Below are 57,357 nucleotides of genomic sequence, written 5' to 3'. Positions count from 1 at the left end.
GCCCAACTCCCAGACCACCACATACGCGGCGAGCGCGCCGAGAGCCGCCGAGGTGTGCCGACCCAGCGTGGCGATCGCGAAGCCCGCCGCGGTGGTCAGCAGCACCAGCACCAGACCACGCCCGTGCAGCGCACCGAGCTCGCGCCAGAACTCACCGCTCAACTGGCTGGGCAGCCCGGCGGTCTGCCCGATCACCCAGAACGTCGCGAGGTAGGCCACCGACGCCAACAGGGCCAGGACCAGCACCGTGCCGAGCAGGGTGCCCAACTTGGCCCCGAGCACCGTCAACCGGCGTGGCCGCCAGAGCAGCAGGTTCACCACACCGCCGGAGTTCAGGTCAGCACCGATGTAGGAGGCACCGACCAGGAACCCGAACAGCACCAGGAACGCGATGAGGAAGAAGACCAGCGGCCGCGCCTGCTGGGCGAAGCTGAACACCCCCGGCAGGAAGTCGGCGGCGATCGGCAGCCGGGACTGCCGGATCGGGTCGATCTCCGAGCAGTCGGCGGGGAGGTACAACCCGCTGTCCTCCGTCGGCAGCGAGCCGCCCTGGCGGGCCAGGCACTCCTGGTACGCGGTCTCCATGCTCTGCCGAGCCTCGGTGGCCTGCGCGCGCGCCGAGTTCAGCTCACTCGCACTCGGCTTGTGGGAACCCGCGAGGGTGGTCGCCGCCGTCACCGCGAACGCAAACGCCAGCAGGACGACCATGAGTTGCACGAAGCGACGGGCGGTCAGTCGCTCCAATTCGGCACGAACCAGGTTCACGCGTCCACTCCCCGATCAAGATCGATCACCGCATCGCCCTGACCGGCGTACGGCAGCGCCGAGTCGTCGACCTGGCGGGGCACCGACGGGTGCGCACCCGTCAGCTCAAGGAAGACGCTCTCCAGATCCGGCCGCAGCGGCGTCAGCTCGCCGACCCACAGCCCCTGCTCGCCGAGCACCCGGCTGATCACCGTCGGGTCGCTCGTCCCACTCACCACCAGTGCCTCACCGTCGACGACCGCCGTCAGCTCGGCCGCGTGCAGCAGCTCAGCCGCGCGCTCCGGGTCGGCCACCCGCACCAGGAACTCGTGCCGGTCGTAGCCCGCCAGCACCTCGTCCACCCGGCCGGTCGCCACCCGACGTCCCTGCGAAATGATCGTGACGTGGTCGCAGATCAGCTGGATCTCACCCAGGATGTGACTGGACACAAGCACTGTCACCCCGCTCGCCGCCAGCGACCGCATCAGGTCCCGCATCTCCCGGATGCCCGCCGGGTCCAACCCGTTCGCCGGCTCGTCCAGGATGAGCAACCGCGGGTCCTTCAGCAGCGCGGACGCCACCGCGAGACGCTGCTTCATGCCCAGCGAGTAGCCCTTCACCCGCTCGTCGCCCCGATCGCGCAGGCCCACCAGCTCCAGCGCCTCGTCCACCCGCGAGACCGGTACGCCGCCGGCGCGGGCCAACAACCGCAGGGTGCGGTACCCGGTGAAGTTGCCGAAGAACTGCGGGCTCTCCACGATGGCACCCACCTGGCCCGCCACCCGGGGCAGCAGCTCCGGCGACGGCTCGCCCAGCACGCTCATCCGGCCGCTGTCGGCGCGCACCAGCCCGAGCAGGGCACGCAGGGTGGTGGTCTTGCCGGAACCGTTGGGGCCGAGGAAGCCGTGCACCTGGCCCGCCTCCACCAGCAGGTCGAACCCGTCCACCGCCACCCGCCGGCCGTTGCGCATGCTGTGGAAGGTCTTGCGCAGACCCTCGATCTCGATGACCGCGCTCATCCGCGCGGCTCCGTACCTCGACGGGGCATGGACCGTCCTCCGGACTTGGTGATCAACGACACGGCGCTTCACCCTATTGCCGAGGCGCCGCCCATGGGGGGCGCCCCGACGCTGCGTGGTTGGATGGAGCGGTGACTGACCTGATCCCCGGCGCTGCCGGCGCCGCGCCTGCCGCCGCTCCTGTGGACCCGGATCTGGTGGTCAGCCTCGACGGCGTCGGTGTACGCCGCTCTGGCACCGCCCTCCTCCAGGACCTGACCTGGCGGGTCGAGCTGGACGAGCGTTGGGTCGTGCTCGGCTCCAACGGCGCCGGCAAGACCACACTGCTCAACCTCGCCGCCGGCCGGCTGCACCCCACCACCGGTGTGGCGCACGTGCTCGGCGAGCGGATCGGCCGCACTGACGTCAACGAGCTGCGCACCCGCATCGGGCTGACCACCGCCGCGCTGGCCGTCGGCTGGGGCGAGCGACTGCCCGCCGACGAGCAGGTCAGCGACGTGGTGGTGACCGCCGCCTGGTCCGTGGTCGGCCGCTGGCGCGAAAGCTACGAGCGCGGCGACGTGGCGCGGGCGCTGGCCCTGCTCAGCCAACTCGGCGTCGGTGGGCTCGCCGAACGCCGTTACGGCACCCTCTCCGAGGGTGAACGCAAGCGGGTGCAGATCGCCCGTGCCCTGATGCCCGACCCGGAGCTGCTGCTGCTCGACGAGCCGGCCGCCGGCCTCGACCTGGGTGGTCGGGAGGACCTGGTCGCCCGACTGGCCGAGCTGGCGTACGACCCGGACGCCCCGGCGATGGTGCTGGTCACCCACCACGTCGAGGAGATCCCGCCGGGGTTCACCCACGCGCTGCTGCTGCGCGAGGGTGGCGTGGTCGCCCAGGGCCTGCTCGCCGAGACGCTGACCGGCGACAACCTCTCCAAGACCTTCGGCCTGCCGCTGGTGGTCGAGCGCCGGGGCGACCGCTACACCGCCCGGGCCGCCTGAGCGTCGGCCAGGGCGGAGAGGACAGTGCCGCAGACCCGGGTTGCCGTGGTGGGCAGCGCCAACATGGACCTGGTCGCGATGGCACCCGCGCTGCCGCGACCGGGCGAGACCATGCTCGGCACCGACTTCGTGATGGTGCCCGGCGGTAAGGGCGCCAACCAGGCCGTCGCCGCGGTCAGGGCCGGAGCGTCCTGCGCCTTCCTCGGCGCGATCGGCTCGGACGCCTTCGGTGTCACCCTCCGGGCCCGCATCACCGCCGCCGGGGTGGACACCAGCCAGCTGCGCGTGGTCTACGGCACCTCCGGGGTGGCGCTGGTCATGGTCAACGCGCAGGGGGAGAACGCCATCATGGTGACCCCCGGCGCCAACGACGCGCTGGTCGGCCTCACCGAGGAGGAGTTGGCCACGGTGAGCGCCGCAGACGTCCTGGTCGCCCAACTGGAGATCCCGGTGCAGACCGTGACGGCCGCGGCAGTGGCCGCCCGCGCCGCCGGCACCCGGGTCATCCTCAACGCCGCCCCGGCGCGGGACCTCCCACCCGAACTGCTCGCATCGGTGGACCTGCTGGTCGTCAACGAGGGCGAGGCGCAGGCACTTGCCGGCCGAGGTCGGGAGGAGCCCCGGGCGCTGCTCGACCTGGCCCCCCGGGCCGTGCTCACTCTCGGCGGCGAGGGCGCCTGGTACGTCGACCGCGACGGTGCCGAGGTGCACGTGCCGGCGGTACGCGTCGACGTGGTCGACTCCACCGCCGCCGGTGACGCGTTCACCGCCGCGCTGGCCGTCGGCTGGGGCGAGGGACGTGATCTGGTCGACGCGGTGCGCTGGGCGTCGGCGGCCGGCGCTGCCTGCGTACGCAAGCTCGGTGCGTCGGTGGCGCTCCCGCGACGCGCCGAGATCGACGAGCTGTACGCGCCGGTCTGATCCACCCGCGTCACGCCGGCCGGCCCGCGCCGGTCCGGAAGGCCCTGCGGTACGCCGACGGCGAGGTCAGCATGAGCCGACCGAAGTGGTGCCGGTAGGTGACCGGAGTGTCGAAACCCACCGAGCGGGAGACCTGCTCGACCGGGGCGTCCGTCTCCTCCAGCAGGGTGAGGCTGGCGCGGACCCGCTGGTCGATCAGCCAGCGGATCGGGCTGGTCCCGGTGGCCCGGGCGAAGTGCCGCAGGTAGGTGCGGGGCGACATGTGCGCCTGCCCGGCGAGCTGCGCCACGCTCAGCGGCTCGGCGAGATGGGCGAGCGCCCAGTCGATGCTGCCGGCGATCCGGTCGTCGTCCGGGTCGGTGGGCACCGGCGCCTCGACGAACTGGGCCTGCCCGCCGTCGCGGTGCGGCGGGATCACCAGCCGCCGGGCGACCGCGTTGGCGATCGCCGCGCCGTGGTCGCGCCGGACCACGTGGACGCAGAGGTCCAGCCCGGCGGCGCTGCCGGCGCTGGTGAGCAGGTCGCCGTCGTCGAGGTAGAGCACGTCCGGGTCCACCTCGATGAGTGGGTAGCGCCGCGCCAGCAGCTCGGCGTACTGCCAGTGGGTGGTGGCCCGCCGGCCGTCGAGCAGCCCGGCGCCGGCCAGCGCGAACGCGCCCGAGCAGATCGACATGATGCGCGCCCCGCGTCGGTGCGCCCGGCGCAGCGCGGTCACCAGCTCGGGTGACGGGTCACCGGTCACGTCCGGCACGCCGGGCACGATCACCGTCCGCGCCTCCGCCAGCTCGGCTATTCCGTACGGGGTGTGCAGGCTCGCCCCGCCGACCACCGGCACCGGCCCCGGCCGCTCGGCGCAGACCACCAGGTCGTACCAGTCGACGTCGAACTCGGGTCGGGGCAGCCCGAACACCTCGGTGACGATGCCGGTCTCGAACACCGACATTCCCGGGTACGCGAGCACTGCCACGCGGTGCGCGGCTGCCGGCCGTCGGGGCGTCGGCAGCAGGCGCGGGCCGGTGGTCGTGGTGGGCCGCATCGGCATGGCGGGATGTTAGCGCAGGACGTCGTCTCCGCCACTCGCTGCGGCCACGCGGACTGGCGAGGATCAGTGCATGACCTTCACCTTCGCCATTCCGCCGGCCGATCCGGCCACCGCCGTCGCCCACTTCCGCGCCCGCCTCAGCGTCGAGACCGACGTCAGCGACGTGCACGCCGGCCTGTCTGCGCGTACGCCAGCTCTGGTGGTCGTCGACTCCCGGGGCGTGGCCGCGTGGACGCAGGGGCACCTGCCGGGCGCGGTGCACCTGCCCACCGCCGAGATCGCGACCCGCGCGGCGGAGCTGATCCCGTCCGGTTCGGCGGTGGTCACCTACTGCTGGGGGCCGGGCTGCAACGGCGCGACCCGCGCGGCGCTGGAGTTCGCCCTGCTCGGCTACCCGGTCAAGGAGATGCTCGGCGGGTTCGAGTACTGGGTACGCGAGGGGCTGCCGGTGGTGACGGAGACCGGGTTGACCCGGCGCCCGGTCGACGACCTGACCGCGCCGACCGCGACGATCACCTGCGACTGCTGATCCCCGCACGCACGCGGGGAGGGCTCAGCCGACGGGCTCGTCGGCGAGCTTCTCGCCGCGTCGGCGCAGCATGCCCAGCCCGGGGATGCCGGCCACGGCGAGCTTGAGGTCGCGGGTCACGTCGAGCAGGTCGTGCAGGTCGGGCCCGACCCGGTCCAGTGTGGCCAGGATCGGCAGGATGTCGGCCGTCAGGTGTTGCTTGAGTTTGGGCAGCTCGTCGATCAGGTGGATCGCCGCGCTGATCTCCTCGTGGCTCAGCTCCTCGACGAACCTCGCCGCCATCGGCGCGGCCCGGCGCAGCGCCGGCTCGTACGCCGCCAGCAGCTCAGCCGCCGTGGCGGCGGCCTCCGTCGCGGTGCCCACGGTGACGGCGGCCCGGCCGGCCACGCCCTCGGCCTTTGCGACCACCGTGGCGGCGGTTCGGGCGACGCGGTCGGCGTCGGCGACCACCACGGCGGCGGCAGTGGCCACCTCGGTGGCGGTGTCGATGGCGGTGGTCGCGGCGGCGCTGATGACGGCCACCTCACGGACCGCCTCCTCGGCGTCGGTGAGCACCTGATCGGTCCGGTCCAGGGTCGTCTCGATGCGGTCGACCACGCCGTTGATCCGGGCCAGCAGCGCCTCCACCCCGTCCAGCACCGCGAACGCGCGGGCGGGCACGGCGGCGAACGAGGCGGCCGAGCCGAGTGCCTGGTCGAGAGCGGATCGGGTCAGGCCGACCACGGCGGTCGGGGTGGGGAGGGGAATCGCCATGGGATCAAGTGTGCGTCGGCCGCACCACAACCGCCCGACGGCCTCGGTCGGCGGGCGCTCGGGAGGAGCGCGCGGCGGTAGGGTGCCGGCATGTCGGCACCCTCGCCGCACCGACCGCCCCGCACCCGCACCGCTGTCCTGTTCGCCGTGTTGGCGGCGGTCGCCGCCGGGCTGGGCACGCTGGTGCTGGTCCGGGCGGACGCCGGCCTCACGGCCCGGCAGGTCACCGTCGGCGGGGTGCCGATGACCGAGGTACGCGCCGGTCCGCCGACGCCCGGCGTCCGGCGACCCGGTGTGGTGATCGCGCACGGCTTCGCCGGCTCGGCCCAGCTGATGCGTCCGATCGCCGACACCGTCGCCCGGCGCGGAGCGGTCGCGCTGCTGTTCGACTTCGCCGGACACGGTGCCAACCCGGCTCGGCTGCCCGGCGCGGGCTCGAACACGTCCGCCGCCACGCTCGACGCCGACCTGGACGCCGCCGTCGGCTACCTACGTTCCCGGCCGGACGTCGACGCGGACGGAATCGTCCTGGTGGGGCACTCGATGGGCGCCGGCGCCGTCACCCGGTACGCCACCGGCCATCCGGAGATCGCCCGGACCGTGGCGATCTCGCTGCCCGAGGCGGGCGAGCTGCCCCCGGGCCGGCCGACGGAGTTGCTGCTGATCGTGGGAGGCGCGGAGTTTCCCGCCTTCCGCAGGGCGGCCGACGACGCTGCCCGACGTGGCGCGTCAACGGGCCGGCGGTCAGCGGTCGTGGTGCCCGGCGTGGAGCACATCTCCGTGTTGTTCGCCGCGCGTACCCACCGGGAGATCGCCGACTGGCTGCCCGGCGGCGACGGCACCGCCCGGCCGCGACCGATCGCCCGGCTCGCCGGGGCGGCGTTGCTGGTGTTCGCCTTCGGCATCGGCGTGGTCCCGCTGGCGGCCCTGCTCCTGCCGCGCCGGGCGGCCGGCCGGCGACCGACCGACCGACCCTCCGGCCGGGAACCCGACGCCCCGGCGCAGACCGACAGCCCAGCGCTGTCGGGGGATCGGGTGCCGTTCGGTGGTCTGTTGTTGTTCGGGTTGGCGGCGCTGGCGGCCGTCGTCGGCGCGGCCGTCGCCGCGGTGCTGCCGACGGCCCGGCTACCGCTGGCGGTCGGCGGTCACGTCGCCGGCTTCCTGCTGGTCACCGGCGTTCTGCTGGTCGCGGGTCAGCGCTGGCTGCCGGGCTGGTTCGGCGTATTTCAACCACCGCCCGGCACGCCCGTGTCGGCGTCCCGGCGGGCAACGGCACGGACCGCCGTCGCGACGCTGGCGTTGACCGGGTACGCCGTCCTCGCCGTCGCCCTGCCGATCCACCTGGGCCTGACCTCGGCGCTGCCGGTCGGCGCCCGCTGGTGGCTGCTCCCGCTGGTCGCGGGCGCCTGCCTGCTGTTCCTGCTGGCCGTCGAACTGGTCGCCGCCGGGCGGACGGGGCGACACCTGCTGGTCGTCGCGGTCACCGTTGTCGTGCTGACCGCATCGACGATGGTCGGTCTGGCACCCGGCTTCGTCGTGCTGGTGGTGCCGTTGTTCGCGCTGCTGCTCGGCTGGCAGGCAGCCTGGGCGACAGTGCTGCGCCGGTACGCCGGCCCGCGCTGGCTGCCGGCCGTGTTGGGCGCCGCCCTGGTGGGATGGCCGATCGCCACCACCCTGCCGCTGAGCTGACCAGCCTGCACTTCAGCTGAGCAGCCTGCCGTCGAGCTGACCGGCCCGGGGCCTACCGGCCGCCGCGGGCGACGCGCAGGGCCCACCAGATCAGCGGCACCTGCATCGGCACCCGGCCGTACGCGATGGCCCGCTTCGTCGGGCGGCGGTGCCGCCAGTCCACCGCCATCTTCACGTTGGCGGGCAGCACGGCCACGAAGAGGGCGGCTGCGGCCCGACCGCCGGCCCGTCGGGTGGCCGGGTTGGCCACCGCCGCCGCCACCGCCAGCTCGGCGACCCCGCTGGCGTACGTCCAGAATCGGGCCGGGCCGGGCAGCGCGCTCGGCACGATCGGATCGTAGAAACCGGGGCGCACCAGGTGGGTAACGCCGGCCACGGCGAGCAGCCCGGCCAGCGCGGCGGCCTCGCGGCGGTTGCTCATCAGTGGTCCCCCTGCTGTTCGACGGCGCGCTGCACGGCCCGGTAGATCTGCCCGAACCGTAGCGCGTCCGGGGTGCGCAGCAGCAGGTCCTCCCGACCGTGGTGCTGCACCCACAACTCGTGCACATGGCTGCCGCGCTCGTAGGAGCGGTCCAGCCAACCCAACGGGATTTCCAGGAACGGCAGCGACACCAGGGCCCCCACCGCGCAGGCCGCGAGGATGATCAGCGCCAGCTTCCAGTTGCCCCGGTCCTGTGCGGACCAGGCCAGTGACAGCACGCAGACCACGGCGATCAGCGGCGGCAGCGAGAGCAGCAGGACGAGGACACCGCGACCCAGCACTCGGCCGCGTACGGCGAGGGTCTTCTGCCCGCGCGCGTGCCACACGAACGTCACGTCGGACAGGGCGATCACGTGACCACCCGCCCGGATCGACTCGGAGGTCACCTGCACCGCGTCGTCCCGGTAATAGAGGGTCATCACTAAGCCTAACCACCGGCCGGCAACCCGCGCCGCCAGTCGCGGGCACACCTGGGCGGTCGGTGCCGGGTAGCTTGTCCAGACATGACGGAGCGGGAGCGCATTGTCGAGGCCGTCCGCCGCTACCTGCGGACGTTCGTCACGCGTGACCTCGTCGAGCTACGGGCGGTGGTCGCGGAGGACGTCCGGATCTACGGGTCCGGCAGGGCGGTGCGGGGCCGGCATTTCGTGGAACAGGCCGTGCTCTCGCCCGGGCTGACCGTGCTCGACCAGCAGATCGTCGACCTTTTCGCGGCCGAGGACCGGGTTGTCGTCTCCGTGGCGCAGAGCTATCGGCGGGACGCCACCGGGGCCACGGCCGTGCAAAGCGCCTGCAAGATGTACCGGTTGGCGCAGGCCCGGATCGTCGAGTTCTGGGGCGAGCAGGACCTGTACGGCCTGCTGCGCGGTCTCGGCCTGGTGCCGGACGAGCCGATCCGGTTCTGAGCGTGGGGCCGCTAGCGGCGGGTGACGGGGCGCCCCGGTTGGCTGTGCTCGACCGCGCGCTGCACCGCCCGGTAGATCTGCCCGAAGCGCAGCGCGTCGCCGGTGCGCAGCAGTCGCACCGGCTGACCGCGCCAGCGGGCCCAGATCTCCAGTTGGCGGCTGCCCCGGGAGTATGAGCGGTCCAGGTGTTCGAAGAGGAAGTCGGCGACCGGCCCGACGGCCAACCCGACCAGCACCGACGCGCCGACGATCGCGATCGTCACGGTCGGTGAGCGGTGCAGCCAGACGGCCACGCCGATGCCGAGCACCGCCGCGACCAGCGGACCGGCGAGTGCGGCACCGATCGCGCCCCGCCCGACGAGCACGCGCCACGAGCGGGTGCCCCGGCGGTGCCAGATCATGGTGATGTCGGCGAGCGCGTAGGCGCGGCCGTCGACGCGGACGGTGGTGGAGGTGACCTGCACCGACCTGTCGTCGTAGTACGTCGTCATGGCTGGACTCCCGCCCACGGGGCTGACACCACACTACTTACCCAAACGAGCCGGGTCGTAAGGTTGGCACGCGACTTCGACGAGGAAGTGAGGGCAGCGTGGGCGAGTTCGTTCGGCTGGAGACCAAGGACGGCATCGGCACGATCCGGTTGGAGCGGCCGCCGATGAACGCGCTCAACACCCAGGTGCAGGAGGAGTTGCGCGCCGCCGCCGCGGCTGCCACCGCCGATCCTGAGGTCCGCGCCGTCATCGTGTACGGCGGGGAGAAGGTCTTCGCCGCCGGCGCGGACATCAAGCAGATGGCCGAGATGTCCTATGTCGACATGGCCGACCGTGCCGCGAATCTGTCCAGCGCGCTCGGTGCGATCGCCCGGATCCCCAAGCCGGTGGTCGCCGCGATCACCGGGTACGCCCTCGGTGGCGGCTGCGAGCTGGCGTTGGCCTGCGACTGGCGGGTCGTCGCCGAGGACGCCAAGCTCGGCCAACCGGAGATCAAGCTGGGCATCATCCCCGGTGCCGGCGGCACGCAGCGGCTGGCCCGCCTGGTCGGCCCGGCCCGCGCCAAGGACCTGATCATGTCCGGCCGGATGGTGGACGCGCAGGAGGCGCTGCGGATCGGTCTGGCCGACCGGGTCGCCCCAGCCGCCGAGGTGTACGACACGGCCGTCGCGCTGATCACCCCGTACCTGACGGGTCCCGTGCAGGCGCTGCGCGCGGCGAAGCTGGCGGTCGACGGCGGCCTGGACATGGACCTGAACTCGGGTCTGGCCTGGGAGAGTCAGCTCTTCGCGGCGCTGTTCGCGACCGACGACCGGCGTGAGGGCATGGCGGCCTTCGTCGAGAAGCGCAAGCCGGACTTCACCGGCCGCTGACCGGGTCGGGCTGGCGGTTCGTGCCGCCAGCCCGACGGCGAGCCGAGAATTGTTCACATTGTGCCTACCGGCCAGTAGCGTGTGGCTTCGGTCATGAGCGACGAGAAGGAGCGGCGATGACGGAGCGGATCGAGGGTCACGGCGGCGAGTTGGCGCTCGCGGCACTACGCGCGCACGGCGTACGGGAGATGTTCACACTCTCCGGCGGGCACGTCTTCCCGCTCTACGACGCCGCGCACAAGACCGACTTCCCGATCTACGACGTCAGGCACGAGCAGTCCGCGGTCTTCGCCGCCGAGGCGGTGGCCAAGCTGCAGCGCCGGCCCGGTCTCGCCGTGCTCACCGCCGGGCCCGGTGTAACCAACGGCATCTCCGGCATGACCAGCGCCTTCTTCAACGCCTCCCCGGTGCTGGTGCTCGGTGGCCGCGCGCCCGCGTTCCGCTGGGGCTCCGGCAGCCTCCAGGAGATGGACCACCTGCCGCTGGTCGCCCCGGTCACCAAGCACGCCGAGACGGTGTTCAGCACCGACGACATCCCGCGCGCGGTGGGTGCGGCGCTGCACGCCGCGCTCACCCCGCACCGCGGCCCGGCCTTCCTCGACTTTCCTCTGGAGACGGTCTTCTCGGTCGCGGAGGTCGAGATGCCCGCCGTGACGGGCGTCGACCCGGTCGTACCGGACCCGGAGGAGGTCGGCCGCGCCGCGATGCTCATCGCCGCGGCGCAGCGACCGGTCATCATCGCCGGCTCCGACGTGTACGCGGGCGACGCGGTCGCCGCACTGCGCGAGGCGGCCGAGGCACTGCAGGTGCCGGTCTTCACCAACGGCATGGGGCGGGGTTCGCTCCCGCCGGAGCACCCGCTCGCGTTCGCCAAGGCCCGCCGGGCCGCGCTCTCCGGCGCCGACGTGGTCGTGGTGGTGGGCACCCCGTTGGACTTCCGGCTCAGCTTCGGTGACTTCGGTGAGGCCAAGGTGGTGCACATCGTGGACGCGCCGAGCCAGCGGGCGACGCACGTGCAGCCGGCCGTCGCCCCCGCCGGCGACCTGCGTCTGATTCTCTCCGCGCTGGCCGACCACGCCGGCGACCGGACCGACCACTCCGACTGGATCGGCGACCTGCGGGTCGCCGAGGACGCGGCGAAGGCGCGGGACGCCGCGGAGATGGCCGCCGAGACCGACCCGATCCGCCCCGCCCGGATCTACGGCGAGCTGCGTCGGGTGCTGGCCCCCGACGCGATCACCATCGGCGACGGCGGTGACTTCGTGTCGTACGCCGGGCGTTACCTGGAGCCGGCCCAGCCCGGCACCTGGCTGGACCCGGGCCCGTACGGCTGCCTGGGCACCGGCATGGGCTACGCGATGGGTGCCCGGGTCAGTCACCCGGACCGGCAGATCTGCGTGCTGATGGGCGACGGCGCGGCCGGCTTCTCGCTGATGGATGTCGAGTCGCTGGCCCGTCAGAAGCTGCCTGTGGTGATCGTCGTCGGCAACAACGGCATCTGGGGGCTGGAGAAGCACCCGATGCGGGCCATGTACGGCTACGACGTGGCCGCCGACCTCCAGCCGGAGCTGCGGTACGACACGGTGGTCAGCGCGCTCGGCGGCGCGGGGGAGACGGTCGCCAAGGCGGCCGACCTGGGTCCGGCCCTGAAGCGGGCGTTCGACGCTGGAGTGCCGTACCTGGTGAACGTGCTCACCGACCCGACCGACGCGTACCCCCGGTCGTCGAACCTGGCCTGAGTCGCACCCATCGCCGCCGTCGCCCCGCCCGGGGCGGCGGCGGCGCGCTCACACCTCCGGACGGTCGCCCTCGCGGGGCGGGTCACCGTCGCGACGGCGCAGGTCGTCCTCGCGTCGGCGCAGGTCCTCCTCCCAGCGGCGGAAGAGCTCCTGGTCCTGCTGCTTGGCCCGGTCCTGCACGGAGCGCAGGAACTCCGGGTCGTCGTCCGGCGCGACCGGCCGGGGGCGCTGCCGCTCGGGGGACGAGGTGCCACCGGGCCAGCCCTTGCTGGCGCCGGAGCTGGGCTCCCGGCCGACGATGAACCAGGCGATCGAGCCGACCAGCGGGAAGAACAGGATGATCAGCACCCAGGCGATCCGGGGAAGGGCACGGATCTTGCCCTCCTCGGCGGAGAGACAACTGATCAGCGCGCAGACGGCGAGGACAATCTGCACCAGGAAGAGGAGTACGCCAAGCCGGGCCATGCACCCATGATGACTCACCGGATCGCGTCACCCTAGTCCGCGAAGAACCAGCAGCACTCCCAGTAGTGCGAGCCCCACGGTGCCGAGCGCGACCAGGGGCAGTGTCCGGCCGCCGGTGCGGGCCGGACCGGTGCCGGTGCCCCGGGGCCAGCAGAGCACCAGCAGAGCGCCCCACAGCAGGACGATGACGCCGGCGACCAGTGCCCCGACCGGGCCTCCGGCCGACGCGAGCCGGACCGCCAGCGCGGTGACCACGGTCACCGTGAGCAGGGTGCGCCGCCAGGCCAGCCGGGTCCGCTCCGCTTGCAGCCCCGGGTCGCGGCCGGTGCTCACGGCCCGCCGATCGCCCGTGCCAGGACGGCGACCACCAGCAGCACCGCCCCGGCGCCGACGGCGAGGGCGAGGATGGCGGGAAACCGGGACGCGGGCAACTCCTCACCGAGCCGGATGGCCCGTTCGGTACGCGCCCAGTGGTCCACGGCACGGATCGCGACCGCGCCGCCGAGCAGCAGCAGCGCCACCGCGATCACCTCCCGCAGGTGGCCCATCGGCAGGGGCGGCAGGAACTGCGCGGTGGCCAACCCGCCGCCGACCAGCGCCAGCCCGGTGCGCAGCCAGGCGAGGAACGTCCGTTCGTTGGCCAGGGAGAACCGGTAGTCCGGCGGTTCACCGACCGAGCGCAGCTCCGCCGGGTCAAACCATCGCCTGATCGCCTCCCACACAGGCCCGATTATCCGCTTCCCATCCCGCTTAGCCTGGGCCGGTGACTGATCTCGACATCCTGACGCTGCGTACCGCCTACGACAACCAGCTCCGCCCGGAGATCCCCGACCCGGTTCCGGCCGGGGTGACGGTGGAGCGGGACGGGCCGCTGGTCCGGATCACCGGGCTCGACGCCGGTGGGTTCATCACCTACCGCGATCTGGGCGGGTTGACCGGCGACGCGCTGGACGAGCTGATCGCCCGGCAGGTGCGGTTGTGCCGTGAGCGGGGCGAGTCGGCGGAGTGGAAGCTCAACGAGCACGACGAACCGGCGGACCTGGCGGACCGTCTGCGCGCCGCCGGCTTCGTCGCGGAGGACCGGGAGACCGTCGTGGTCGGTCCGGTCGCGCCGCTGGCCGCCGCGCTGCCGGTCATCCCCGAGGGGGTACGCCTGCGTGAGGTGACCTCCCGCGCCGACCTGGAGCGGATCGCCGCCATGGAGGAGGAGGTCTGGCAGGAGGACCGCTCGCACCTGGTCTGGGGGCTGGCGAAGGAGATCGACGCCGACCCGCACTCGATCACCGTGGTGGTGGCCGAGGTGGACGACACGGTGGTGAGCGCCGGCTGGGTGCGCTTCCCGGCGAACACCGGCTTCGCCAGCCTCTGGGGTGGGTCCACCCTCCCGCAGTGGCGTCGCAAGGGCATCTACCGGGCACTGGTCACCTACCGCGCGCGGCTGGCCGACCAGCGGGACCGGACGCTGATGCAGGTCGACTGTTCCGAGGACAGCCGGCCCATCCTGCAGCGGCTCGGCCTCGTCGCGGTCACCACCACCACCCCGTACGTCTACACTCCGTGATCATGGAGCAGCGGTTGACGGACGAGGAGCGGTTGACCATCAAGACCGGTGCCTTCGGCGCCGTCTTCCTGGTCTCCAACGCCGATCCCGGGGTGCTGGGGGTGATCCGGGAGAGCATCGCCGCGTCCGGCGCGCTCGCCGACGCCAGCGGGGCGGTCAAGGAGGCGCTGACCACCGGTCCGCTGCCGTGGCTTCCCCGGGACTCACAGTTGGAGATCGAGTCGGTGGTGCTGCCGGCGTTGCGGCAGGCGGTGCTGATCCTGCGCGACAAGTCACCGGCGGACGTCGAGGCGTACCGCTCGGTGGTGTTGACCGCTGCCGACCGGGTGGCCCGGGCGCACGACGGGATCGCAGCCTCCGAGGCTGCGGCCATCGACCAGATCCGGGTGGCGCTCTCCGAGCCGACCTGAACGAACGCGCGTCGGTGAGCTGTGTCACTCTCGGTGCCTCGGGAGCGCAACCTACTGGCAGGTAACATTGCGCCGTGGGCAACTGCACAGCAGCCCCCGGTTGACCTGGCGTCGACCGACGCGCGACGCTGCGCCCCAGACCGGGCGAGCAAATAGCAACACCACACAGGAGGGTCGTCGAAGCGCGATGAATATCGTCGTACTCGTCAAGCAGGTGCCTGATTCGGGCGCGGACCGCAACCTGCGCAGTGACGACAACACCGTCGACCGCGGTTCGGCGAACAACGTGATCAATGAGATGGACGAGTACGCCATCGAGGAGGCGCTGAAGATCAAGGAGGCGCACGGCGGCGAGGTCACCATCCTGACCATGGGTCCGGACCGGGCGACCGAGTCGATCCGCAAGGCGCTCTCCATGGGCCCGGACAAGGCCGTCCACGTGCTGGACGACGCCCTGCACGGCTCCTGTGCCATCGCCACCTCGAAGGTGCTCGCCGCGGCCCTCGGTCAGCTGAATGCGGACCTGGTCATCTGCGGCGCGGAGTCCACCGACGGTCGGGTCCAGGTCATGCCGCACATGATCGCCGAGCGGCTGGGCGTCGCGGCGCTCACCGGCGCCCGCAAGCTCACCGTCGACGGCGCGACGCTGACCGTCGAGCGGCAGACCGAGGAGGGCTACGAGGTCGTCACCGCCTCCACCCCGGCCGTGGTCTCCGTCTGGGACACGATCAACGAGCCGCGCTACCCCTCCTTCAAGGGCATCATGGCCGCGAAGAAGAAGCCGGTGCAGACGCTCTCGCTGGCCGAGCTCGGTGTCGCTCCCGCCGAGGTGGGCTTCGACGGCGCCACCAGTGCCGTCGTCGAGCACACCAAGCGCCCGCCGCGCTCCGGCGGCGCCAAGATCACCGATGAGGGCGAGGGCGGCGTCAAGCTGGTCGAGTTCCTCGCCACCGAGAAGTTCGTGTGAGAGGGGGGTTCTGACATGTCTGAGGTTCTCGTCGTCGTCGAAGCCACCAAGGAATTCGGCGTCAAGAAGGTCTCCCTGGAAATGCTCACCCTCGCGCGTGAGCTGGGCACCCCGAGCGCGGTGGTGCTCGGTGGCGCCGGCGCCGCCGAGGCGCTGAGCGGCAAGCTGGGCGAGTACGGCGCGGAGAAGATCTACGCCGCCGAGGGTGACGAGATCGACGGCTACCTGGTGGCCCCCAAGGCCACCGTGCTGGCCGAACTGGTCAAGCGGGTGCAGCCGGCAGCCGTGCTGCTGGCCTCGGCCCAGGAGGGCAAGGAGATCGCCGCCCGCCTCGCCGTCAAGCTGGACAACGGCATCCTGACCGACGTGGTCGGCCTGGACGCCGACGGCACCGCGACCCAGGTCGCCTTCGCCGGCTCCACCATCGTCAAGGCCAAGGTCACCAAGGGCCTGCCGCTGGTCACCGTGCGACCCAACTCGGTCACCCCGAGCCCGGCCGCCGCCACCCCGGCGATCGAGCAGCTCACCGTGTCGGTCACCGACACCGACAAGCTGGCCAAGGTCGTCGAGCGGGTCGCCGAGCAGAAGGGCTCCCGCCCCGAGCTGACCGAGGCCGGCGTGGTCGTCTCCGGCGGTCGCGGTGTCGGCAACGCCGACAACTTCAAGCTGGTCGAGGAGCTGGCCGACCTGCTCGGCGGCGCCGTCGGCGCGTCCCGCGCGGCCGTCGACTCCGGCTTCTACCCGCACCAGTTCCAGGTGGGCCAGACCGGCAAGACGGTCTCCCCGCAGCTCTACGTCGCGCTCGGCATCTCCGGTGCCATCCAGCACCGGGCCGGCATGCAGACCTCGAAGACCATCGTCGCTGTCAACAAGGACGGCGAGGCGCCGATCTTCGAGCTGGCCGACTTCGGCGTGGTGGGCGACCTGTTCAAGATCGTCCCGCAGGCCGCCGAGGAGATCCGCAAGCGCAAGTGACACCCAGCACGTGAAGAAGTGGCCGCCCCCGATGGGGGCGGCCACTTTCTCGTCGGTGGGAGCTGATCGGCGGGCCGGGGAGCTGAGCCGGCCCACCGATCAGCCCGTCAGGGTGCCCCTCAGCAGGCTGTCGCCGGAGTGGCGGGTGTTGTTGTCGTACTGCTCGGCGGAGACGTCGACCACCGAATAACTCGTGATGTCGACATTCGGGGGCAGGGGCAGCAGCGCGTCCGAACCGCCACCCAGGGTGCCCACAGAGAACATCTCCATCGTCGTCGGATTGATGAGCCAGACCTCGTAGTACCCCGGGACGCGCGGGAGATTCGCCACATGCAGATGCAGTTGGCCGTCCCGCAGAACCCGGGCGTCACCCTTGGCCGCCGGTGGCGTCGATCCGTACGCCGCCAGCGGCGCGCTCGCCACCACCACCTGCGTCGGAGCGGGTGTCGGGTCGTCCGGCCGCAGCACGGAGACCGTGCCCAGCACACCGACCGCCGCGGCGGCTGCCGCGGTCACCGCCGTGGCCGCCCAGCGCGACCAGCCAGAGCCCCGACGGGACCGGCGCGCCGAATCCAGCCGGGTGACCGTCGGCCGGGCCGTCGTGCCGGTGGCCTGCTCGCCCGTCGTGCCGGCGGATGGCGTGGCCGTCGTGCCGGTGGCCCGTCCGAACGGCGTGTCGTTGGTCTGCCCGGTCAGGGTGCCGACGCCCTGCCCAGGGACCTGCTGCCAACGGGTCTCGGCCTGGGCCTGCTGGGCCTCGGCCGCTCTGACCTGGGCGGCGATGCCCTGCCAGATGTGCTCCGGCGGGTCGGGTAGGTCAGCCAGGCCCTGCGTCTCGGTGCCGAGCCCGGCCACCTGCTGAAAGGTCGCCACCTCCGCACGGCAGAGCGCGCAGGTGCCGAGGTGGGTGCTCTCGGCGTTGTCCGCCTCGCTCTCACCGAGTGCCAGAAAGACCAGCCGGTCGTGGTCCAGGTGCTGCACCGTCCACCTCCCATCTGCGTTTCAAGCTCGCCATGCCGCGCCGGATGTGGCTCTTCACGGTGCCCAACGGCACTCCGGTCACCGCGGCTATCTGCTGGTGTGTCAGGTCGTCGTAGAAGGCCAACTCCAGCATGCGTCGCTGGTCGTCCGGGAGACGGGCCAGCTCGTCGGCGATCACCAGCCGATCCACCACGCGATCCGGGTTCGGGCCGGTCGGCGCCGGCTCGGGCAGCTGGCGGACCGTCTCCACCACCCGGGTCTCCCGGGCGGAAGCGCGCATCCGGTCGATCACCTTTCGCCGGCCGATGCCGAGCAGCCAGCCGATCAGCGATCCCTTGGCCGGGTCGAAGGTGTCCCGACCCAGCCAGGCGGCGACGAACGTGGCCTGGGTCACGTCCTCCGCGTCGCTGCGGTTGGCCAGCATGGAGGTGGCCAGATGGAGCACGGCGCGACCGTACCGGTCGTACGCCTCGCGGAGGGCCACGTCGTCGCCCGCCCGGAAGCGGAGATCGAGGTCGTCCACCGGAGGGTCCGGTTCCTGTCGTATGGCCGTCATCGGGCGGCTCGCCTTCGATGGGGCATACCCGACTGTAGCTGCCACAGTCTCCGCCCCACTCTCCCGGTCGATGTCATCTCACCTGCTCTTCGTGTCCCAGGCCCGGTCCGGATGCAATCGAGGCCGGAAAAAGAAAAGTGCGGCCGAGCGCATCCACCCGTCGGAGAGCCGGCGTAACCCCTTCTGCAAGCAAGGCCTGACGAATCAGCAGTAATCAGCAGGAGGCAGACATGCAGCTTTCGTACTTCCGTCGGGTCGCCGCGGGCGGCGCGGTCGCCGCGCTGGCTTTCGCCGGCGTCGGCGCGCTCACCGCCACCCCCGCGTACGCCGCCACGGCGAAGGTCTCCGTCGTGCACGGCATCCCGGACACCCCGGTCGACGTCTACGTCAACGGCAAGAAGACGCTGGACAACTTCAAGCCCGGCGACGTCGCCGGCCCGCTGAACCTGGAGGAGGGCGACTACGACATCGCGCTCACCAAGCCCGGCGAGCCGATCGGCAGCGCGATCCTCAAGGTCGACAACGCGGCCGTTCCGGGCGGGGCGAACATCAGCATCGCGGCCCACCTCGACGCCGCCGGCCAGCCGAAGATCACGCCGTTCGTGAACGACGTCTCGAAGGTCGCCGCCGGCAAGGCCCGGCTCATCGTCCGGCACACCGCCGCCGCCCCCGAGGTGGACGTGCGGGCCGGTGGCACCCCGGTCTTCAAGGGGCTCACCAACCCGAACGAGGCCAAGGGCGACGTCGACGCGGGCAACGTGAAGGCGGATGTGGTGCTGGCCGGCACCGACACCGTGGCCATCGGCCCGGCGGACCTCAACCTCAAGGAAGGCACCGCGACGATCGTCTACGCGATCGGTTCCGCCGAGGGCAAGACGCTCGACGTGGTGGCGCAGACCATCACCGGTCTGCACTCCGCCCCCGGCGGCGTGCCGAGCGGTGACGGTGGTCAGGCCGGCACGGGCGTGAACACCTGGTGGTACGCGCTCACCGGTGCCGGCGTACTCCTGCTGCTCGGTGGTGGGGTGCGGATGGCGACCGCGCGGACCGGTCGCAAGTGACGGTGCGCAACCGCGGCGCGCTGGCGGCCCTGGCCGCCGGCGTTGCCGCGCTCACCGTCTCCACCCTGGTGGCGTGCGGCTCCCAACCGGCCGAGAACGTGGGCGCCGACGAGGCGAGCACGCTGGCCAGCACTCCGGCGACCGCCACCAGCGCTCCGTCGGTCCCGGTGACCGTCGGTGAGCTGCCGGCCGACGCGGCGATCGTCCCCCCGGTCCGGCTGGTGATCCCGGGGATCGACGTCACCGCCACCGTCAACGCGGTCGGCATCAACGAGCGGACCAACGAGTTCGAGGTGCCGCCGAGCGTCGACCAGATCGGCTGGTACCGCTACGGCCCCGGCCTGGAAACGGACGCCGGCTCGGTGGTCATCGCCGGTCACGTGGACAGCGCCAAGCAGGGCAAGGGCGCGTTCTTCCGGCTGCGGGAACTGGACCAGGGCGACACCCTGACCGCGACCGGCAGCGACGGTGAGGCCCGGCAGTACCGGGTCGTCGCCCGGGAGGAGTACGCCAAGACCAAGATCCCGTTGGACCGGTACTTCGCCCGGGACGGCAAGCCGCGGCTGACCCTGATCACCTGCGGTGGGCCGTTCGACGCCAAGGCCCGCAAGTACCGCGACAACATCGTCGTCACCGCGGTGCCCGCCTGACGAGGACCACGACGTGCCGGGTGGGGATTCCCACCCCGGCCGTCGGCGGAGTCCCCTCCGGCATTCGGCGCCTGAGGTGTCGGCCGTAGGCTGAACGGTGATGGCTTACCTGGATCACGCGGCGACGACTCCGATGCTCGATGAGGCACTGGAGGCGTACGTCGCTACCGCCCGCGAGGTCGGCAACGCGTCCTCCCTGCACGCGGCGGGTCGCCGTGCCCGTCGCCGGGTCGAAGAGTCGCGCGAACGGGTGGCCGCTGTCCTCGGCGCCCGGCCGTCTGAGGTGATCTTCACCGGTGGTGGCACGGAGAGTGACAACCTCGCGGTCAAGGGCATCTTCTGGGCCCGCCGGGGAGCCGGCTCCGACCGCCGCCGGGTGGTCTCCAGCGCCGTCGAGCACCACGCGGTGCTGGACGCGGTCGACTGGCTGGCCCAGCACGAGGGCGCCGAAATCGGCTGGCTGCCCGTGGACGCCGCCGGTCGGCTCGACCCGGAGGATCTGCGCGCCGAGCTGGCCGCGCACGCCGACCGGGTGGCCGTCGTCACCGCGATGTGGGCGAACAACGAGGTGGGCACCGTTCAGCCCGTCGCCGAGCTGGCCGCCGTCGCCGCCGAGCACGGTGTGCCGTTCCACACCGACGCCATCCAGGCGGTCGGTCAGGTGCCCGTCGACTTCGCCGCCAGTGGCGTCGCCGCGCTGACCGTGACCGGGCACAAGCTGGGCGGCCCGACCGGGGTGGGTGCGCTGCTGCTCGCCCGGGACGTCGCGGCCACGCCGCTGCTGCACGGCGGCGGGCAGGAACGCGACGTACGCTCCGGCACCCTGGACACCGCCGGCATCGTCGCCTTCGCGGTCGCCGTCGAGTCGGCGGTGAAGGGCCAACAGGAGTACGCGGCCCGGGTGGCCGCGCTCCGGGACGACCTGATCGAACGGGTCCGTCGGGCGGTGCCCGAGGTGATCTACAACGGTGACCCGACCGACCGGCTGCCCGGCAACGCGCACTTCTCCTTCCCGGGCTCCGAGGGTGACGCCCTGCTGCTCCTGCTCGACGCGCAGGGGATCGCCTGCTCGACGGGGTCGGCCTGCTCGGCCGGGGTGGCCCAGCCGTCGCACGTGCTGCTGGCGATGGGTGCCGACGACGACCGCGCCCGCTCCTCGCTGCGCTTCACCCTGGGTCACACGAGCACCCAGGCCGACATCGACGCCGTGGTGGCGGCCCTCCCGGCGGCGGTGGACCGAGCCCGCCGAGCTGCCGCCCTCCGCACCCCCCGCTGACCCGGCTCCGGGGGGTTTTCCGAGCTGGTGGATAGGGTTGTCGTGGGGACGGGGAAGGGAGTGGGCTGGTGAGGGTTCTGGCGGCTATGTCGGGCGGGGTTGACTCGGCCGTGGCGGCGGCGCGGGCGGTGGCGGCCGGGCACGACGTGACCGGCGTGCACCTGGCCCTGGCCCGCAACCCACAGACCTATCGGACCGGGGCGCGGGGCTGCTGCACCCTGGAGGATTCCCGGGACGCGCGGCGGGCCGCCGACGTGATCGGCATCCCCTTCTACGTGTGGGACATGGCCGACCGCTTCCACGAGGACGTGGTGGACGACTTCGTCGCCGAGTACGCCGCCGGTCGCACGCCGAACCCCTGCCTGCGCTGCAACGAGAAGATCAAGTTCACGGCGGTGCTGGACCGGGCGGTGGCCCTGGGCTTCGACGCGGTGGTCACCGGTCACCACGCCCGGCTCGGCCCGGACGGGCTGCTGCGGCGCAGCGTCGACATCGCCAAGGACCAGTCGTACGTGCTGGCCGTGCTCACCCGCGAGCAGCTGGACCGGTCGATCTTCCCGCTGGGCGACTCGACCAAGGCGCAGGTTCGCGTGGAGGCCGCCGAGCGTGGCCTGGCGGTGGCCGACAAGCCGGACTCGCACGACATCTGCTTCATCGCCGACGGTAACACCCGCGGCTTCCTGGCCGGCCGGCTCGGCGAGGCGCCCGGCGACGTGGTGGACGCGAGCACCGGCGCGGTGGTCGGCAGTCACAGCGGCGCGTACGCGTACACGGTGGGGCAGCGGCGCGGCCTGCACCTGGACCGGCCCGCCCCGGACGGCCGACCGCGCTACGTGCTCTCCATCACCCCGAAGACCAACACGGTGACCGTCGGCCCCGCCGAGGCGCTGGAGGTGTCCGAGGTCCGCGCCATCCGTCCGGTCTGGACCGGCGGTGCACGCCCGGACGCCCCGGTGGAGTGCGAGGTGCAGCTACGCGCCCACGGCAGCGTGGTGCCGGCGACCGTCGCCCTCGACGGCGACACGATGCACGCCGAGCTGCGCCAGCCGGTACGCGGCGTCGCCGCCGGTCAGGCCGTTGTCGCGTACCGGGCGGACCCGGCCGGCGACGTGGTCCTCGGCTCCGCGACCATCACCGGCTGACCGCACGGCCTGGGTGTTCGCGGGATAGCCTTCGGCCGTGACAGATCAGGCGTGGCCCTGGCCGGCCGGCGCGGCAACCGGAATTGGTTCGCTGCCCGGCACCGACATCGGCGAGGCACAGCGGGTGATCCTCGGTGAGCTTCCCGAGCTGCCCCACCTGCCCGAGTTGCCGGCCCGTGGTCCCGGCGCGGACATGATCGGCCGGTCCGCCGGGCTGCTCGTCGAGCTGCCCGTCGAGGTCTACGCCGGGCGGTGGCGGGTCGCCCCACGCTCGGGCCGCGACCTGCGCCGGGCCCTTGACCTGATGGAACGCGACCTGGACCAGCTCGCCGAGCAGGCCGAGGATTACGCCGGGCCGATCAAGGTGCAGGCCGCCGGTCCGCTCACCCTGGCCGCCTCGCTGGAGCTGCCGATCGGTGGCCGTCTGCTGCGCGACCCCGGCGCGGTCCGCGATCTGACCGGCTCCCTCGCCGAAGGGCTGCGCGCGCACGTCGCGGCGGTGGCCCGACGGCTGCCCCAGGCATCGGTGCTGCTCCAGCTGGACGAACCGTCGCTGCCGACCGTGCTGGCCGGGCGGGTGCCGACCGAGAGTGGGCTTGGCGCGTACCGGGCGGTCGACCCGGTGGACGCTGCCGCTCTGCTGCGCACTGTCGTCGAGGCGGTCGGGGTGCCGACGCTGGTGCACTGCTGCGCCCCGGACGTGCCGCTGGAGCTGATCCGCTCCACCGGCGCCGTCGCGGTCGCCCTCGACCTCGACCTGGTCACCAAACTGGACCCGCTGGGCGAGGCGATCGACGCCGGCCTCGGGTTGCTGGCCGGGGCCGCACCGACCCGGCCGCCGTCGGCCGGTGGCACGCCGACCTCCGCGCAGATCGCCGATCGCGTACGCCAGGTCTGGGACCGCCTCGGCTTCCCTCGTCGGCAGCTGGCCGAGCAGGTGGTGATCACCCCGGCCTGCGGTCTCGCCGACGCCACCCCGGAGTACGCGCGCGCGGTGCTCGCGGCCTGTCGGGAGGCCGGTCGGCGGCTCGCCGAAGACTGAGGTTTCCTGTCGTACCCGGTGGGCAGGATGACGGTCATGATTGGACAGCTGCGTTCAGTGGTGATCGACTGCCCGGACCCGCGGGCGTTGGCGGCGTTCTACTCCGAGTTGCTCGGTGTGCCTTTCGCCGAGGGTGACACGGACGACGACTGGGTGGTGCTGGGCGGGCCACCCGGTCACCAGCCGCGTCTCGCCTTCCAGCAGGCACTCAACCTACGGCCGCCGGCCTGGCCGGACCCGGAGCGTCCTCAGCAGTTCCACCTGGATGTGACGGTGGACGACATCGAGAGTGCGGAGAAGGCCGCGCTCGCGCTCGGTGCTCGGCGGTTGCCCGGTGAGGGCGAGGGCTTCCGGGTCTACGCCGATCCGGCCGGCCACCCGTTCTGCCTCTGCTGGGACTGAGCCTGACGGGGGTTGCGGCGGCCGGGCATCATGGCCGCCGTGATCCCTACCTCTCCGCTGCGCGCCTCCGGCTCACTCTTCGGCCTCGCCTACGGTGACGCGCTCGGCAAGCCGACCGAGTTCCTGACCGTCGCCGAGATCCAGCACCGTTATGGTCCGACCGGTCCACGGGAGCTGTCCGGCGAGCCGGCACTGGTCACCGACGACACCCAGATGGCCCTCGCGGTGGGTTGGGCGCTGCACGAGGCGCCCGCGCTCACCCCGGAGGCGGTGGAGCCACTGCTGCGGCAGCGTTTCCTGGCCTGGGCGGTCAGCCCGGACAACAACCGCGCCCCGGGCATGACCTGCCTGCGCGCCTGCGCCGAGCTGACCCGGGGGGTGCGCTGGCAGGACGCCACCGTCATTGGGTCGAAGGGGTGCGGCGCCAACATGCGGGTCACCTCGGTCGGGCTGCTCAACGTCGACCTGGACACGCTCGCCGGCCTGGCCCAGCTACAGGCCGGGATGACGCACGGCCACCCGACCGGGCTGGCCGCCAGCGAGCTGACCGCGTACGCGGTCTTCGCGCTGCGCGCGGGCGCCACGCTGCCCGAGCTTCCCGCGCTGCTCACCGAGCGGGCACTCGCCCAACGCCTGATCTACCGGGAGCGGTGGCTGGGCGACCTCTGGCAGCGCGCCGACTCGCGTTCCCCGCAGGAGTTCATCGCCCACGGTTGGGACGAGTGCCTGACGGTGCTGGGCCGACTGACCAACGCCCTGGGCCAGCCGGACGACGGCGGTGACCCATGCCGGGCCACCGGCGAGGGTTGGGTCGCCGAGGAGGCGCTGGCCACCGCGTTGCTCTGCGCCGTACGGCACGCCGACGACCCGGTCGCGGCACTGGCCCGGGGCGCGACCACCGCCGGCGACTCCGACTCGATCGCGGCCCTGGCCGGCGCGTTCGTGGGCGCGGCCGCCGGGATGAGCGCCTGGCCGAGCGGGTGGGCCGACCGCATCGAGTACGCGGACCAACTCGCCACCCTCGCCGAAGCCTGGGACTGACCCGCCCGGCCCTGGCCCGCCCCTGCCCTTCGGGCATGATCCACTCGGGTTCCTGGAAGTCGGGGTGTCCCACGGTCTCGGACGCCGCGCTTTTCAGGAACCCGAGTCGATCACTCTCTTGGGCAGTGCGACCAGGCAGCTACGACGCAGCGGCTGGTCAGGGGGTGGGCAGGTGACGCAGGCTGCGGACCTTCTTCCACAGGTCGGCGTCGCAGCGCCCGGCGTGGTCCTCGAAGGCCGCCGAGTTGAGTCGGATCGGCTCGGTCAGGCTCAGGTAGCTGTCGTGTTCCGCGCCGGGGTCCCAGTCGCGGGTGGGGATCCGCACGTGGTCGTCCCGGTCGCTCTTGTCCTGGCTGGTGATCTTCAGGACGTCGGCGCCCCGGGAGTCGGCGCGCAGCACCAGACAGGGACGTACCTTCGATCCGGTGCCGTCGGCGTACGGCACGTCGGCCCACCAGATGTCGCCCGGTGCCGGAGCACCGGCCGGCCGTCCGGTGTCGCGCGAGCGCGGCTTGGTGGCCGGTCGATCGGCGCCGCGTGGCCTCGGTGCCGTGGAACGTCGGCCGGGGCGGCCGCCCCGACCCGGCCGGGTGCCCGGACGGCGGTTGGCCACCCGGTGTCGCCAACTGTTCCACGCCCAGCCGGCGGCGACCGCCAGCAGGATCGCCACCGCCCAGAGCAGCGCCTCGGGCATTCGTACCTCCGCCTCTCGGCGACCCACCGGGTCGCACCGTCCGGCGATCCTCGCACGCCGCCGCCCGTGCCGCCCGCCAACCCGGCGCGGGTGGGCGACGGATTGTCCCACCGGCCCGATACGGTGCCGGAGTAGCGTGATCAGGGAGGTCGCAGGCGTGTCCGAAGGTGGCGGTGTGTCCGAGGATCAGATCGGTCAGCAGGTCAGCCCGGCTCAGGAGGCGGCGGCCGGGGCCGAGCCCACGCCGCAGGCCCGAGAGCGGCACGCCACGCTCAGCCAGGAGCTGACCGAGCATCAATACCGTTACTACGTGCTGGACGCGCCGATCATCACCGACGCCGAGTTCGACAAGCAGTTGCGCGAGCTGGAGGCACTGGAGGCGGAGTTCCCCGCACTGCGGACTCCGGACTCGCCGACCCAGCGGGTGGGCGGCACGTTCTCCACCGACTTCACCCCGGTCACCCACGCCGAGCGGATGCTCTCCCTCGACAACGCCTTCGCCGACGAGGAGTTGGCGGCGTGGGCCGAGCGGGTCGAGCGGGACGCCGGTGGCGCGGTGCCCTACCTGTGCGAGCTGAAGGTCGACGGGCTGGCGATCAACCTGACCTACGAGAACGGCCGGCTGGTCCGCGCGGCCACCCGGGGTGACGGCCGCACCGGTGAGGATGTCACCGCCAACGTCCGCAGCATCCGGGACGTGCCCGGCCAGCTCACCCCGTCCGACGACTTCCCGGACGTGCCCGAGCTGGTGGAGGTGCGGGGGGAGATCTACTTCCCGGTCGCCGCGTTCGCCGACCTCAACGCGGGCCTGGTGGAGCAGGGCAAGGCGCCGTTCGCCAACCCGCGCAACGCGGCGGCGGGCAGCCTGCGGCAGAAGGACCCGCGGGTCACGGCCTCCCGGCCGCTGCGACTGGTGGTGCACGGCATCGGGGCCCGCCGTGGGTTCCAGCCCACGGCCCAGTCCGAGTCGTACGCGGCGCTCAGGTCGTGGGGGTTGCCGACCAGCGACCGGTGGCGGGTCGTCCCGGATCTGAGCGGCGTGGCCGAATACATCGCGTACTACGCCGAGCACCGGCACGACGTCGAGCACGAGATCGACGGCGTGGTGGTCAAGGTCGACCCGGTCTCCATCCAGGGCCGGCTCGGCTCGACCAGCCGAGCGCCGCGGTGGGCGATCGCCTTCAAATACCCGCCCGAGGAGGTCACCACCAAGCTGCTCGACATCGACGTCAACGTGGGCCGCACCGGGCGGGTCACCCCGTTCGCCGTCCTCGAGCCGGTGCGGGTGGCCGGCTCGACCGTCGCGCTCGCCACCCTGCACAACGCCCGTGAGGTGGAGCGCAAGGGGGTGTTGATCGGCGACACGGTGGTGCTGCGCAAGGCCGGCGACGTGATCCCCGAGGTCCTCGGCCCGGTGGTCGACCTGCGGCCCGCCGACGCCCGACCGTTCGTCATGCCCACCACCTGCCCGGCCTGCGGCACCCCGCTCGCGCCCTCCAAGGAGGGCGACGTCGACATCCGTTGCCCCAACACCCGTAGCTGCCCGGCCCAGCTGCGCGAGCGGGTGTTCCACCTCGCCGGTCGCGGGGCCTTCGACATCGAGGCGCTCGGCTACAAGGGAGCTGCGGCCCTGCTGGACGCGCAGGTCATCGCCGACGAGGGTGATCTGTTCCAGCTCGACGCCGAGCAGTTGTCCCGGTCCCCGTTCTTCGTCAACAAGGACGGCAGTCTGGGCAGCAACGCCGCCAAGCTGCTGGACAACCTGGCCGTCGCCCGCGAGCGTGACCTGTGGCGGGTGCTGGTGGCGCTCTCCATCCGCCATGTCGGCCCCACCGCCGCGCAGGCGCTCGCCCGGCACTTCCGCTCGATGGAGGCCATCGACGAGGCCAGCGAGGAGGAGCTGTCCTCTGTCGACGGGGTCGGGCCGACCATCGCGGCCAGCATCAGGGAGTGGTTCGCGGTGGACTGGCACCGCGAGGTCGTCCGCAAGTGGGCCGAGGCGGGCGTACGGATGGCCGAGGAGGCTGTCGACGAGGGGCCGCGCCCGTTGGAGGGGCTGACAGTGGTGGTGACCGGCACGCTTGCCGGCTACTCACGGGACCAGGCTGCCGAGGCCGTGCAGAGCCGGGGCGGCAAGCTCAGCGGGTCGGTCTCCAAGAAGACGAGCTTCGTGGTCGTCGGGGACAACCCCGGGTCCAAGGCTGACAAGGCGGCCAGCCTCAAGGTGCCGGTGCTGGACGAGGACGGGTTCCGGTTGCTGCTGGACGCGGGCCCGGAAGCCGCGCGGGAGGTCGCCCAGCCGGGCGGGTGATCCCGGTCGCGGCCTGCGGCGGCGACTGACCGCGTATACCAACTTAATTACGACTACGACCGATTCGTGACTGTCATACCGGGAAACTGGGGGCCGAGGGCGTTTCATTGGGTCACGGCGTACCGCACCGGCACGCCGACTGTCGGTCGGGAGGTGTGGTGGAGGTCGCGGATCCACGCAACTCACTCCCGCCGGGACGGGCCACACCGTTCGCCATCTTCGTCGTCGGCATCCTGGTGGTCGCGGCGCTGACCGCCGCCGTACCCCTCGCGTCCCTTCCGGACGAGGTGTCCCGGCTGCCGGTGGCGTTCTGGACGATGGCCGCTCTCGCCGTGGTCTGCGACGCCCGGCCGTTCGTCCCGCCGGGGCGTCGGCAGACCTCCGCGGTGTTCCCGTCCACCTGCTTCACCTTCGCGATCCTGCTCGGGTGGGGCCTCGGCCCCGCGGTGGTGGTGCAGGCGATGGGGGTGATCGTCTCGGGCTGGCGGATGCGGCACGCAGCCTGGCGGACGGCGTTCAACGTCGGCCAGTACGTGTGCGCCCTCGCCGCCGCGTACGGGGTGATCCAGCTCGGCTCGGGCACCATCTTCTCCGGCGGGCGGTTGCACTGGACCGACGTGGTCGCCGTCGGCGGTGCCACGTTGGCGTGGTTCGTCGTCAACTACGGGCTGGTCAGCTGGGCGGTGCGGCTGCGTTTCGGTGATCGGTGGTGGCCCACGCTGCGCCGGGGCCTCGGCTTCGAGTTGCTCTCCACCGGTTCACTGCTGCTGCTCGCCCCGGTGCTGGTTGCCGCCGCGCGGGTCAGCGCGGCGCTGATCCCGCTGGTGCTGGTGCCGCTCTTCGCGGTCTACCGGATGGCCCGGCTGACCGTCGAGCAGCAGCACCTCGCCGCCGCCGACCCGTTGACCGGTCTGCCCAACCGCAAGGCGCTGCTGGCCGAGGTGGCGGAGCAGGTGCACCTGCACGCCGAGCGGACGGCCCGCGGCGAACCCGACGGGCAGTTGGCGCTGCTGCTGATCGACCTGGACCGTTTCAAGAACGTCAACGACGCGCTCGGGCACGCCGTGGGCGACCGGCTGCTGGTCGAGGTCAGCGCCCGGCTCACCGACGTGCAGCCTCGACCACAGATGATCGCCCGGCTCGGCGGCGACGAGTTCGCCATCGTGATGACCGGCCTGACCGACGTGGGTCAGGCCAGGGAGTTGGCCGACCAGGTGGTCCAGGCGCTGGCGGAGCCGGTGCCACTCGACGGGCTGCCGTTGGACGTGGGCGGCTCGATCGGGATCGCCCTCTTCCCCGAGCATGGCGAGGACTTCGCCACCCTGATGCGCCACGCCGACGTGGCGATGTACGACGCCAAGCACCGCAACGACACGGTGGCCGTCTACGCCCCCGAGTCCGACCACAATTCCGCCGAGCGCCTCGGCCTCCTCGCCGACCTGCGCCGGGTGTTGGAATCCAGCCCGTCGAGCGAGTTGTTCGACACCGACCCGGCGGACCAGGCCGACGGGGCTGTCGACGTACCCCTTGCGGCGACGGCGGAGGTGCGCGGCGGTGACGGCGCGGCGCTGCCCGTCGGGTCCCCGGCCGAGGCCGCACCCCACGCGGACCCGGCACCGGCGGTCGCCACGGCACCGCCGACCACCAACCGGTGGTGGGGGCGCCGTCGGCGCAACGACGCCGAATTGGTGCACGCCGACGAGTTGATCAACCGGATCGCGACCGGCGCCGACCCGATCCGGGGCCGTGGCTCCCGTTCCACGGTCACCGGCACCCGCTCGGGCCTGACCCGGGAGCGACGCGCGGGGGCCGGCAACGGCCGCCGGTCACCGAACGGGAGCACGGTCCCCGCCAGGGGCAACGGCGGCCTCGGGCGGCGGAGCGACATCGGGACAGGCGGCCCGGGCCACCCGGTCGAATCGACAGGGTGGGCGCACGCGGACGGTGACACGGCAGAAGACGCCGGGGAAATCACCATGTACTACCAGCCGCAGATCGCCATCGCGACCGGCGAGGTGGTCGGTGTCGAGGCCCTGCTGCGGTGGCGGCATCCCCGGCGGGGCATGGTCGACCCGGAGGAACTCATCCGGGTCGCCGAGCAGAGCGCGGTGATGCGACTGCTCACCCGGCGGGTGGTCGACGACGTGGTGGAGCAACTCGCCAAGTGGTCGGCGGCCGGCATCGGCCTGCGCGCGGCGCTGAACGTGAGCGTGCGCGACCTGCACACCGGCGACGTCGCCGACCAGATCGCCGACCGGCTGGCCCGCTACGGGGTGCCTGCCGACCGGCTGCAGGTGGAGATCACCGAAGGTGCGTTGATGGCCGACCCGCGCCGGGTGCTGGCCACCATCTCCCAACTGCACCGGATCGGGGTGGCCATCTCGTTGGACGACTTCGGCACCGGCTACTCCTCGCTGCAACACCTGCGCCGGTTGCCGTTGTCCGAGGTGAAGGTGGACCGGTCGTTCGTGCTCGGCATGGCCGAGGACGCCGACGACGCGGCGATCGTCCGATCGATGATCGAGTTGGCGGGCGCGCTGGGCCTGCGGGTGGTCGCCGAGGGCGTCGAGGACGAGCGGACCTGGCGGATGCTGCACGCCGCCGGCTGCGACGCCGCCCAGGGCTGGTTCTACGCTCGGCCCATGCCGGCCGAGGAGCTGGTCACCTGGCTGGCCCGGTACCGGCCGGTGCGCCCGAGCGGGCCCCCGCAGTCGGACATCGGCCGCCGCCCCACCCGCTGACCCCTCCGCCGGCATGGCATTCCGGCTGCCGGAGGGGGAGTCGGGGACGCGGCACCGGAGCGGAACAATAGACTCGCTCCGGTCACCGCGCGTCACGCTCCACCCGTCGCGCGGCCGGCACACCGCCCGACCAGCAGGACATCAGAAGGGGGCACGGATGGCCGCCATCTCCCGCGAGGAGGTCGCGCACCTGGCGCGCCTGTCGCGGCTCGCCGTCACCGAGGAGGAGCTGGACATGTTCGCCGGCCAGCTCGACGTGATCCTCCAGGCGGTCGCTCAGGTCGGCGAGGTCGCCGCCGCGGACATTCCGCCGACCTCGCACTCGGTGCCGCTGACCAACATCTTCCGCGAGGACGTCGTCACGCCGTGCCTGACCCCGCAGGAGGCGCTGTCGGGCGCACCCGACGCCGAGGACCAGCGGTTCCGCGTACCGCGGATCCTGACCGAGGATGTGGCCTCATGAGCGAGCGCCAGCGAGTGAATCATGGTTGCAGCGCGGTGGTGCCTCATGGCGTCATGGAGCGAAGCGGAGTGACGGCATGAGCGATCTCACCAGAATGACCGCGACGGAGATCGCGTCCCTGGTCGCCGGGGGCGAGACCTCCGCCGTCGAGGTGACCCGGGCGCACCTCGACCGGATCGCGGCGGTCGACGACCGGGTGCACGCCTTCCTGCACGTCGACACCGACGGCGCGCTCGCCGCGGCTCGCTCGGTGGACGAGCGCCGGGCCGCCGGCGAGGAGCTGGGCCCCCTCGCGGGTGTGCCGGTCGCGGTCAAGGACGTGCTCGCCACGCGGGGCGTGCCGACCACCGTGGGCTCGAAGATCCTGGAGGGCTGGCGCCCGCCGTACGACGCGACGATCGTGCAGCGGCTGCGCGAGGCCGGCACGGTGATGCTCGGCAAGACCAACATGGACGAGTTCGCGATGGGCTCCTCCACCGAATACTCGGCGTACGGCCCGACGCACAACCCGTGGGACCTGAGCCGGATCCCGGGTGGGTCGGGCGGTGGCAGCGCTGCCGCGCTGGCCGCGTACGAGGCGCCGCTGGCGATCGGCTCGGACACCGGCGGCTCGATCCGCCAGCCCGGCGCGGTCACCGGCACCGTCGGTGCGAAGCCCACCTACGGCGGCACCTCCCGGTACGGGCTGGTGGCCTTCTCCTCGTCGCTGGACACTCCGGGCCCGTGTGCCCGTAACGTGCTCGACGCGGCCCTGCTGCACCAGGTGATCGGCGGGCACGACCCGCGTGACTCCACCTCGATCCCGCAGCCGGTGCCGGACGTGGTGGCGGCGGCGAAGCTCGGCGCGACCGGCGACCTGACCGGTGTGCGGCTCGGCATCGTCAGCGAGTTCGTCGGCGAGGGCGCCGAGCCGGGTGTGATGGCCGCGTTCCGCGAGTCGGTCGACGCTCTCGCGAAGCTGGGCGCGGAGATCGTCGAGGTGTCCTGCCCGACGTTCGCGTACGCGCTGCCGGCGTACTACCTGATCGCCCCGAGCGAGTGCTCCTCCAACCTGGCCCGGTTCGACGGCGTCCGGTTCGGCCTGCGGGTCGGCGACGACGGCAACCGGTCGCTGGAGGAGGTCATGTCGCTGACCCGCGAGGCCGGCTTCGGCCCGGAGGTCAAGCGCCGCATCATGATCGGCACGTACGCGCTGTCGTCGGGTTACTACGACGCGTACTACGGGCAGGCGCAGAAGGTCCGGACGCTCATCACCCGGGACTTCACCGCCGCGTTCGAGCGGGTCGATGCGCTGATCTCGCCGACGACCCCGTCGGTGGCGTTCCCGATGGGCGCACGGACCGCCGACCCGTACCAGATGTACCTGGCCGACCTGTACACGATCCCGACGAACCTGTACGGCGGGCCGGGCATCTCGGTGCCCTGCGGCATCTCCGAAGGGCTGCCCGTCGGCCTGCAGGTGATGGCCCCGACGATGGCCGACGACCGGATGTACCGGGTCGCCGCCGCGTTGGAGTCCGCAATCGGCACGTTCACGCCACCGGCGTTGTAAGCCCCGCAAGCGGTCGAGGCGGGTCGGGGACAGGCGGTTTCACGCCGGTCCGTGACCCGCCTCGACCGTGTTGGTCGTCGGCCCGGCGAGGTAGCGGCGGGCCTCCCGCAGGCCACGCCAGCGATACCAGGCGGCACCTCCCCAGAGCAGGAGCAGCAGTACGGCCAGCACGCGGCCGAGCGGGCGGACCGGGTCAACCAGGGGCGGCAGTTGACTGAGGAAGCCCACCGTGAACAGCACCAGCAGCCATCGTTGACTGACGCGGGACCGGGCCTCCTTGCGAGCCAGCGCGTCCAGACGAGGGTCGTCGGTGGACCCGTCGCGTAACGCCTGCACGATCCGCCGCCTGGTCGTCGGGTCGGCGCCGGCCGTCCGGGGCATCCGCCTGATCAGCCGGCGGCCGAAGACGAGGGCGACGACCGCGCCGACCAGCGGCGGGATCAGCATCAGCGCGAACGCCGCGAAGAGGTCGGGGCCCCCGGTCCGGCCGTCGACCATCGCGGCGGTGCCCATCGCGGCCGCGCCGACCACGACGGCCGCGGCGACGACGTACGTGCTGCGACGGTGCCGCCCCCGCGGCACCTGTTCGTCTGCGAGGATCACCTGCCGGGTCAGCGCTCCTGGTCGTTCCCCCGTATTCGTCATGGTCGCTCCGTACCCCACCGTCGGCGACGACACGCGCGCCCGGCGAAACCCGCCCGAGGATTGATCGGGCAACCCCATTAGGCTGGACAGGTTCTGTCCCGGATCGCGCCTGGAGCGTCTCATGACCACGACACTGCCCGCGTACGACGAGGTCGTTGCACGCTACGAACCGGTGATCGGCCTGGAGACCCACGTCGAGCTGGGCACGAACACCAAGATGTTCTGTGGTTGCCCGACCGACTTCGGTGGCGAGCCGAACACCCGGGTCTGCCCGGTGTGCCTGGGCCTGCCCGGCTCCCTGCCGGTGGCCAACAAGGCGGCCATCGAGGCGATCATCCGGATCGGCCTGGCGCTGAACTGCTCGATCGCCGAGTGGTGCCGGTTCGCCCGGAAGAACTACTTCTACCCGGACATGCCGAAGAACTTCCAGATCAGCCAGTACGACGAGCCGATCTGCGTCGACGGCTACCTGGACGTCGAGGTGGGCGGCGAGACGGTGCGGATCGAGATCGAGCGGGTGCACCTCGAGGAGGACACCGGCAAGACGCTGCACGTCGGTGGTGCCACCGGCCGCATCCACGGCGCGACGGAGTCGCTGGTCGACTACAACCGGGCCGGCATCCCGCTGGTGGAGATTGTCACCAAGCCCATCCCGGGCACCGGCGCGCTCGCACCCGACGTGGCGAAGGCGTACGTCACCGAGCTGCGCGACGTGATCCGCACCCTCGGTGTCTCGGACGTGCGGATGGAGGAGGGTTCGCTGCGCTGTGACGTGAACACCTCGCTCAACCTGCCGGGGCAGGAGTGGGGCACCCGCACCGAGACGAAGAACGTCAACTCTCTGCGGTCGGTGGAGCGGGCGGTCCGCTCGGAGATGCTGCGGCAGGCGTCGGTGCTCGACGCGGGCGGCCGGATCACGCAGGAGACCCGGCACTTCCACGAGGACACCGGCGACACCACCCCGGGACGTTCGAAGGAGACGGCCACCGACTACCGGTACTTCCCGGAGCCGGATCTGGTGCCGATCGCCCCGGACCCGGCCTGGGTCGCCGAGCTGAAGGCCGCCCTGCCGGAGCTGCCCCGGGTGCACCGGCGTCGGCTCCAGCAGCAGTGGGGGCTCTCCGACCTGGACATGCAGTCGGTGCTGAACGCCGGCGCGGTCGAGCTGATCGAGGCCACAGTGGCCGCCGGCACCACCCCGGCGGCGGCCCGCAAGTGGTGGCTGGGCGAGCTGTCCCGCCGGGCCAACGAGAGCGGTGTGGAGCTGGCCGAGATCGGTGCCACTCCCGCCCAGGTCGCCGAGTTGCAGGGGCTGGTCGACGCCGGCAAGCTCAACGACAAGATGGCCCGCGCGGTGCTGGAGGGCGTGGTCGACGGTGAGGGCTCACCCGCCGAGATCATGGCCAGCCGGGGTCTGGAGGTCGTGTCGGACACCGGCGCGCTGACCGCCGCCGTGGACGAGGCGATCGCCGCGAACCCCGGCATCGCCGACAAGATCCGCAGCGGCAAGGTCGCCGCGGCCGGCGCGCTGGTCGGCGCGGTCATGAAGACCACTCGGGGTCAGGCGGACGCCGCCGCCGTCCGCACGTTGATCCTGGAGCGCCTCGGCGTCGAAGGCTGACCGGCACGTCACCCTCTGCCGCCCCGGGCGGCGCGATCCACACCCCTCGCGAGGGCGTCAACGGCGACGCCTGGATGGAGCCACCGTGACCCAGCACGACCTCGATGTCCTTGACGAGATCCAGCGGCGGGTGCTGTGGCTCGCGACCCGGATCGTGGACGCCGCCAACCATGACCGGGCCACCGGAGACGGTGTGAAGGTCGGCGGACACCAGGCGTCCAGCGCCTCCCTGGTCACGGCGATGACCGCGCTGTGGTTCGCGCACCTGGACGCCGAGGACCGGGTCGCGGTGAAGCCGCACGCGTCCCCGGTGTTCCACGCCATCCAGTACCTGCTCGGCAACCTGGACCGCTCGTACCTGCCCCGGCTGCGGGCCCGGGGCGGCCTCCAGTCGTACCCGTCGCGGACCAAGGACCCCGACGAGGTGGACTTCTCCACCGGCTCGGTGGGTCTGGGCGCGGCCGCGCCGCTCTTCGCCGCCGCCACCCGTCGCTACGTCGACGCGCACTTCGGGGCCCGACCGCACTCCCGGTTCGTGGCGCTGATCGGCGACGCCGAGCTGGACGAGGGCAACATCTGGGAGGCGGTGGCCGACCCGGCGACCACCGGGCTGGGCAACGTGATGTGGCTTGTCGACTTCAACCGGCAGTCGCTGGACCGGGTGGTCCCCGGCATCCGGATCAACCAGTGGCGGGGTCAGTTCGAGGCGGCCGGCTGGCACGTCGTGGAGGTCAAGTACGGTCGCCGGCTCGCCGAGGCGTACGCCCGGCCGGGCGGCGAGGCGCTGCGCGACTGGATCGACGCGATGCCCAACGAGCAGTACCAGTCGCTGTTCGGGCTGACCGGTCCGGCGCTGCGCAAGCAGTTCCTGGACGGCGCGCCGGCCGGCATCGACGAGCTGATCGCCCACGTCAGCGACGAGGACCTCGGTCCCCTCGTCACCGACCTGGGCGGGCACGACCTGTCCGCGATGCTCGACGCGTACGCCCAGTGCGACGCGGTCACCGACCGGCCCAGCGTCGTCTTCGCGTACACCGTGAAGGGTTGGGGTCTGCCCATCGCCGGCAACCCGCGCAACCATTCCGCGCTGCTCAGCTCGGAGCAGGTCGACACGCTGCGGGCAGCGCAGGGGCTGACCTCCGAGACCGAGTGGGACCGCCTCGACCCGGCGTCACCGGCCGGCATCCGGGCAGGCGCCCGCCGGGAGGCGCTGTCCCGAGCGCCCCGCGAGCGCGCGCTGGGGGTCACCGTTCCGGAAAGCACGGGAGTACGCGCAACCAAGCCCATCTCCACCCAGGAGGTCTTCGGTCGGGTGCTGGTGGACCTGGCGCGGAACCGGGAGGTCGGCCGCTACCTGGTCACCACCGCCCCGGACGTGGCCACCTCCACCAACCTGGCCGGGTTCATCAACAAGACCGGGGTGTTCGCACCCACCGAGCAGCGCTCCTGGACCGAGGACCGGATGCTGCGCTGGACGGAGAGCCCCGCCGGGCAGCACATCGAGCTGGGCATCTCGGAGATGAACCTGTTCCTGCTGCTCGGCCAGCTCGGGCTCTCCTGGGACCTGTCCGGTCAACCGCTGCTGCCGGTGGGCACGGTCTACGACCCGTTCGTCCTGCGCGGCCTCGACGCGTTCCTGTACGGCACGTACTCCGGCTCCCGGTTCGTGGTGGCCGGCACCCCGTCGGGCATCACCCTGGCCCCGGAGGGCGGCGCCCACCAGTCCACCATCACCGCGTCGGTCGGCCTGGAGCTGCCCGGGGTGACCTTCCTGGAACCGGCGTACGCGGCCAGCCTCGACTGGCTGCTCTGCGACGCGCTGGGGCAGATCGCCGGCGGGTCGGCCCCGGCCGCGACCGCCGCGCCGACCGAGGACGGGGCGTACTACTTCCGGTTGAGCACCCGGCCGCTGGACCAGGCGCCGTTCGAGGCGGCCCGCGCCCGGCTCGGCGACGCGGTCCTGCGTCGGCAGGTGGTCGCCGGGGCGTACCGGCTGGTCGACGCGCACCAGGCGTATCCGCACCTGGTCGACGCCCCGGTGGTGCAACTGGCCGCCTCAGGCGCGGTGCTGCCCGAGGTGTTGGCCGCCGCGGCGGAGCTGGCCGACGAGGGCGTCGCCGCGCACGTGGTGGACGTGACGAGCCTCGACCGGCTCTACCGGGCCTGGCAGCGCACCCTGCGCCAGGGCGTGCGGACGGCCACCGTGCCCAGCGTGCCGGGCGCGCTGCGGTCCGCGTTCGTCGATCGGGTGCCGGTGGTGACCGTGCACGACGCCGCGTCGCACGCGATGGCCTGGCTCGGTTCGGCGGTCGGCGCCCCGGCGGTGCCGCTCGGCGTGGACGAGTTCGGCCAGTCCGGCAGTGTCGCCGAGCTGTACGAGTTGCACGACCTGCTGCCCGGCAGCATCGTCAACGCCGCGCTGGCCGCCATCGCCCTACGCTGACCGCGGCGGGGAGCGTTATCACACTGAGTGATTCGCATAGGAAAAAAACCCGTTCGCAACTCGCTGTAATCGTCTCTGTAGCTCACGCCACGCCGTTTCCTCCCTTTGCTCTGCTGCCGCCGATGCGCCACCCGGTCTGAGCAGCGCGAACCGACCGTTGCTCTTTTGGCGTCATGCCGCGCGGGGCGCACCGACAGTGACTGGTGCAGATTGGGCGGCAGAGCAAAGGGGGGAAGCAGGGGTGGGGGAGGCTCGTCTCTCTTTACTCTCTGTCGAACTGAAGGGCGGCGGTCGGTCGCCCTTCCACGCCGCGTCAGCGGGTCGGGCTGGTGGTGGGCGAGGGGGACGCCACGGTGGGGTTCTCCACCAGCCGTCGTTCCAGGTTGACCTGGGCCTGCCCGGTGCCTCCGACGGTGATGGTGTCGTACGCCTGGAGCATCTTCAGCTGGTCGAAGTAGAGCACGCTCATCGACAGCGGGGTGGGCTTCTCGCCCTCCAGGCCGCGCAGCCCGGCCCCGCCGGTCGAGCCTTCGACCATCAGCGTGGTGGGCTGCTGCCCGGGCACCTGCGGCAGTTTGGAGACCTGCCGCGCGTGGGTGTGCCCGGCCAGCACCAGCGGGCACGTGCCGGAGAGCGGCCCGGCCGACGCCGGATCGTGCACCAGCGCGATGTTCACCGGCCGGGGTGAGCGGCGCACCGTGGTCGCGAGCTGCTCGCCGACCCCGGTCACCTGGTCGGCGACCTGCTGGGTCAGGCCGCTGCCGGCGGGTGAGGTGTTCTTGTCCGGGGTGAAACGCGGGTCACCGACGCCGGCGATGGTCAGCCCGGCGACGGTCGTCGTCGTGTTGTTCAACACGATCGCGTTCGGCTGGCGGGCCACCGCGGCGGCGGTCTTGCCGGAGTCGTGGTTGCCCCGGATGAAGACGTACGGCTTCTTGAGCAGGCCGATCGACCCGACGAAGGACGCCTCCGGCTCGCTGCCCCAGTCGGTGATGTCGCCGGTGTCGATCACCACGTCGATGCCGAACTGCTCCACCACCGTGCGGATCAACTGCCAGCCGGTCGGGTTCAGGTGCATGTCGGAGACGTGCAGCACCCGCGTGGTGCCCGGGGTCGGCTCCAACAGCGGAAGCGCCGAGACGGTGGTGTAGAGCTGGCTGACATTGCCGACCAGGCGTTGCAGCTGCTCGGCGTACTTGGTGTAGTCGTTGGCGATCCGGCGCGCGTCGCCGACGATGGCCGGTGCGTTGACCAGCAGCCCTTCGTAGCGTGGTTCCTCGATCGCCTGCGGACGCAGGGTGGCCGCCGCCGTGCCGAGGCTGCCGGCGGTGATCAGCAGTGCGAGCCCGCCCGCCCAGGCGGTCCGCCGGACGTTGCGGAAGATCAGCCCGGCCAGGATCAGGGTGACCAGCACCGACGTGCCGAGGGTCCGCAGGCCGAGCCGCATCACCCCGGAGCGGACGTCCTCGACGGCGCTCTGGCTGGCCCGGCTGATGCTGGCCGGGTCGTCGATCAGCGCCTCGGTGCGGCCCTGGTCCAGTGCGCCCAGGCGGACGGTGAGGTGGGTCGGCCCGTCGTGGCTGTCGAGCAGCAGCGCGCCCAGCGGTGGGATGTCGACGGTGGTGCCGCCGTCGCGGGCGGGGGAGATGCTGAGGTTGGCCCGGAACGGGCCGATGTCGGTGTCCACCCGACCGCCGGCCAGCACCCCGAGCACCGCCCCGCCCAGGGCCACGGCGAGGACGGCGACGACCAGCCCGATGCGGCGCAGCAGCTCGGCGGACCCGAGCCGCCGACTGTCCGGGCGCGGCCGGTCGCCGCCGGTCGCCGGGTCGTCCCGGTCGTCGGCGTCGTCGTGCTGCTCGTCGCGTTGCCCGTCCATGCTGAAAGTCTGACCTGCCCGTCGAAAGATCTTGGCAAACCTGACCGGATGGTGACGAACGTCAGCTGCGGCCGCCGTCGCCGCCCGCGAAGACAACCCGCAGGAGCCGGTCGTCGTCGCCGGCCGGGTCACCGCGCCCGTCGTGGTTGGAGGTGCCCACCCAGAGCGACCCGTCCGGTGCCGCGGCCACCGCACGCAGTCGACCGTACCGGTTGGTGAGCAGCTCACTGGGCTGGCCGAGCAGCGTCCCGGTGTCGGTCAGCTCCATCACCCAGAGGCGCTTGCCGCGCAGACATCCGGTGACCAGCAGCCGGTCCGTGGCCGCCAGACCGGAGCAGGAGGCGTCCGAGGTGGCCCACTGCGTGATCGGGTCGGTGAACCGCTTGTCGCCGGCGCGCCCCTCGACCTCCGGCCAGCCGTAGTTGCCGCCCTTGGTGATCTGGTTGATCTCGTCCCACGTGTTCTGGCCGAACTCGACGGCGTACATCCGCTTGGCGCCGTCCCAGGTGAACCCCTGGACGTTGCGGTGGCCCAGTGACCAGACGGGGGAGTTGGGGTACGGGTTGCCGGCGGAGGGCTTGCCGTCCGGAGTGATCCGGAGGATCTTGCCGCCGAGGCTCTTCACGTCCTGGGAGGAGGGGCGCTCACCCGCGTCGCCCGTGCTGACGTAGAGCTGCCCGTCCGGCCCGAAGCCCAACCCGCCGCCGTTGTGCACGTTGGCCTTGGGGATGCCGGTGAGGATCGGGGTGGGCTGACCGCCGAGTTGCAGCCGGGCGACCCGGTTGTCCTGGGCGGCGGTGTAGTAGACGAAGACCGTGCGGTCCTGGGCGTAGGCCGGGGAGACGGCGATGCCGAGGAGACCGCCCTCGCCGACCGCGGCCACCTCGGGGATCGTCTGCACCGGGCGGACGCGCAGCCCGTCCGGCCCGGACTCGGGGCCGACCTGAAGGATCCGGCCGTTGTCGCGTTCGGTGACCAGCGCGCCGCCGTCCGGCAGGAAGGCGATGCCCCACGGCACCCGCAGACCCTTGGCGAGCACTGTCGCCACCGCCTGCTGGCCGGCGCCGCCGGCGCTCGCCGGCGCGGACGGGGTCGGCAGGTTGGGCGGCTCGCCGGCCGGGTCGGGTTCCGGTTCGCCGAAGCTGCAACCGGAGGCGAACAGCAGCGCCGCGCAGGACGCCGCGAGGGCCGCCCGGAGGCGACGGACGCGAGGGTACGGGGGACGGGCTCTCACCCGGCCCAGGGTAGCCCGCTCGACGGCCCGGCCGGGCCCGTCGCGATCCGACGGGTGCCGGTGAACCCTGCCGGTGGTCCCCGGTGGACCGCTCACCGTGCCCGTACGGCCAGCAACGCGGTGTCGTCCTCCCGGTGGTCGATCGAGGCGAGCAGCAGGTCGCACAGCTCGTCGAGGGGCAGCGTGTCGGTGCCGGCCAGTCGGCCTGTCAGCTCGGCCAGCCCCTCGTCGATGGAGCGGTCCCGCCGCTCGATCAGCCCGTCGGTGTAGAGCAGCAGGGTGTCACCGGTGGCCAGGTTGGTCGACTGGCTGGTCCGCGTCGACGGCCGGGCCAGCCCGAGCAGCGGCTCCGGGGTCGCCTCCAGGACCTCGACCGCCCCACCGGCGCGAACCACGAGGGCCGGTGGGTGCCCGGCGTTGGACCAGGTCACCTCGTGGACACCGCCGCGCTGCGGGCAGATCCGGACCAGTGTCGCGGTGGCGGCGATCGGCAGTCGCAGGCCACGGATCGCGCCGTCCAGGTTGCTCATCAGCGACCCGACCGTGTCCGGCCGGCCGAAGGCGTTGCCCCGCACCAGGTTGCGGAGCTGACCCATGGTCGCCGCCGCCTCGATGTCGTGCCCGGCCACGTCGCCGATCGCCGCGATCACGTCACCGTCGGGCTGGACGAAGGCGTCGTACCAGTCGCCGCCGACCTCCACCCGGTCGGCCGCCGGCTGGTAGCGGGCGGCGAGCTCCAGCTCGGTCACGATCGGCAGCTGGGGCAGCATGCTGTGTTGCAGCACCTCTGCGACGTGCCGCTGCTCGCCGTACATCGAGCTGTTGCCCACGGCCTGGCCGGCCCGGCGGCCGATGTCGACAGCGGTGAGCAGGTCGCGGTCGTCGAACTGCTGCCGTTGCGCGCCGTTGACGAGGGTGATCGCGCCCAGCACGGTGCCGCCGACGCCCTGCATCGGCACGCTCAGGTAGGAGGCGATGCCGAGACGGTCGGCGATCGCCGACATCTCCGGGTGTGTGGTGCCCCTCGTGACGTCGGCCAGGGACGCCACGCTGCCGAGCCGGGGCTGGCCGGTCCGCAGGACCGCCCGGACCATCGACTCGGGGCTCAGCCCGGTGCGCAGCAGCTCACCGAAGCGGTCGACGTCCGCCGCCCGGGCCGGGTCGCGGTGCACCGAGACCACCTCGCGGGGCAGGCCGGTCGGCCCGATCAGGGTGAGCAGGCACCAGTCGGCGAGCAGCGGCACCATCGCGGCGGCGAGCCGGCGCAACGCGGTGCCCACGTCCAGGGTGCCGGCCAGCGTCTCGCTCACCCCGGCCACCAGCTCCAACCGCTCGTGCGCCTGCACGATCCGCCGCCCGGCCTCCTGCGCGCTGTCGAGCGCGATCCGCAGTCGCAGCTCCGACGAGCAGGCGGCGGCCAGGTCGGCCAGTGTCCGCAGCTGCGCGGCCGTCCACGCTCGGGGCTTGTTGTCGATGGCACACAGCGAGCCGAGCACCCGACCGGAGAGGTCGGTCAAAGGCATCCCGGCGTACGCGACCACGCCGAGGTCGTCGATCGCCAGATTCTCCCGGACGCGGGGGTAGAGCCGGGCATCCGGCAGCACCATCGGCACCTGGATGTCCACGACGTGCTGACAGAACGAGTGGCTCAGCGGGGTCTGCCGACGCTCCGACCAGGGGTCCGGCAACCCGACCGCGCCGGGGAAGAACTGCCGGTCCGCGGAGACCAGGGAGACCAGCGCCACCGGCACGTCCAGCAGGTCGCTGACCAGCCGGGCGAACCGGTCGAACGCCTCGTCCGGGACGGCGTCGAGCCCGGTGTCAGCGAGCGCGCGCAGCCGCGCCGGTTCGCCGAGCGCCGCAGGCGGGACGATCGGAGGCCGGGCGGTGGCGGGGGAGCCGTCGGTCATCGAGCACCTGTCTGCCGGGGCGGAGGCCGACCGGCCCTCCGACCCTTCGTTATACCTCGTCCAGGGCGGAGTCGAACATCGGTGTGCTGAGTCTCGCCCGCCCCGACCCCACGCGCCATCCCCCGGGACGTCTGTTCGCCGCCGTGCCCGCGCCGGCCGTGGTCAGGGGGACTATCGTCGGCGGACGTGAAGGTATGGATCCCACACCAGGCCGGTCTGAACCTCATGGGCGAGCTGCCCCCGGACGTGACGGTGGAGGTGTTCGAGCACGCCGACCGGCTGCCCTCGGAGGCGACCGACGTCCGTGTCTGGGTGCCACCGTTTTTGGGCGGCTCGGACGCGACGGCGTTGCTGCGTGAGCTGCCCGACCTGGCCGTGGTGCAGTTGCTCTCCGCCGGGGCGGACGCCTGGGCCGGCCGGACACCGCCGGGGGTCACGCTCTGCGACGCGCGGGGCGTGCACGACCCGTCCACCGCCGAGTGGGTCGTCACGGCTGTCCTTGCCCAGCTGCGGGCGTTCCCGACGTTCATCCGGGCGCAGGCCGAGCGGCGTTGGGCGAACGAGGGAAACCTCCCGACCGACGAGCTGACCGGCAAGCGGGTGCTGATCGTCGGGGCCGGCGCGATCGGCACCGCGGTGCGGGACCGGCTCGCCCCCTTCGAGGTGAGCTTCACGCTGGTGGCGAGGACCGCCCGCCCGGAGCAGGGCGTGCACGGCGTCGAGGAACTGCCCCGGCTGCTGCCCGACGCCGACGTGGTGATCGTGATCGTGCCGCTCACCGACCAGACCCGTGGCCTGATCGACAAGGACTTCCTGGCCGCGATGCCGGACGGTGCGTTGCTCGTCAACGCCGCCCGGGGGCCGGTGGCCCACACCGAGGCGCTGGTCGCCGAGCTGGCCACCGGTCGGATCTCGGCCGCCCTGGACGTCACCGATCCGGAGCCGCTGCCCGCCGACTCGCCGCTCTGGACGATGCCGAACGTGCTGCTCACACCACATGTGGCCGGGTCGGTGCGAGGTCTGCTGCCGCGTGCCTACCGACTGGTCGGTGACCAGGTGCGCCGGTTCGCCGCCGGGCAGCCGCTGATCAACACGGTGGTCGACGGCTACTGACCGGTCGCCTCGGCCGGGTTGTCGGGCAGCGTCTGGCCGGTGGCCGACACCAGCCGGGGCAGGTCCACGCCGCGTACCGCCGGCAGGGTCACCTGCTGGCCGTCGTCGAGCCGCGCGACCGCACGTCCGCGCTGGTCGGTGACCAGTTCGAGGACCTGGTCCCAGTCGATGCGGCGTTGCCCGGCCAACGCCCGTACGCGCAGCTCCCGAGCGTTGGCGTCGGTGCCGGCCCGCCAGGCCCAGAGCGCGACGGCGAGCGGCAGGAGCAGCACCGGCAGCAGGTAGGTCCGGGCGCTCGCCAGCGGCAGTGCACCGATGAAGGCGATGACCGCGGCGACCAGGATGGCTTGGTTGTACCGGAAGCGGACCGTGTCGGGCTTACTCACCCTCCGATGATCCCACCCCCGGCCGGTCCGGCTCGCGGCGGGCGGTGCCGGCGGGGTGCGGTACGCCGTACAGTGACACAGGTCATTGTCTCTTCCAGGTGACCGACACGTAACCAATCCGGCCGCCGATCGTTTTCGTTTGTTGAGCAGCGGACTCGCAACGTCCGATGCCCCGCACCGTCGTACCGCCCCCGTGCCCCCTCACGAAGGCGACCGCCGTGCTCCTCGCGTACCCGTTCCGTGTTCTCGTCCCTCGCCGGGCGGCACCGGAGGCCGCCACCTCCACCGCGGTGGCGCTGCTCCTTCTCGCCGGTGCCGTCGACCTGGTCCCGGCCTCGGTGGTGATCGCGCTGGCCGCTGGTGCCGGCGCCACGCTCGCGGGGGTGCGGCTCTCCCGGCTGGCCGGACGACGCCGCGCCGATCCGTCACCGCGTACGGCGGGCGTGCTCCTCGACGCGGCGGTGGTGACCGCTGGCCTCACCGCCGTCGTGCTGCCCCTGGCCGACGCCGGGTCGACCGTCGCCGTGCTGATCGGTTCGCTGGTCGTGGCTGCCCTCTCCGGGCTCGGTCTCCACCGCCTTCCCGGCCGGACGCGGGCGTCGGCCGGTGTCCTGCTGCGCCGGTCGGTCGAGTCGAGCGGCCCGGCTGTCGGCCTGGCCCTCGCCGGCTGGCTGCTGCTGCCCCGTGCCGACCTGCCGGGTTCGACCCGGCTGGTCGTCGCGCTGGCGCTCGGCGGACTGGGGATGGCCGCGCTCAACGCGTTCGCGGGGCCGAGGCGACGCTCGGGTGCGGAGGTCTGCCGGGGCGGTGTCCTGCTCACCCTGGGCGGGTTGGTGCTGCTGGCCACGCTGCCAACCGAGCCGGTCGGGCCGGCGGCCCTGCTGGCCGTACCCCCGTTGGTGTTCGGGATGCTGCTCGTCGCGGTCGGTGCGGCCGACGCGGCGGACGAGGGTGACGCCGAGCCGGCGGAGCCGGTCGCTGCTGCCTGGCCCCGAGCGGTGCTCCCGGCGGCGATGCTGCTGCTGGCGGCGGGTGTGCACCTGGCTGCCGGCCGTGCTCTCGACCGGACGAGCGTGGTGTTGGCCCTGGCGGCGGTGCCGTCCCTGGTGCTGCGTGACCTGTTGCGCGCGGGTGGCACCTCCACCACCGAACGGCGGGCCGCGCACCGCCGACGGGCGGGCGGCGCGGTCCGGCACCGCCATGCGGCGCCGGCACGCTGGCCGGGCAGGTCGGAGCCGCCAGCCACACCGGCCCAGCACCACTCCGGCCGCGCCGTCGACCCGGCCACACCGAGCGGTGTCGGCCCAGCCTGGGCAACCGACGACGGTGCCGCCTGGTCGGCGCTCAACCGACGGCCCGTCCCGGCGGGCGGCGGTGGTCCGGGTGACCGGGCGGCCCTGCTGGACGCCCTCGCCGCGATCGGCGACGTGCCGGCACCGACTGGCGCGCTGCTGCTGGTGGACCTGCACGGCACCGAGGGCGCCGGCCCGACGGCCCGGGAGGACATGCTGGCCGAGGCGGTGCACCGGGCCCGCGCGGTCATCGCCCCCGACGACCTGGTCACCGGGTGCACGGGTGCCGGCTTCGCCGTGGTCACGGCCGCCGGTCCGATGCTGGCGTACGCGCTGGGCACCCGGTTGTTGACCGCGCTCAGCCCGCCCTACCGGCTGGGCGGTGCGGTGCTGCGGGTGCAGACGAGCATCGGGTTGGCCGAGGTCAGCGGGGCCGGGCCGGCGGACGTGCTCCGTCAGGCCGAGCTGGCCCGACGGCGGGCCGTGCAGCTGGGCCGGGACCGGGTCGAGTGGTACGACGCGTTCCTGGAGGAGCAGCTGGTTCGCCGGCTCGACCTGGAACGCGAGCTGCCCGGTGCGGTGGCCCGCGGCGAGTTGGATCTCGTCTACCAGCCGGTGGTCGACCTGGCCGACGGGCAGCCGGTGGGCGCGGAGGCTCTGCTGCGCTGGCGGAGCCCGGTGCTCGGCACTGTGCTCCCGGCCGAGCTGCTGCCGGTCGCCGAGGACCTGGACCTGATCGGCGAGTTGGAGTGGTGGGTTCTGGACCGGGCCTGCCGGCAGTTGTCCGACTGGTCGGTGGGCGTACGGGAGCTGTGGATGGCGGTCAACATCACCACCCGGGAGCTGACCACCCCCGACTTCGTGCAGCGGGCCGCGGCCGTGCTGGCCGCATACGGGGTGCCGCCGGAGCGGCTGGTGGTGGAGGTGAGTGAGCCGAGGGTCGCCGGTGACCTGTCGACGGTGGTGGCCCGGCTGGCCGGGCTGCGGTCGCTGGGTGTGCGCACCGCGTTGGACGACTTCCGGGCCGAGCACGCCTCGTTGGCGCAGCTTCGCCGCCTGCCGATCGACCTGCTCAAGGTGGGCCCGGAGTTGGTGGGCGCACGGCCGGACGGGCAGCCGCCGCTGATCGACGTGGTGGTCAACGTCGGAGAGCGGCTGGGTGTGGAGATCGTCGCGGAGGAGCTGGAGTCGTCGGCCCAGGTGGAGGGGGCGCGCCGGGGTGGCTGCCGGTACGGGCAGGGGTTCGCGCTGGCGCGGCCGGCGACGGCCGAGCGGGTCGAGGCGTACTTCGAGGAGTTCCCGTCAGCGTCCCGCTGAGCCCTGGTAACTGAACCGGTTCACCTCATCCGGGGTGGTGCGGTGCTGCCGCGCGGGGTGAGGTGCGGCGTCTCGTCCTGCACCCGGCCGGCGGGCTGTCCGGCGATGACCGCGAGCAGTTGGCGGGCGGCGTGCGCGCCGTACGCGGGGATGTCCCTGCCCAGCGCGGTCAACGACGGGTGCACCAGGCGGCACAGCGGCGAGTCGTCCCAGGCCACGATGGACAGGTCACCGGGCACGGTGAGCCCCATCTCCTGGGCGACGGAGAGCCCGGCGATGGCCATCACGTCGTTGTCGTAGATGACCGCGGTGGGCCGTTGGGCGGAGCTGAGCAGCCGGCGGGTGGCCCGACCTCCCTCCTCGCCCGTGTAGTCGGACCAGACGGTGGTCGCGTCGACCAGGTCGAGCCGCTGGCAGATCTCCGCGAAGGCCTCGGTGCGGATCTCGGTGTGCCGCAGGTCGGGCAGGCCGCCAACCCGGGCGATGCGTCGGTGCCCGAGCGCGACCAGGTATTCCACCGTCTCGGTCAGCGCTGCGGCGTCGTCGGACCAGAGACTGGACAGCTCACCGGTGCCGCCGGGCCCGCCGATCACCACCGCCGGCAGTTGGAGCTGCTCCAGCGCGGAAATGCGCCGGTCGTCGGTGCGCAGGTCGCACACGAGCACCCCGTCCACCCGGCGTTCGGCCCACCACCGTCGGTAGACCGCGATCTCGGCGTCGTGGTCGGCCACCACCTGGAGGGTCAGCGCGTACGAGCGGGCGGAGAGCTCGGCCTCGACGCCACTGATCAATGCCATGAAGAACGGTTCGATGCCGAGTGTCCGGGCCGGTCGGCACAGGGCCAGGCCGACTGCCCCGGCGGTGGCGGCGGAGAGGGCGCGGGCGGCGCTGCTCGGGCTGAACCCGATCTCCGTGGCGATGGCCAGGATGCGCTGCCGGGTGGTCTCGGAGACGCCGGGCTGCCCGTTGAGCGCGTACGACACGGCGCCCTTGGACACGCCGGCGCGTCGGGCGACGTCGGCGATGGTCGGCCGCTTCACCGGCGTGCTCCTCTTCGCTGCGGGGCGTCAACCGGCCGTTGACAGTCACCATGGTGGACCGTACGGTTGCTAGCTTATCCGGTTCAGTAAACGTCTTTCGATGCGGAAGGTGCGGTGCAATGGTGAGCCGACAGGCACTCTACGACGGTTGGACCCTGCGGGCGGCACCCGGAGCGCAGGTGCCGGCCGGGATCGCCGGGCGGGCCGTGCCGGCGACAGTGCCGGGTTGCGTGCACACCGATCTGCTCGACGCCGGGCTGATCGAAGACCCGTACCTCGACGACAACGAGCTGGCGCTGGCCTGGATCGGGCGCACCGACTGGAGCTACCAGACCACCTTCGTGCACCGGCCGGGCGACGACGAGCGTGTCGACCTGGTCTGCGCCGGCCTGGACACCGTCGCCACGCTCACCCTCAACGGTGTCGAGGTCGGCCGCACCGAGAACATGCACCGCGGTTACCGGTTCGACGTCCGGTCGCTGCTGCGCGACGGCGACAACGACCTGGTCGTGGCGTTCGACTCCGCGTACCGCTACGCCGAGGCGCAGCAGGAGCGGCTCGGCGACCGGCCCAACGCCTACCCGGAGCCGTTCCACTTCATCCGCAAGATGGCCTGCAACTTCGGCTGGGACTGGGGGCCCACACTGGTCACCGCCGGAATCTGGCAGGAGATCGGCCTGCACTCCTGGTCGACCGCCCGGCTGGCCACCGTCCGCCCACTGGTCACCATGGACGGCCGCGACGGCCGGGTCGAGGTGCACGTCGAGATCGAGCGGGCCTCGGACGTCCCGCTGACCGTCCGCGCCGCCGTCGCCGGCTCCCGCACCGAGGTGATCGTCCCGGCCGGCCAGCGCACGGCCGTGCTCACCCTCACCGTCCGCGAGCCCACGCTCTGGTGGCCCCGGGGGTACGGCGAACAGGCACGGCACCCGATCGAGGTGACAGTGCTCGGGCCGGACGACGACACCCTCGACGTCTGGTCGCACCGGGTCGGCTTTCGCAAGGTGCGACTGGACACCACGCCCGACGAACACGGCACCCCGTTCGCGCTGTCGGTCAACGACGTCCCCGTCTTCGTCCGGGGCGTCAACTGGATCCCGGACGACGTGTTCCCCAGCCGGATCACCCGCGACCGACTGGCCGAGCGGTTCGACCAGGCCGTCGAGGCCAACATCAACCTGCTGCGCGTCTGGGGCGGTGGCCGCTACGAGTCGGCGGACTTCTACGACCTCGCCGACGAGCGGGGCCTGCTCGTCCAGCAGGACTTCCTCTTCGCCTGCGCGGCCTACCCGGAGGAGGAGCCCTTCGCCACCGAGGTTGCCGCCGAGGCGGCCGAGCAGGTGACGCGGCTGGCGCCGTACCCGTCGTTGGTGCTCTGGACCGGCAACAACGAGAACATCTGGGGCTGGCACGACTGGGACTGGCAGGAGCCGTTGGCGGGGCGCACCTGGGGGCGCGGCTACTACCTCGACGTGCTGCCCCGGATCGTCGGCGAGCTGGACCCGACCCGCCCGTACTGGCCGGGCAGCCCCTGGTCGGGCAGCGAGGCGATCCACCCCAACGACCCGGCCCACGGCACCACGCACATCTGGGACGTGTGGAACACCGACGACTACACCAGATACCGGGAGTACGTCCCGCGCTTCGTCGCCGAGTTCGGCTACCAGGCACCGCCGGCGTACGCCACAGTGCGCCGGGCGCTGAGCGACGAGCCCCTGGCGCACGACTCACCGGGCATGGCGCACCACCAGAAGGCAGCAAACGGTGACGCCAAGCTCCAGCGGGGCCTGGACGCGCACCTGCCCGCCCCGGCGGACTTCGACGACTGGCACTACCTGACGCAGCTCAACCAGGCCCGCGCGATCCAGCTCGGGGTGGAGCACTTCCGCTCACACCGGGACGTCTGCGCGGGCACCATCGTCTGGCAGCTCAACGACTGCTGGCCGGTGACCTCCTGGTCGGCCGTCGACGGCGACGGCCGACGCAAACCCCTGTGGTATTCGCTGCGTCACGCGTACGCCGATCGGCTCCTCACCGTGCAGCCCCGCGCCGGCGGCCTGGCCCTGGTCGCGGTCAACGAGAGTGGCACGCCCTGGCGGGCGTCGGCCTCGGTGATGCGGGTGACCCTCGCTGGCGAGCCCCGGGCGAAGACGACGATGCAGCTGGCCGTTCCCGCGTACTCGGCGGTGACGCTGGCGCTGCCGGCGGAGCTGGCCCGGCCGGAGGAGGCCAGGCGTGAGCTGCTCGTCGCCGAGGCGGGGGAGAACACGCGGCGGGCGTTGTGGTTCTTCGCCGAGGATCGCGAGGTGGAGTGGCCTGTGGCGGCCTGGGAGGCGACGGTCGATCCGTTCGACGGTGGGCAGCGGGTCCGGGTCACGGCCCGCACGGTGCTGCGCGACCTGACGCTGTTCGCCGACCGGCTCGACCCGACGGCTTCCGTCGACGAGGCTCTGGTCACCCTGCTGCCGGGCGAGTCCACGACCTTCACCGTGCGGGCTTCTGATCCGCTGGACACTGCTGCGCTGACCGCTCGACCGGTGCTGCGCTGCGTCAACGACATTCAGCGAAGCTAGGCCACCGCGTCCGGGGGCCGACGCGGTCGACCTGCGCGACCTCAGCTGACCCGGAGCCGGCTGTCAGTCGGGCGCGACGAGTGGGCGGACACGGCACTGCCCGGCGGGCGCGTCTCCGCGCCCGCCGGGCAGTCTTCCGGTCCTGATCAGTTGCTGGCGGTCAAGCCCTGCAGGCCCTTGAGCATCTCAGCGAAGTCGAGGGTCTCCGCCGTCGGCGGCGTCTCGACCGTCACCGCCTTGCCGTAGTCGGTGTAGTCCATCACCAGGTCACCCAACGGGCCCATCTTCAGGGCTGCCCGGCGGGGCCGGTACTGCTCGTCAACCCACAGATCGGTGGTGATCTCCTTGACGCCCATTTTGGTCATCTGCTGCTCGACGCCTGCCCGCAGCTTCGCGTCGACCTGCTCAAGGTGGGTCGCCAGGGGGGTGTTGACCGTGTAGTGGACGGTGGCCGTCCCGTCCACCGTCTCCTGCCCGACCACCTTTGTGCCCTCGGTGGCGATCAGCGTCTTGACCTGCTTGGTCGGGTCGATGTCCTCGAACTGCTTGCCGAAGTTCATCCCGGCCTGCTTGCCAGCTTCGCTCAGGTCCATCTTCATCCAGCGCTTGCCGTCCATGCTGGAGCGGTCCTCGGCCGGAATCTCGACGTAGATGACCGCACCGACCATCCGGACGACCGTCGAGTCGCCCTTCGGGTCCGTCGTCGTCATCTCGGCCTTGACCGGGTCGCCGAGGTCCAGGACGCCGCGCATCTCGACCTTCTCGCCGCCCGCCGTGCCCGTCATCGACACGGTCACCGAATCGCTCTTGTTGGTGGCCTCGGCCGTCTTCTGCAGCGACCCCTTGAGGTCACTGGCCAGCAGCTCCAGAACGCTGGGCTGCTTGGGCTCATTGGACCCGCCGGACGTCGTGCCACACGCGGAGACAGCGAGCGCGGTGAGCGCCGAGACCGCCACCGCAACGGACTTCTTGCCAAACGACACGTACACGCCTCTTCCCCGCAGGAATCCGGGCTCTCCCCGAATTGATCGACGACACGCTAACCGACGCGTCCGACATCCGCGGACCGTGTTTCGCCGACGACTTCAGCGATGTCGGGCTATCCGGTGGTTACTCCGGGACGCGGCGGTAGGCGCCGTCGCTGGCCGAGGTGGCCATCGAGGCGTACGCGCGCAGCGCCGCCGACACCGGGCGCTGCCGGTCGGTCGGGGTGTACGGCTTGTCGCGCTTCTCCTCGGCCACCCGTCGCGCCTCCAGCTCCTCGGGGGACACGTTCAGCTCGATCGACCGGTTCGGGATGTCGATGACGACCTCGTCGCCGTCGCGGACCAGGGCGATCAGCCCACCGGAGGCCGCCTCGGGGGAGACGTGCCCGATGGAGAGCCCGGAGGTGCCGCCGGAGAAGCGGCCGTCGGTGAGCAGCGCGCAGGACCGGCCCAGCCCACGTCCCTTGAGGAACGAGGTGGGGTAGAGCATCTCCTGCATGCCGGGGCCGCCCTTGGGTCCCTCGTACCGGATCACCACGACGTCACCCGCGACCACCTGCTTGGCTAGGATCGCGGTCACCGCGTCGTCCTGCGACTCGTAGACCTTCGCCGGGCCGCGGAAGGTCAGGCAGTCGTCCGGCACGCCGGCGGTCTTCACCACGCTGCCCTCCGGTGCCAGGTTGCCGTGCAGGATGGCCAGCCCACCGTCGGCGGAGTAGGCGTGCTCGCGGTCCCGGATGCAGCCACCGGCCGCGTCGGTGTCCAGCGACGACCACCGGTTGGTGGTGGAGAACGGCTCGACGGTACGCACGCCGCCGGGAGCCGCGTGGAACAGCTCGACGGCCGTCGGTGTCGGCGAGCCGCCGCGCACGTCCCAGTCGGTCAGCCACTGCGCCAGCGAGGGGGAGTGCACGGCCCACACGTCCCGGTTGAGCTGCCCGGCCCGGTCCAGTTCACCGAGGATCGCGGGGATGCCGCCGGCCCGGTGCACGTCCTCCATGTGGTAGTTCGGGGAGTTCGGCGCGACCTTGGCCAGGCACGGCACCCGCCGGGAGATCGCGTCGATGTCGGCGACGCCGAAGTCCATCTCCGCCTCCCGGGCGGCGGCGAGCAGGTGCAGCACCGTGTTGGTGGACCCGCCCATCGCCACGTCCAGGGCGACCGCGTTCTCGAAGGCGGCCTTGGAAGCGACAGTGCGGGGCAGCACCGAGTCGTCGTCGCCCTCGTACCACCGCTTGGAGATCTCCACGACGGTGCGGCCGGCCTCGACGAAGAGTGACCGGCGCGCGGCGTGGGTGGCCAGCGTCGAGCCGTTGCCCGGCAGAGCCAGCCCGATCGCCTCGGTGAGGCAGTTCATCGAGTTGGCGGTGAACATGCCGGAGCACGAGCCGCAGGTCGGGCAGGCGGAGCGCTCGATCTCGCCGAGCTGCTCGTCGGTGACCGCCTCGTTCGAGGAGGCGATCATCGCGTCGATCAGATCGATCTTGCTGTGCACGACGCCCTCGATCGCCATCGTCTTGCCGGCCTCCATCGGGCCGCCGGAGACGAAGACGGTCGGGATGTTGAGCCGCAGCGCGGCCAGCAGCATGCCCGGGGTGATCTTGTCGCAGTTGGAGATGCAGACCAGGGCGTCCGCGCAGTGCGCGTTGACCATGTATTCCACCGCGTCGGCGATCAGCTCCCGGCTGGGCAGCGAGTAGAGCATGCCGCCGTGCCCCATGGCGATGCCGTCGTCGACCGCGATGGTGTTGAACTCCCGGCCCACCCCACCGGCCTCGGCGATCGCGTCGGCGACCAGGCCACCCATGTCCTTGAGATGGACGTGACCAGGCACGAACTGGGTGAAACTGTTGGCGATGGCGACGATCGGCTTACCGAAATCGTCGTCGGTCATCCCGGTGGCCCGCCAGAGGGCCCGGGCGCCGGCCATCGTCCGACCGTGTGTGGAAGTCCTCGACCGCAGCTCAGGCATGCATACCAGCATGACACCGTCGCCACGGGGACCGGCCCCGGTGGGCGCCGTGTCCCAACAGATGCACACCCACCCCCCACGACTCGCGCGCATCCGGCACTCTTGGGAGCGTGCATCTCCCCCCGGGCATGGTCGCTGTGGCGGCGCTCAGCGGGCTCGCCGCCGCCGTGGCCGCCGTGCTGCTGACCGTCGTCGCCTGGCGGCGTACCGGGCCGCGCCGGCCCGCACACGTGCTGCTCGCCGCGGCCGCCGGGGTCGCGCTGCTCAGTCTGCTGGCCGGGGTCGTGGCCGCGCTCAGCGCGAACGACCACTGGGCCCACGAGCAGGGGCAGCGTACGGGCTGGGCGACAGTGGTGGCGATCGGCGCGGCAGTGAGCGGGCTGGCCTTCGCCGCCGGTCTTCTCCGGCTGCCCGGGGTTGCCGCCACCGCGTCGGGAACGGCCCGGCTCGCCCTGGACGGGTTGGTCATGGCCGCCGCGCTGTGGTTCGTCGGCTGGGTGCTCTTCTCCGAGCCCACCCGGCTGCTCGGCGCTGCCACCCCGATGGCCTGCCCGGCGATCCTGGTGGCCACGGTGAGCGCCGCCCTCGGCGCCGGGCTCGCCGTGATCGTGGTCTTCCGGGCCGCGACCCCCCGTCGACGGCTCGCCGCGCTGGGTTCCGGCATCACCGCGGTGACCTGCGGTGGTCTCGGCCTGAGCGCCGGGCTCTGCCAGGCCGGGCCGACGATGGCGCTGACCGGTGCTGCGGTGCTCGCCGCCGGCCTGCTGACCGTCGCGCTCTCGGTGTACCGGGCGGACCGGCCCGGGCAGGTCGATCTGGACCTGATCGGCCGCGACGGCGAGTACGCCATCGCCCCGATGTTGGCGATGGCCGCGTCGGCGATGTACCACCTCGCCCAGGACGGCCGGTTCACGGCGGCGGGCATCGTGGCCGGCAGCGTGGAGGGCTTCGCCCTGGTGGCACGGCAATACCTCACCCTCCGCGACGTCCGGGGGTACGCGGACCGCCTGGCCGAGCGGGAGGCGCACTTCCGCGAGCTGGCGCACACCGACCCGTTGACGTCGTTGGCCAACCGGCGGGGTCTGCTCCGCGCACTGCACGACACCGCCGCGACGGGCAACCCCCGCGTCCTGCTCGGCCTCGACCTGGACGGCTTCAAGAACGTCAACGACATGCGCGGTCACGACGTGGGCGACGCCGTGCTGGCCGAGGTGGGCCGGCGACTGCGCGCCAACCTGCGCCCCGGCGACGTGGCCGCCCGGTTGGGCGGCGACGAGTTCGCCGTCCTCATGCAGGGCCGGCCGGCCGAGGCGGACCGGGTCGCCGAACGGTTGCTCGGGGTGGTCAACCGGCCGTACGACGAGCCGGAGGGGCCGGTCTTCCTGTCGGTCAGCATCGGGGTGGCCGGGTCGGCCGGCGAGGGAGACGTGGAGCTGCTGCTGCGCCACGCCGACCTGGCGCTGCGCTACGCCAAGCAGCGCGGCAAGAACCGGATCGAGCGCTACGACGCGGCGTACGACCAGCTGTTGCGTCGGCGGACCGCGGTGGAGCACGAGCTGCGTGGCGCCATCGACCGCGACGAGCTGCGGTTGGCTTTCCAGCCGGTGGCGTCGCTGCCGTCGGTGCGGCCGGTCGGCGCCGAGGCGCTGCTCCGCTGGCACCACCCCGAGCTGGGCAACGTCCGTCCAGACGAGTTCATCCCGCTCGCCGAGGAGTGCGGGATGATCGCTCCGCTCGGCGCCTGGGTGCTGCACCAGGCCTGCTACCAGCTCTCCCGGTGGCTGGCCGACGGGCACGACGTGTGGGTGTCGGTCAACGTCTCCCCGCGTGAGCTGCACGCCCCGGAGTACGTGGTGCAGGTCGCCGAGGCGCTGCGCGCCCACCACGTGCCGCCGCAGCGGCTGGTGCTGGAGGTCACCGAGCACGCCGTCGCCACCGACCTGGACGAGCTGATCCGGCGGCTGACCGCGCTGCGGTTGACCGGTGTCCGGATCGCGCTGGACGACTTCGGGGCCGGCTACTCGTCGCTGGGGCAGTTGCGGCGGCTCCCGATCGACATCCTGAAGATCGACCACAGCCTGGTCGCCGAGCACGAGCCGGTCCGCCCGGTCGACCAGGACGGTCCGGCGTTCGCGCCGATGGTCGACATCGTCATGCGACTGGGCCACCAGCTGGGGCTGGAGGTGATCGCCGAGGGGGTGACGACGCCGACCGAGCTGGCCGCCGTGGTGGCCGCCGGATGCCGGTTCGGCCAGGGCGCGCTCTTCGGCTGGGGAGTGCCGGCCGAGCACCTGGAGGCGATGCTGGAGGCGGCGACCTCGCCCGGTGCGCGGCCTGCTCCGCTGCCCACGCCACGTCGGCATCCGGGCGGGTCAGGGCAGCTCAACCCGCCTGCCGACAGCGCGTCGCCAACCGACGCGCCGACGCCCGTTAACCAACATGTGGGATCAGTTGACTCATCGCGTGAGATGCGTCAGGCTTAGCCGCATGTCGTCGTACCGGTCGCTGCGAGTACTTACCTGAGCGCACTCTCCCTCCTGAGAGTGCGCTGGCCCCGTGCATCTGCACGAGGGCCGTTTTTATTGCCATCGGAACCTGGCGACGCGAGCCCCGCCCGCGTCGCATCGCTTGACTAGCCACCAGCCACTCCAGCCGAAGGCCAGAACCGTCATGACGAGACCCACGCCCGAGACCCTCGCCCACACCGCCCGCCGGGCCCGCGCCTCCGCCGACCCCGCCGTCGACGTCGACCCGGCCGCCGCACGCAGCGCGGCCACCCCGGCCGTCCCGGCGGTACGACCCACCGCCTCGGCTCAGGTCTCCGGGGCCGGCTCGCTCGTGCGGTCCCTCGAGGCGCTCGACGTCGACGTCGTCTTCGGCATTCCGGGCGGCGCGATCCTGCCGGCGTACGACCCGCTCTACGACTCCACCGTCCGGCACATCCTGGTGCGGCATGAGCAGGGCGCCGGACACGCGGCGACCGGGTACGCGCAGGCCACCGGCAAGGTCGGCGTCTGCATGGCCACCTCCGGCCCGGGCGCGACGAACCTGGTCACCCCGATCGCCGACGCGTACATGGACTCGGTGGCGATCGTCGCGATCACCGGACAGGTGGCCAGCCCGTTGATCGGCACCGACGGCTTCCAGGAGGCCGACATCCAGGGCATCACCCTGCCGATCACCAAGCACAACTTCCTCGTGCAGAACGCCGAGGAGATCCCGCGGGTGCTGGCCGAGGCGTTCCACCTGGCCAGCACCGGGCGACCCGGCCCGGTGCTGGTCGACATCCCCAAGGACGTGCTCCAGGCGCCGACCACCTTCAGTTGGCCGCCGACCCTGGACCTGCCCGGCTACCGCCCCACCCTGCACCCGCACGGCAAGCAGATCCGGGAGGCGGCGCGGCTGATGGCCGGCGCCCGCCGGCCGGTGCTCTACGTGGGCGGCGGCGTGCTCAAGGCCGGTGCCACCGACGGGCTGCGCCGGCTGGCCGAGCTGACCGGCATCCCGGTCGTCACCACACTGATGGCGCTCGGCGCGTTCCCCGACTCGCATCAGCAGCACCTGGGGATGCCCGGCATGCACGGCACTGTCGCCGCGGTCTACGGCCTGCAGAAGGCGGATCTGATCGTTGCGCTGGGTGCCCGGTTCGACGACCGGGTCACCGGCAAGCTGGACTCGTTCGCCCCGGACGCGACGGTGGTGCACGCGGACATCGACCCCGCCGAGATCGGCAAGAACCGGCACGTGGACGTGCCGATCGTCGGCGACGCCAAGCACGTCATCGACGAGCTGATCGCCGCGGTGACCGTCGAGCGGTCGGCGGGTCACAGCACCGACCTGGGTGACTGGTGGACCCAACTGGACGACCTGCGCAACCGCTACCCGCTGGGCTACGACGAGCCGTCCGACGGCACGCTCTCCCCGCAGTACGTGATCAAGCGCTTGGGCGAGATCGTCGGCTCCGACGCGATCTTCGTGGCCGGGGTGGGCCAGCACCAGATGTGGGCGTCCCAGTTCATCTCCTACGAGAAGCCGTACACCTGGTTGAACTCCGGCGGTCTCGGCACGATGGGCTACGCGGTGCCGGCGGCGATGGGCGCCAAGGTCGGCAAGCCGGACACGGTGGTCTGGGCGGTGGACGGTGACGGCTGTTTCCAGATGACCAACCAGGAGTTGGCCACCTGCGCGTTGGAGGGCATCCCGGTCAAGATCGCCGTGATCAACAACGGCAACCTCGGCATGGTCCGGCAGTGGCAGACGCTGTTCTACAACGAGCGCTACTCCAACACCGAGCTCGGCACCCACAAGCACCGCATCCCCGACTTCGTCAAGCTCGCCGAGGCACTGGGCTGCGTCGGTCTGCGCTGCGAGAACGCGGCCGACGTGGACAAGACCATCGCCGCCGCCATGGAGATCAACGACGCCCCGGTGGTGATCGACTTCGTGGTCGGCAAGGACGCGATGGTCTGGCCGATGGTCGCCGCCGGC

Annotated in this window: 50 protein-coding genes (2 of these 50 cut by a window edge); 29 read left to right on the top strand and 21 right to left on the bottom strand. The window is 72.4% G+C overall.

Annotated features, from left to right (window positions below; translation table 11 throughout):
- Together KBX34_RS01970 and KBX34_RS01965 are read right to left on the bottom strand one after the other, a co-directional pair.
- Window positions 1-765, bottom strand: partial view of an ABC transporter permease subunit gene (locus KBX34_RS01970; protein ID WP_210922906.1) — the 5' portion only. 249 nt of this gene lie to the left of the window's left edge; 765 of the gene's 1,014 nt are visible here — the first part of the coding sequence; its start codon is at window positions 763-765; its stop codon lies off the left edge, out of view.
- Complete coding sequence (locus KBX34_RS01965) at window positions 762-1,763, bottom strand: ABC transporter ATP-binding protein (protein WP_210922905.1); 1,002 nt, start codon at window positions 1,761-1,763, stop codon at window positions 762-764. Before KBX34_RS01965 ends, KBX34_RS01970 begins: the two co-directional genes overlap by 4 nt.
- 119 nt (window positions 1,764-1,882) lie before the next feature.
- Between KBX34_RS01965 and KBX34_RS01960 the strand changes: the two genes are divergently transcribed.
- Entirely contained in the window at window positions 1,883-2,746 is an 864-nt protein-coding gene (locus KBX34_RS01960; protein WP_210922904.1) for an ABC transporter ATP-binding protein, read from the top strand.
- 24 nt (window positions 2,747-2,770) lie between these two features.
- On the top strand, window positions 2,771-3,667 hold the full coding sequence (locus tag KBX34_RS01955) for a ribokinase (RefSeq protein ID WP_210922903.1): 897 nt from the start codon (window positions 2,771-2,773) through the stop codon (window positions 3,665-3,667).
- A 10-nt stretch (window positions 3,668-3,677) separates the two neighbouring features.
- On the opposite strand, the gene ftrA is transcribed toward KBX34_RS01955, so the two are convergent.
- Window positions 3,678-4,703, bottom strand: coding sequence for a transcriptional regulator FtrA (gene ftrA / locus KBX34_RS01950; RefSeq protein ID WP_210922970.1), 1,026 nt, complete (start codon window positions 4,701-4,703; stop codon window positions 3,678-3,680).
- A 76-nt stretch (window positions 4,704-4,779) separates the two neighbouring features.
- On the opposite strand from ftrA, the gene KBX34_RS01945 reads away from it, so the two are divergent.
- Window positions 4,780-5,238, top strand: a complete 459-nt coding sequence (locus KBX34_RS01945; RefSeq protein WP_210922896.1) for a rhodanese-like domain-containing protein — start codon at window positions 4,780-4,782, stop codon at window positions 5,236-5,238.
- A gap of 24 nt (window positions 5,239-5,262) precedes the next feature.
- On the opposite strand, the gene KBX34_RS01940 is transcribed toward KBX34_RS01945, so the two are convergent.
- A complete protein-coding gene (locus tag KBX34_RS01940; protein WP_088946507.1) occupies window positions 5,263-5,991 on the bottom strand; it encodes a hypothetical protein in 729 nt (242 codons plus the stop codon).
- A gap of 90 nt (window positions 5,992-6,081) precedes the next feature.
- Between KBX34_RS01940 and KBX34_RS01935 the strand changes: the two genes are divergently transcribed.
- Window positions 6,082-7,680, top strand: coding sequence for a dienelactone hydrolase family protein (locus KBX34_RS01935; RefSeq protein WP_210922894.1), 1,599 nt, complete (start codon window positions 6,082-6,084; stop codon window positions 7,678-7,680).
- 52 nt (window positions 7,681-7,732) lie between these two features.
- On the opposite strand, the gene KBX34_RS01930 is transcribed toward KBX34_RS01935, so the two are convergent.
- Window positions 7,733-8,101 (bottom strand): hypothetical protein, encoded by a 369-nt coding sequence (locus tag KBX34_RS01930; RefSeq protein ID WP_210922893.1) that lies wholly within the window; start codon window positions 8,099-8,101, stop codon window positions 7,733-7,735.
- Window positions 8,101-8,580 (bottom strand): DUF6232 family protein, encoded by a 480-nt coding sequence (locus KBX34_RS01925; protein WP_088946510.1) that lies wholly within the window; start codon window positions 8,578-8,580, stop codon window positions 8,101-8,103. The genes KBX34_RS01930 and KBX34_RS01925 overlap by 1 nt, the downstream gene beginning before the upstream one ends.
- An 84-nt stretch (window positions 8,581-8,664) precedes the next feature.
- Here KBX34_RS01925 and KBX34_RS01920 point away from each other — a divergent pair, with 84 nt between their 5' ends.
- A complete protein-coding gene (locus KBX34_RS01920) occupies window positions 8,665-9,066 on the top strand; it encodes a nuclear transport factor 2 family protein (RefSeq protein WP_210922891.1) in 402 nt (133 codons plus the stop codon).
- A gap of 11 nt (window positions 9,067-9,077) precedes the next feature.
- Here KBX34_RS01920 and KBX34_RS01915 read toward each other — a convergent pair whose 3' ends face one another.
- Complete coding sequence (locus KBX34_RS01915; RefSeq protein WP_088946511.1) at window positions 9,078-9,557, bottom strand: DUF6232 family protein; 480 nt, start codon at window positions 9,555-9,557, stop codon at window positions 9,078-9,080.
- 98 nt (window positions 9,558-9,655) lie between these two features.
- Between KBX34_RS01915 and KBX34_RS01910 the strand changes: the two genes are divergently transcribed.
- Window positions 9,656-10,429, top strand: a complete 774-nt coding sequence (locus KBX34_RS01910; RefSeq protein WP_088946512.1) for an enoyl-CoA hydratase/isomerase family protein — start codon at window positions 9,656-9,658, stop codon at window positions 10,427-10,429.
- Between the two features lie 116 nt (window positions 10,430-10,545).
- Window positions 10,546-12,168 (top strand): acetolactate synthase, encoded by a 1,623-nt coding sequence (locus tag KBX34_RS01905; protein ID WP_141908133.1) that lies wholly within the window; start codon window positions 10,546-10,548, stop codon window positions 12,166-12,168.
- Window positions 12,169-12,216: 48 nt separating this feature from the next.
- Here the strand turns inward: KBX34_RS01905 and KBX34_RS01900 are convergent, their stop codons facing one another.
- Genes KBX34_RS01900 through KBX34_RS01890 form a run of 3 tightly spaced genes read right to left on the bottom strand, consistent with a single transcriptional unit; the run spans window position 12,217 to window position 13,355 of the window.
- Window positions 12,217-12,633, bottom strand: a complete 417-nt coding sequence (locus KBX34_RS01900) for a PLD nuclease N-terminal domain-containing protein (protein WP_210922889.1) — start codon at window positions 12,631-12,633, stop codon at window positions 12,217-12,219.
- Between the two features lie 27 nt (window positions 12,634-12,660).
- A complete protein-coding gene (locus KBX34_RS01895; RefSeq protein WP_210922887.1) occupies window positions 12,661-12,966 on the bottom strand; it encodes a DUF202 domain-containing protein in 306 nt (101 codons plus the stop codon).
- Window positions 12,963-13,355 carry a YidH family protein gene (locus KBX34_RS01890; protein WP_210792103.1) on the bottom strand — a complete coding sequence of 131 codons (393 nt, stop codon included), beginning with the start codon at window positions 13,353-13,355 and terminating at the stop codon, window positions 12,963-12,965. Before KBX34_RS01890 ends, KBX34_RS01895 begins: the two co-directional genes overlap by 4 nt.
- Window positions 13,356-13,396: 41 nt before the next feature.
- On the opposite strand from KBX34_RS01890, the gene KBX34_RS01885 reads away from it, so the two are divergent.
- The 4 genes from KBX34_RS01885 (at window position 13,397) to KBX34_RS01870 (ending at window position 16,546) form a co-directional block, all read left to right on the top strand.
- Entirely contained in the window at window positions 13,397-14,194 is a 798-nt protein-coding gene (locus KBX34_RS01885) for a GNAT family N-acetyltransferase (protein WP_210922885.1), read from the top strand.
- Between the two features lie 2 nt (window positions 14,195-14,196).
- Entirely contained in the window at window positions 14,197-14,604 is a 408-nt protein-coding gene (locus KBX34_RS01880) for a hypothetical protein (protein ID WP_088951504.1), read from the top strand.
- 187 nt (window positions 14,605-14,791) lie between these two features.
- Window positions 14,792-15,571 carry an electron transfer flavoprotein subunit beta/FixA family protein gene (locus tag KBX34_RS01875; protein ID WP_088946518.1) on the top strand — a complete coding sequence of 260 codons (780 nt, stop codon included), beginning with the start codon at window positions 14,792-14,794 and terminating at the stop codon, window positions 15,569-15,571.
- 15 nt (window positions 15,572-15,586) lie between these two features.
- Window positions 15,587-16,546 (top strand): electron transfer flavoprotein subunit alpha/FixB family protein, encoded by a 960-nt coding sequence (locus KBX34_RS01870; RefSeq protein ID WP_210922884.1) that lies wholly within the window; start codon window positions 15,587-15,589, stop codon window positions 16,544-16,546.
- Between the two features lie 99 nt (window positions 16,547-16,645).
- Here the strand turns inward: KBX34_RS01870 and KBX34_RS01865 are convergent, their stop codons facing one another.
- Window positions 16,646-17,527, bottom strand: a complete 882-nt coding sequence (locus KBX34_RS01865) for an anti-sigma factor (protein WP_210922883.1) — start codon at window positions 17,525-17,527, stop codon at window positions 16,646-16,648.
- Window positions 17,481-18,083: an RNA polymerase sigma factor gene (locus tag KBX34_RS01860; RefSeq protein WP_210792107.1), complete on the bottom strand. Its 603-nt coding sequence runs from the start codon at window positions 18,081-18,083 to the stop codon at window positions 17,481-17,483. Before KBX34_RS01860 ends, KBX34_RS01865 begins: the two co-directional genes overlap by 47 nt.
- A gap of 230 nt (window positions 18,084-18,313) precedes the next feature.
- Here KBX34_RS01860 and KBX34_RS01855 point away from each other — a divergent pair, with 230 nt between their 5' ends.
- The 7 genes from KBX34_RS01855 to KBX34_RS01825 all read left to right on the top strand — a co-directional run bounded on the left by KBX34_RS01855 (window position 18,314) and on the right by KBX34_RS01825 (window position 24,697).
- Complete coding sequence (locus tag KBX34_RS01855) at window positions 18,314-19,144, top strand: DUF4397 domain-containing protein (protein WP_088946522.1); 831 nt, start codon at window positions 18,314-18,316, stop codon at window positions 19,142-19,144.
- Complete coding sequence (locus KBX34_RS01850; RefSeq protein ID WP_088946523.1) at window positions 19,141-19,794, top strand: class F sortase; 654 nt, start codon at window positions 19,141-19,143, stop codon at window positions 19,792-19,794. Before KBX34_RS01855 ends, KBX34_RS01850 begins: the two co-directional genes overlap by 4 nt.
- Window positions 19,795-19,894: 100 nt before the next feature.
- Window positions 19,895-21,070: a cysteine desulfurase family protein gene (locus KBX34_RS01845; protein ID WP_141908138.1), complete on the top strand. Its 1,176-nt coding sequence runs from the start codon at window positions 19,895-19,897 to the stop codon at window positions 21,068-21,070.
- A gap of 68 nt (window positions 21,071-21,138) precedes the next feature.
- Window positions 21,139-22,212, top strand: a complete 1,074-nt coding sequence (gene mnmA, locus KBX34_RS01840; RefSeq protein ID WP_210922882.1) for a tRNA 2-thiouridine(34) synthase MnmA — start codon at window positions 21,139-21,141, stop codon at window positions 22,210-22,212.
- A 37-nt stretch (window positions 22,213-22,249) separates the two neighbouring features.
- Window positions 22,250-23,254, top strand: a complete 1,005-nt coding sequence (locus tag KBX34_RS01835) for a methionine synthase (RefSeq protein WP_210922881.1) — start codon at window positions 22,250-22,252, stop codon at window positions 23,252-23,254.
- A 36-nt stretch (window positions 23,255-23,290) separates the two neighbouring features.
- Window positions 23,291-23,656 carry a VOC family protein gene (locus tag KBX34_RS01830; protein ID WP_172861962.1) on the top strand — a complete coding sequence of 122 codons (366 nt, stop codon included), beginning with the start codon at window positions 23,291-23,293 and terminating at the stop codon, window positions 23,654-23,656.
- 30 nt (window positions 23,657-23,686) lie between these two features.
- Window positions 23,687-24,697 carry an ADP-ribosylglycohydrolase family protein gene (locus tag KBX34_RS01825; RefSeq protein WP_210922880.1) on the top strand — a complete coding sequence of 337 codons (1,011 nt, stop codon included), beginning with the start codon at window positions 23,687-23,689 and terminating at the stop codon, window positions 24,695-24,697.
- A gap of 157 nt (window positions 24,698-24,854) precedes the next feature.
- On the opposite strand, the gene KBX34_RS01820 is transcribed toward KBX34_RS01825, so the two are convergent.
- Window positions 24,855-25,418: a type II toxin-antitoxin system PemK/MazF family toxin gene (locus tag KBX34_RS01820; RefSeq protein WP_231927239.1), complete on the bottom strand. Its 564-nt coding sequence runs from the start codon at window positions 25,416-25,418 to the stop codon at window positions 24,855-24,857.
- Window positions 25,419-25,566: 148 nt separating this feature from the next.
- Here KBX34_RS01820 and ligA point away from each other — a divergent pair, with 148 nt between their 5' ends.
- The 4 genes from ligA to gatA all read left to right on the top strand — a co-directional run bounded on the left by ligA (window position 25,567) and on the right by gatA (window position 32,458).
- Window positions 25,567-27,702, top strand: a complete 2,136-nt coding sequence (ligA, locus tag KBX34_RS01815; protein WP_210922878.1) for an NAD-dependent DNA ligase LigA — start codon at window positions 25,567-25,569, stop codon at window positions 27,700-27,702.
- A gap of 158 nt (window positions 27,703-27,860) precedes the next feature.
- The gene (locus KBX34_RS01810) at window positions 27,861-30,443 is read left to right on the top strand and encodes a bifunctional diguanylate cyclase/phosphodiesterase (protein ID WP_210922876.1); all 2,583 of its coding nucleotides are present in this window, start codon (window positions 27,861-27,863) and stop codon (window positions 30,441-30,443) included.
- A gap of 157 nt (window positions 30,444-30,600) precedes the next feature.
- Window positions 30,601-30,906, top strand: a complete 306-nt coding sequence (gene gatC, locus KBX34_RS01805; RefSeq protein WP_099851058.1) for an Asp-tRNA(Asn)/Glu-tRNA(Gln) amidotransferase subunit GatC — start codon at window positions 30,601-30,603, stop codon at window positions 30,904-30,906.
- Between the two features lie 76 nt (window positions 30,907-30,982).
- Complete coding sequence (gene gatA, locus KBX34_RS01800; protein WP_088946530.1) at window positions 30,983-32,458, top strand: Asp-tRNA(Asn)/Glu-tRNA(Gln) amidotransferase subunit GatA; 1,476 nt, start codon at window positions 30,983-30,985, stop codon at window positions 32,456-32,458.
- Window positions 32,459-32,497: 39 nt separating this feature from the next.
- On the opposite strand, the gene KBX34_RS01795 is transcribed toward gatA, so the two are convergent.
- Window positions 32,498-33,103 carry a hypothetical protein gene (locus KBX34_RS01795; protein WP_210922874.1) on the bottom strand — a complete coding sequence of 202 codons (606 nt, stop codon included), beginning with the start codon at window positions 33,101-33,103 and terminating at the stop codon, window positions 32,498-32,500.
- Window positions 33,104-33,224: 121 nt separating this feature from the next.
- On the opposite strand from KBX34_RS01795, the gene gatB reads away from it, so the two are divergent.
- Both gatB and KBX34_RS01785 read left to right on the top strand, forming a co-directional pair.
- Complete coding sequence (gatB, locus tag KBX34_RS01790) at window positions 33,225-34,724, top strand: Asp-tRNA(Asn)/Glu-tRNA(Gln) amidotransferase subunit GatB (RefSeq protein WP_099851064.1); 1,500 nt, start codon at window positions 33,225-33,227, stop codon at window positions 34,722-34,724.
- A gap of 85 nt (window positions 34,725-34,809) precedes the next feature.
- Window positions 34,810-37,167, top strand: coding sequence for a pyruvate dehydrogenase (locus KBX34_RS01785; RefSeq protein WP_210792116.1), 2,358 nt, complete (start codon window positions 34,810-34,812; stop codon window positions 37,165-37,167).
- Between the two features lie 313 nt (window positions 37,168-37,480).
- Here KBX34_RS01785 and KBX34_RS01780 read toward each other — a convergent pair whose 3' ends face one another.
- From KBX34_RS01780 to KBX34_RS01770, 3 genes are all read right to left on the bottom strand, one after another.
- On the bottom strand, window positions 37,481-39,046 hold the full coding sequence (locus KBX34_RS01780; RefSeq protein ID WP_088946533.1) for a metallophosphoesterase: 1,566 nt from the start codon (window positions 39,044-39,046) through the stop codon (window positions 37,481-37,483).
- 61 nt (window positions 39,047-39,107) lie between these two features.
- Window positions 39,108-40,280: a sorbosone dehydrogenase family protein gene (locus tag KBX34_RS01775; protein ID WP_210922872.1), complete on the bottom strand. Its 1,173-nt coding sequence runs from the start codon at window positions 40,278-40,280 to the stop codon at window positions 39,108-39,110.
- A 92-nt stretch (window positions 40,281-40,372) separates the two neighbouring features.
- Window positions 40,373-42,190 carry a GAF domain-containing SpoIIE family protein phosphatase gene (locus KBX34_RS01770; RefSeq protein ID WP_210922870.1) on the bottom strand — a complete coding sequence of 606 codons (1,818 nt, stop codon included), beginning with the start codon at window positions 42,188-42,190 and terminating at the stop codon, window positions 40,373-40,375.
- Window positions 42,191-42,376: 186 nt separating this feature from the next.
- Between KBX34_RS01770 and KBX34_RS01765 the strand changes: the two genes are divergently transcribed.
- Window positions 42,377-43,303, top strand: a complete 927-nt coding sequence (locus tag KBX34_RS01765) for a 2-hydroxyacid dehydrogenase (protein WP_141908148.1) — start codon at window positions 42,377-42,379, stop codon at window positions 43,301-43,303.
- Here KBX34_RS01765 and KBX34_RS01760 read toward each other — a convergent pair.
- Window positions 43,297-43,689: a PH domain-containing protein gene (locus KBX34_RS01760; RefSeq protein WP_210922868.1), complete on the bottom strand. Its 393-nt coding sequence runs from the start codon at window positions 43,687-43,689 to the stop codon at window positions 43,297-43,299. The two genes, KBX34_RS01765 and KBX34_RS01760, sit on opposite strands and share 7 nt — an antisense overlap.
- A 218-nt stretch (window positions 43,690-43,907) precedes the next feature.
- On the opposite strand from KBX34_RS01760, the gene KBX34_RS01755 reads away from it, so the two are divergent.
- On the top strand, window positions 43,908-46,298 hold the full coding sequence (locus KBX34_RS01755; RefSeq protein ID WP_307871304.1) for a GGDEF domain-containing phosphodiesterase: 2,391 nt from the start codon (window positions 43,908-43,910) through the stop codon (window positions 46,296-46,298).
- A 20-nt stretch (window positions 46,299-46,318) separates the two neighbouring features.
- Here KBX34_RS01755 and KBX34_RS01750 read toward each other — a convergent pair whose 3' ends face one another.
- On the bottom strand, window positions 46,319-47,338 hold the full coding sequence (locus KBX34_RS01750) for a LacI family DNA-binding transcriptional regulator (RefSeq protein ID WP_099851075.1): 1,020 nt from the start codon (window positions 47,336-47,338) through the stop codon (window positions 46,319-46,321).
- A 119-nt stretch (window positions 47,339-47,457) separates the two neighbouring features.
- On the opposite strand from KBX34_RS01750, the gene KBX34_RS01745 reads away from it, so the two are divergent.
- Window positions 47,458-49,911: a glycoside hydrolase family 2 protein gene (locus KBX34_RS01745; RefSeq protein WP_210922863.1), complete on the top strand. Its 2,454-nt coding sequence runs from the start codon at window positions 47,458-47,460 to the stop codon at window positions 49,909-49,911.
- Between the two features lie 146 nt (window positions 49,912-50,057).
- On the opposite strand, the gene KBX34_RS01740 is transcribed toward KBX34_RS01745, so the two are convergent.
- Window positions 50,058-50,900 carry a hypothetical protein gene (locus KBX34_RS01740; protein ID WP_099851090.1) on the bottom strand — a complete coding sequence of 281 codons (843 nt, stop codon included), beginning with the start codon at window positions 50,898-50,900 and terminating at the stop codon, window positions 50,058-50,060.
- A 121-nt stretch (window positions 50,901-51,021) separates the two neighbouring features.
- Window positions 51,022-52,869, bottom strand: coding sequence for a dihydroxy-acid dehydratase (gene ilvD / locus KBX34_RS01735; protein ID WP_210922862.1), 1,848 nt, complete (start codon window positions 52,867-52,869; stop codon window positions 51,022-51,024).
- A gap of 128 nt (window positions 52,870-52,997) precedes the next feature.
- On the opposite strand from ilvD, the gene KBX34_RS01730 reads away from it, so the two are divergent.
- The gene (locus KBX34_RS01730) at window positions 52,998-55,352 is read left to right on the top strand and encodes an EAL domain-containing protein (protein WP_247671349.1); all 2,355 of its coding nucleotides are present in this window, start codon (window positions 52,998-53,000) and stop codon (window positions 55,350-55,352) included.
- A gap of 187 nt (window positions 55,353-55,539) precedes the next feature.
- A protein-coding gene (locus KBX34_RS01725) for an acetolactate synthase large subunit (protein WP_141908174.1) crosses the window boundary here: on the top strand, window positions 55,540-57,357 show its 5' portion. The gene runs 66 nt beyond the window's last position; only the first 1,818 of its 1,884 coding nucleotides appear in the window; it begins with the start codon at window positions 55,540-55,542; its stop codon lies off the right edge, out of view.

This window comes from Micromonospora sp. M61 (assembly GCF_018070245.1).
Classification (GTDB): Bacteria; Actinomycetota; Actinomycetes; order Mycobacteriales; family Micromonosporaceae; genus Micromonospora; species Micromonospora zamorensis.
This window is presented reverse-complemented; position numbering and strand designations above follow the sequence as displayed.

Coding starts and splice junctions, on each gene's coding strand:
- KBX34_RS01965 (WP_210922905.1), bottom strand. CDS start 1,763: ATGAGCGCGGTCATCGAGATCGAGGGTCTGCGCAAGACCTTCCACAGC.
- ftrA (WP_210922970.1), bottom strand. CDS start 4,703: ATGCGGCCCACCACGACCACCGGCCCGCGCCTGCTGCCGACGCCCCGA.
- KBX34_RS01945 (WP_210922896.1), top strand. CDS start 4,780: ATGACCTTCACCTTCGCCATTCCGCCGGCCGATCCGGCCACCGCCGTC.
- KBX34_RS01940 (WP_088946507.1), bottom strand. CDS start 5,991: ATGGCGATTCCCCTCCCCACCCCGACCGCCGTGGTCGGCCTGACCCGA.
- KBX34_RS01935 (WP_210922894.1), top strand. CDS start 6,082: ATGTCGGCACCCTCGCCGCACCGACCGCCCCGCACCCGCACCGCTGTC.
- KBX34_RS01930 (WP_210922893.1), bottom strand. CDS start 8,101: ATGAGCAACCGCCGCGAGGCCGCCGCGCTGGCCGGGCTGCTCGCCGTG.
- KBX34_RS01925 (WP_088946510.1), bottom strand. CDS start 8,580: ATGACCCTCTATTACCGGGACGACGCGGTGCAGGTGACCTCCGAGTCG.
- KBX34_RS01920 (WP_210922891.1), top strand. CDS start 8,665: ATGACGGAGCGGGAGCGCATTGTCGAGGCCGTCCGCCGCTACCTGCGG.
- KBX34_RS01915 (WP_088946511.1), bottom strand. CDS start 9,557: ATGACGACGTACTACGACGACAGGTCGGTGCAGGTCACCTCCACCACC.
- KBX34_RS01905 (WP_141908133.1), top strand. CDS start 10,546: ATGACGGAGCGGATCGAGGGTCACGGCGGCGAGTTGGCGCTCGCGGCA.
- KBX34_RS01900 (WP_210922889.1), bottom strand. CDS start 12,633: ATGGCCCGGCTTGGCGTACTCCTCTTCCTGGTGCAGATTGTCCTCGCC.
- KBX34_RS01880 (WP_088951504.1), top strand. CDS start 14,197: ATGGAGCAGCGGTTGACGGACGAGGAGCGGTTGACCATCAAGACCGGT.
- KBX34_RS01875 (WP_088946518.1), top strand. CDS start 14,792: ATGAATATCGTCGTACTCGTCAAGCAGGTGCCTGATTCGGGCGCGGAC.
- KBX34_RS01870 (WP_210922884.1), top strand. CDS start 15,587: ATGTCTGAGGTTCTCGTCGTCGTCGAAGCCACCAAGGAATTCGGCGTC.
- KBX34_RS01860 (WP_210792107.1), bottom strand. CDS start 18,083: ATGACGGCCATACGACAGGAACCGGACCCTCCGGTGGACGACCTCGAT.
- KBX34_RS01855 (WP_088946522.1), top strand. CDS start 18,314: ATGCAGCTTTCGTACTTCCGTCGGGTCGCCGCGGGCGGCGCGGTCGCC.
- KBX34_RS01845 (WP_141908138.1), top strand. CDS start 19,895: ATGGCTTACCTGGATCACGCGGCGACGACTCCGATGCTCGATGAGGCA.
- KBX34_RS01830 (WP_172861962.1), top strand. CDS start 23,291: ATGATTGGACAGCTGCGTTCAGTGGTGATCGACTGCCCGGACCCGCGG.
- KBX34_RS01825 (WP_210922880.1), top strand. CDS start 23,687: ATGGCCGCCGTGATCCCTACCTCTCCGCTGCGCGCCTCCGGCTCACTC.
- gatC (WP_099851058.1), top strand. CDS start 30,601: ATGGCCGCCATCTCCCGCGAGGAGGTCGCGCACCTGGCGCGCCTGTCG.
- gatA (WP_088946530.1), top strand. CDS start 30,983: ATGAGCGATCTCACCAGAATGACCGCGACGGAGATCGCGTCCCTGGTC.
- KBX34_RS01795 (WP_210922874.1), bottom strand. CDS start 33,103: ATGACGAATACGGGGGAACGACCAGGAGCGCTGACCCGGCAGGTGATC.
- gatB (WP_099851064.1), top strand. CDS start 33,225: ATGACCACGACACTGCCCGCGTACGACGAGGTCGTTGCACGCTACGAA.
- KBX34_RS01780 (WP_088946533.1), bottom strand. CDS start 39,046: ATGGACGGGCAACGCGACGAGCAGCACGACGACGCCGACGACCGGGAC.
- KBX34_RS01770 (WP_210922870.1), bottom strand. CDS start 42,190: ATGACCGACGGCTCCCCCGCCACCGCCCGGCCTCCGATCGTCCCGCCT.
- KBX34_RS01745 (WP_210922863.1), top strand. CDS start 47,458: ATGGTGAGCCGACAGGCACTCTACGACGGTTGGACCCTGCGGGCGGCA.
- ilvD (WP_210922862.1), bottom strand. CDS start 52,869: ATGCCTGAGCTGCGGTCGAGGACTTCCACACACGGTCGGACGATGGCC.
- KBX34_RS01730 (WP_247671349.1), top strand. CDS start 52,998: ATGGTCGCTGTGGCGGCGCTCAGCGGGCTCGCCGCCGCCGTGGCCGCC.